At 66.0% G+C, this 56,433-nt stretch carries 51 protein-coding genes, 1 other RNA gene and 1 riboswitch (2 of these 53 running past the window's edge); of the genes, 34 read left to right on the top strand and 18 right to left on the bottom strand.

Annotated features, from left to right (window positions below):
- The 6 genes from pstS to htpX form a co-directional block, all read left to right on the top strand.
- Positions 1–693 carry the 3' portion of a phosphate ABC transporter substrate-binding protein PstS gene (gene pstS / locus ACK4S9_RS00490; protein ID WP_409720192.1) on the top strand. 345 nt of this gene lie to the left of the window's left edge, so only the last 693 of its 1,038 coding nucleotides appear in the window; the start codon falls outside the window, past its left edge; it ends in the stop codon at positions 691–693.
- Positions 694–835: 142 nt separating this feature from the next.
- A complete protein-coding gene (locus ACK4S9_RS00485; RefSeq protein WP_409720190.1) occupies positions 836–1,474 on the top strand; it encodes a winged-helix domain-containing protein in 639 nt (212 codons plus the stop codon).
- An 80-nt stretch (positions 1,475–1,554) separates the two neighbouring features.
- A riboswitch (yybP-ykoY riboswitch) is annotated at positions 1,555–1,730 on the top strand.
- Between the two features lie 6 nt (positions 1,731–1,736).
- Complete coding sequence (locus ACK4S9_RS00480; RefSeq protein WP_409720188.1) at positions 1,737–2,300, top strand: manganese efflux pump MntP family protein; 564 nt, start codon at positions 1,737–1,739, stop codon at positions 2,298–2,300.
- Between the two features lie 68 nt (positions 2,301–2,368).
- Complete coding sequence (locus ACK4S9_RS00475) at positions 2,369–2,686, top strand: hypothetical protein (protein WP_409720186.1); 318 nt, start codon at positions 2,369–2,371, stop codon at positions 2,684–2,686.
- A gap of 136 nt (positions 2,687–2,822) precedes the next feature.
- Positions 2,823–4,397, top strand: coding sequence for a TerC family protein (locus ACK4S9_RS00470; protein ID WP_409720184.1), 1,575 nt, complete (start codon positions 2,823–2,825; stop codon positions 4,395–4,397).
- A gap of 31 nt (positions 4,398–4,428) precedes the next feature.
- Complete coding sequence (gene htpX / locus ACK4S9_RS00465) at positions 4,429–5,301, top strand: protease HtpX (RefSeq protein WP_409720182.1); 873 nt, start codon at positions 4,429–4,431, stop codon at positions 5,299–5,301.
- Positions 5,302–5,331: 30 nt separating this feature from the next.
- Here htpX and ACK4S9_RS00460 read toward each other — a convergent pair whose 3' ends face one another.
- The 5 genes from ACK4S9_RS00460 to yghU all read right to left on the bottom strand — a co-directional run bounded on the left by ACK4S9_RS00460 (position 5,332) and on the right by yghU (position 10,937).
- Entirely contained in the window at positions 5,332–8,238 is a 2,907-nt protein-coding gene (locus tag ACK4S9_RS00460) for a response regulator (RefSeq protein ID WP_409720180.1), read from the bottom strand.
- An 81-nt stretch (positions 8,239–8,319) separates the two neighbouring features.
- On the bottom strand, positions 8,320–8,535 hold the full coding sequence (locus tag ACK4S9_RS00455; protein WP_409720178.1) for a hypothetical protein: 216 nt from the start codon (positions 8,533–8,535) through the stop codon (positions 8,320–8,322).
- 208 nt (positions 8,536–8,743) lie between these two features.
- A complete protein-coding gene (locus ACK4S9_RS00450; protein ID WP_409720176.1) occupies positions 8,744–9,379 on the bottom strand; it encodes an exopolysaccharide biosynthesis protein in 636 nt (211 codons plus the stop codon).
- Positions 9,380–9,516: 137 nt separating this feature from the next.
- Positions 9,517–9,996, bottom strand: a complete 480-nt coding sequence (locus ACK4S9_RS00445) for a VOC family protein (RefSeq protein ID WP_409720174.1) — start codon at positions 9,994–9,996, stop codon at positions 9,517–9,519.
- Between the two features lie 104 nt (positions 9,997–10,100).
- Positions 10,101–10,937 carry a glutathione-dependent disulfide-bond oxidoreductase gene (yghU, locus tag ACK4S9_RS00440; protein ID WP_409720172.1) on the bottom strand — a complete coding sequence of 279 codons (837 nt, stop codon included), beginning with the start codon at positions 10,935–10,937 and terminating at the stop codon, positions 10,101–10,103.
- A gap of 97 nt (positions 10,938–11,034) precedes the next feature.
- On the opposite strand from yghU, the gene ACK4S9_RS00435 reads away from it, so the two are divergent.
- Positions 11,035–11,469 carry a GNAT family N-acetyltransferase gene (locus ACK4S9_RS00435; RefSeq protein ID WP_409720170.1) on the top strand — a complete coding sequence of 145 codons (435 nt, stop codon included), beginning with the start codon at positions 11,035–11,037 and terminating at the stop codon, positions 11,467–11,469.
- A 194-nt stretch (positions 11,470–11,663) separates the two neighbouring features.
- Here the strand turns inward: ACK4S9_RS00435 and rpoH are convergent, their stop codons facing one another.
- The 4 genes from rpoH to ftsY all read right to left on the bottom strand — a co-directional run bounded on the left by rpoH (position 11,664) and on the right by ftsY (position 15,779).
- Positions 11,664–12,554, bottom strand: a complete 891-nt coding sequence (gene rpoH / locus ACK4S9_RS00430; RefSeq protein WP_409720168.1) for an RNA polymerase sigma factor RpoH — start codon at positions 12,552–12,554, stop codon at positions 11,664–11,666.
- Between the two features lie 469 nt (positions 12,555–13,023).
- Entirely contained in the window at positions 13,024–13,938 is a 915-nt protein-coding gene (gene ftsX / locus ACK4S9_RS00425) for a permease-like cell division protein FtsX (RefSeq protein WP_409720165.1), read from the bottom strand.
- Entirely contained in the window at positions 13,935–14,597 is a 663-nt protein-coding gene (locus ACK4S9_RS00420) for a cell division ATP-binding protein FtsE (protein ID WP_409720163.1), read from the bottom strand. The genes ftsX and ACK4S9_RS00420 overlap by 4 nt, the downstream gene beginning before the upstream one ends.
- A gap of 24 nt (positions 14,598–14,621) precedes the next feature.
- Positions 14,622–15,779: a signal recognition particle-docking protein FtsY gene (gene ftsY, locus ACK4S9_RS00415; RefSeq protein ID WP_409720161.1), complete on the bottom strand. Its 1,158-nt coding sequence runs from the start codon at positions 15,777–15,779 to the stop codon at positions 14,622–14,624.
- Between the two features lie 251 nt (positions 15,780–16,030).
- Here ftsY and ACK4S9_RS00410 point away from each other — a divergent pair, with 251 nt between their 5' ends.
- The gene (locus ACK4S9_RS00410; protein ID WP_409720159.1) at positions 16,031–16,222 is read left to right on the top strand and encodes a hypothetical protein; all 192 of its coding nucleotides are present in this window, start codon (positions 16,031–16,033) and stop codon (positions 16,220–16,222) included.
- A gap of 113 nt (positions 16,223–16,335) precedes the next feature.
- Here ACK4S9_RS00410 and ACK4S9_RS00405 read toward each other — a convergent pair whose 3' ends face one another.
- Entirely contained in the window at positions 16,336–18,039 is a 1,704-nt protein-coding gene (locus ACK4S9_RS00405) for a thiamine pyrophosphate-binding protein (RefSeq protein WP_409720157.1), read from the bottom strand.
- Between the two features lie 148 nt (positions 18,040–18,187).
- Between ACK4S9_RS00405 and rnpB the strand changes: the two genes are divergently transcribed.
- Both rnpB and glpK read left to right on the top strand, forming a co-directional pair.
- An RNA gene (gene rnpB / locus ACK4S9_RS00400) (RNase P RNA component class A) lies at positions 18,188–18,536 on the top strand.
- Between the two features lie 42 nt (positions 18,537–18,578).
- A complete protein-coding gene (glpK, locus tag ACK4S9_RS00395) occupies positions 18,579–20,066 on the top strand; it encodes a glycerol kinase GlpK (RefSeq protein WP_409720155.1) in 1,488 nt (495 codons plus the stop codon).
- Positions 20,067–20,076: 10 nt separating this feature from the next.
- Here glpK and ACK4S9_RS00390 read toward each other — a convergent pair whose 3' ends face one another.
- Positions 20,077–22,272, bottom strand: a complete 2,196-nt coding sequence (locus ACK4S9_RS00390) for a hypothetical protein (protein ID WP_409720153.1) — start codon at positions 22,270–22,272, stop codon at positions 20,077–20,079.
- Positions 22,273–22,634: 362 nt separating this feature from the next.
- Here ACK4S9_RS00390 and ACK4S9_RS00385 point away from each other — a divergent pair, with 362 nt between their 5' ends.
- A complete protein-coding gene (locus tag ACK4S9_RS00385) occupies positions 22,635–22,895 on the top strand; it encodes a hypothetical protein (protein ID WP_409720151.1) in 261 nt (86 codons plus the stop codon).
- 6 nt (positions 22,896–22,901) lie between these two features.
- On the opposite strand, the gene ACK4S9_RS00380 is transcribed toward ACK4S9_RS00385, so the two are convergent.
- Positions 22,902–23,852 carry an AAA family ATPase gene (locus ACK4S9_RS00380; protein WP_409720149.1) on the bottom strand — a complete coding sequence of 317 codons (951 nt, stop codon included), beginning with the start codon at positions 23,850–23,852 and terminating at the stop codon, positions 22,902–22,904.
- A gap of 471 nt (positions 23,853–24,323) precedes the next feature.
- Between ACK4S9_RS00380 and mraZ the strand changes: the two genes are divergently transcribed.
- The 18 genes from mraZ (at position 24,324) to lpxC (ending at position 44,310) form a co-directional block, all read left to right on the top strand.
- Positions 24,324–24,752: a division/cell wall cluster transcriptional repressor MraZ gene (gene mraZ, locus ACK4S9_RS00375; protein ID WP_027867878.1), complete on the top strand. Its 429-nt coding sequence runs from the start codon at positions 24,324–24,326 to the stop codon at positions 24,750–24,752.
- Entirely contained in the window at positions 24,739–25,722 is a 984-nt protein-coding gene (gene rsmH / locus ACK4S9_RS00370; RefSeq protein WP_409720519.1) for a 16S rRNA (cytosine(1402)-N(4))-methyltransferase RsmH, read from the top strand. Before mraZ ends, rsmH begins: the two co-directional genes overlap by 14 nt.
- Entirely contained in the window at positions 25,719–25,991 is a 273-nt protein-coding gene (gene ftsL, locus ACK4S9_RS00365; RefSeq protein WP_409720146.1) for a cell division protein FtsL, read from the top strand. The genes rsmH and ftsL overlap by 4 nt, the downstream gene beginning before the upstream one ends.
- The gene (locus ACK4S9_RS00360) at positions 25,988–27,763 is read left to right on the top strand and encodes a peptidoglycan D,D-transpeptidase FtsI family protein (RefSeq protein WP_409720144.1); all 1,776 of its coding nucleotides are present in this window, start codon (positions 25,988–25,990) and stop codon (positions 27,761–27,763) included. The genes ftsL and ACK4S9_RS00360 overlap by 4 nt, the downstream gene beginning before the upstream one ends.
- On the top strand, positions 27,763–29,283 hold the full coding sequence (locus ACK4S9_RS00355; protein ID WP_409720142.1) for a UDP-N-acetylmuramoyl-L-alanyl-D-glutamate--2,6-diaminopimelate ligase: 1,521 nt from the start codon (positions 27,763–27,765) through the stop codon (positions 29,281–29,283). Before ACK4S9_RS00360 ends, ACK4S9_RS00355 begins: the two co-directional genes overlap by 1 nt.
- Positions 29,283–30,749 (top strand): UDP-N-acetylmuramoyl-tripeptide--D-alanyl-D-alanine ligase, encoded by a 1,467-nt coding sequence (gene murF / locus ACK4S9_RS00350; protein WP_409720140.1) that lies wholly within the window; start codon positions 29,283–29,285, stop codon positions 30,747–30,749. The genes ACK4S9_RS00355 and murF overlap by 1 nt, the downstream gene beginning before the upstream one ends.
- A 1-nt stretch (position 30,750) precedes the next feature.
- Positions 30,751–31,920: a phospho-N-acetylmuramoyl-pentapeptide-transferase gene (gene mraY, locus ACK4S9_RS00345; RefSeq protein WP_409720138.1), complete on the top strand. Its 1,170-nt coding sequence runs from the start codon at positions 30,751–30,753 to the stop codon at positions 31,918–31,920.
- A gap of 3 nt (positions 31,921–31,923) precedes the next feature.
- Positions 31,924–33,423, top strand: a complete 1,500-nt coding sequence (murD, locus tag ACK4S9_RS00340; RefSeq protein ID WP_409720136.1) for a UDP-N-acetylmuramoyl-L-alanine--D-glutamate ligase — start codon at positions 31,924–31,926, stop codon at positions 33,421–33,423.
- Positions 33,423–34,640, top strand: a complete 1,218-nt coding sequence (gene ftsW, locus ACK4S9_RS00335) for a putative lipid II flippase FtsW (protein ID WP_409720134.1) — start codon at positions 33,423–33,425, stop codon at positions 34,638–34,640. Before murD ends, ftsW begins: the two co-directional genes overlap by 1 nt.
- Positions 34,637–35,725 carry an undecaprenyldiphospho-muramoylpentapeptide beta-N-acetylglucosaminyltransferase gene (gene murG, locus ACK4S9_RS00330; protein WP_409720132.1) on the top strand — a complete coding sequence of 363 codons (1,089 nt, stop codon included), beginning with the start codon at positions 34,637–34,639 and terminating at the stop codon, positions 35,723–35,725. Before ftsW ends, murG begins: the two co-directional genes overlap by 4 nt.
- The gene (murC, locus tag ACK4S9_RS00325) at positions 35,722–37,110 is read left to right on the top strand and encodes a UDP-N-acetylmuramate--L-alanine ligase (RefSeq protein WP_409720130.1); all 1,389 of its coding nucleotides are present in this window, start codon (positions 35,722–35,724) and stop codon (positions 37,108–37,110) included. The genes murG and murC overlap by 4 nt, the downstream gene beginning before the upstream one ends.
- A gap of 16 nt (positions 37,111–37,126) precedes the next feature.
- Positions 37,127–38,101, top strand: a complete 975-nt coding sequence (locus ACK4S9_RS00320) for a D-alanine--D-alanine ligase (protein WP_409720128.1) — start codon at positions 37,127–37,129, stop codon at positions 38,099–38,101.
- Between the two features lie 20 nt (positions 38,102–38,121).
- Entirely contained in the window at positions 38,122–38,946 is an 825-nt protein-coding gene (locus tag ACK4S9_RS00315; protein WP_409720126.1) for a cell division protein FtsQ/DivIB, read from the top strand.
- Between the two features lie 13 nt (positions 38,947–38,959).
- On the top strand, positions 38,960–40,192 hold the full coding sequence (gene ftsA / locus ACK4S9_RS00310; RefSeq protein WP_231059350.1) for a cell division protein FtsA: 1,233 nt from the start codon (positions 38,960–38,962) through the stop codon (positions 40,190–40,192).
- A 179-nt stretch (positions 40,193–40,371) separates the two neighbouring features.
- The gene (ftsZ, locus tag ACK4S9_RS00305) at positions 40,372–41,568 is read left to right on the top strand and encodes a cell division protein FtsZ (protein WP_409720124.1); all 1,197 of its coding nucleotides are present in this window, start codon (positions 40,372–40,374) and stop codon (positions 41,566–41,568) included.
- Between the two features lie 301 nt (positions 41,569–41,869).
- Complete coding sequence (locus ACK4S9_RS00300) at positions 41,870–42,373, top strand: peroxiredoxin (protein WP_409720121.1); 504 nt, start codon at positions 41,870–41,872, stop codon at positions 42,371–42,373.
- Positions 42,374–42,437: 64 nt separating this feature from the next.
- On the top strand, positions 42,438–43,325 hold the full coding sequence (locus ACK4S9_RS00295) for a DMT family transporter (RefSeq protein ID WP_409720119.1): 888 nt from the start codon (positions 42,438–42,440) through the stop codon (positions 43,323–43,325).
- A gap of 49 nt (positions 43,326–43,374) precedes the next feature.
- A complete protein-coding gene (gene lpxC / locus ACK4S9_RS00290; RefSeq protein WP_409720117.1) occupies positions 43,375–44,310 on the top strand; it encodes a UDP-3-O-acyl-N-acetylglucosamine deacetylase in 936 nt (311 codons plus the stop codon).
- A 158-nt stretch (positions 44,311–44,468) separates the two neighbouring features.
- On the opposite strand, the gene ACK4S9_RS00285 is transcribed toward lpxC, so the two are convergent.
- Positions 44,469–44,936, bottom strand: coding sequence for a DciA family protein (locus tag ACK4S9_RS00285; protein ID WP_409720115.1), 468 nt, complete (start codon positions 44,934–44,936; stop codon positions 44,469–44,471).
- A gap of 308 nt (positions 44,937–45,244) precedes the next feature.
- On the opposite strand from ACK4S9_RS00285, the gene secA reads away from it, so the two are divergent.
- Together secA and ACK4S9_RS00275 are read left to right on the top strand one after the other, a co-directional pair.
- Complete coding sequence (gene secA, locus ACK4S9_RS00280; protein WP_409720113.1) at positions 45,245–48,028, top strand: preprotein translocase subunit SecA; 2,784 nt, start codon at positions 45,245–45,247, stop codon at positions 48,026–48,028.
- A 243-nt stretch (positions 48,029–48,271) separates the two neighbouring features.
- Complete coding sequence (locus tag ACK4S9_RS00275) at positions 48,272–48,661, top strand: DUF2750 domain-containing protein (RefSeq protein WP_409720111.1); 390 nt, start codon at positions 48,272–48,274, stop codon at positions 48,659–48,661.
- Between the two features lie 11 nt (positions 48,662–48,672).
- Here ACK4S9_RS00275 and alr read toward each other — a convergent pair whose 3' ends face one another.
- Together alr and ACK4S9_RS00265 are read right to left on the bottom strand one after the other, a co-directional pair.
- On the bottom strand, positions 48,673–49,776 hold the full coding sequence (gene alr, locus ACK4S9_RS00270) for an alanine racemase (protein ID WP_409720109.1): 1,104 nt from the start codon (positions 49,774–49,776) through the stop codon (positions 48,673–48,675).
- A gap of 7 nt (positions 49,777–49,783) precedes the next feature.
- Positions 49,784–51,073, bottom strand: coding sequence for a D-amino acid dehydrogenase (locus ACK4S9_RS00265; protein ID WP_409720107.1), 1,290 nt, complete (start codon positions 51,071–51,073; stop codon positions 49,784–49,786).
- 111 nt (positions 51,074–51,184) lie between these two features.
- Between ACK4S9_RS00265 and ACK4S9_RS00260 the strand changes: the two genes are divergently transcribed.
- Entirely contained in the window at positions 51,185–51,670 is a 486-nt protein-coding gene (locus ACK4S9_RS00260; RefSeq protein ID WP_027866013.1) for an Lrp/AsnC ligand binding domain-containing protein, read from the top strand.
- 21 nt (positions 51,671–51,691) lie between these two features.
- On the opposite strand, the gene ACK4S9_RS00255 is transcribed toward ACK4S9_RS00260, so the two are convergent.
- The 3 genes from ACK4S9_RS00255 to ACK4S9_RS00245 all read right to left on the bottom strand — a co-directional run bounded on the left by ACK4S9_RS00255 (position 51,692) and on the right by ACK4S9_RS00245 (position 54,570).
- Positions 51,692–52,723: a MerR family transcriptional regulator gene (locus ACK4S9_RS00255; protein ID WP_409720105.1), complete on the bottom strand. Its 1,032-nt coding sequence runs from the start codon at positions 52,721–52,723 to the stop codon at positions 51,692–51,694.
- 83 nt (positions 52,724–52,806) lie between these two features.
- A complete protein-coding gene (locus ACK4S9_RS00250) occupies positions 52,807–53,811 on the bottom strand; it encodes a peptidoglycan-binding protein (protein WP_409720103.1) in 1,005 nt (334 codons plus the stop codon).
- A 27-nt stretch (positions 53,812–53,838) separates the two neighbouring features.
- Entirely contained in the window at positions 53,839–54,570 is a 732-nt protein-coding gene (locus ACK4S9_RS00245; RefSeq protein WP_409720101.1) for a transglycosylase SLT domain-containing protein, read from the bottom strand.
- A gap of 345 nt (positions 54,571–54,915) precedes the next feature.
- On the opposite strand from ACK4S9_RS00245, the gene argJ reads away from it, so the two are divergent.
- Entirely contained in the window at positions 54,916–56,154 is a 1,239-nt protein-coding gene (gene argJ / locus ACK4S9_RS00240) for a bifunctional glutamate N-acetyltransferase/amino-acid acetyltransferase ArgJ (RefSeq protein WP_409720099.1), read from the top strand.
- 13 nt (positions 56,155–56,167) lie between these two features.
- On the top strand, positions 56,168–56,433 hold the beginning of the coding sequence (locus tag ACK4S9_RS00235; protein ID WP_409720097.1) for an ATP-binding protein. The gene runs 625 nt beyond the window's last position; the window shows 266 of its 891 coding nt (coding positions 1–266); it begins with the start codon at positions 56,168–56,170; the stop codon falls past the right edge of the window.

The raw sequence follows: 56,433 nt of genomic DNA, 5'->3' as shown, positions 1-56,433 counted from the left end.
AAGCTCACCGGCCCGCTGCTGGCCGACATCTACATGGGTAAGATCACCAAGTGGAACGCGCAGCCGATCGCCGCGCTGAACCCGGGCGTCAAGCTGCCCGACGCCGACATCACCGTCGTGCACCGCGCCGACTCCTCGGGCACCTCCTTCCTGTTCACCGACTACCTCGCCAAGACCAGCCCGGACTGGAAAAACAGCATCGGCGCCGGCACCACCGTCAAGTGGGCCGTGGGCGTGGGCGGCAAGGGCAACGAAGGCGTGGCCGCCAACGTGCAGCGCATCAAGGGCGCGATCGGCTACGTCGAGTGGGCCTATGCCAAGAAGAACAAGCTGTCGCACACCCAGCTGAAGAACAAGGACGGTGTCTTCCTGCAGCCGGACGACGAAGCCTTCAAGGCCGCAGCAAGCGGCGCCGAATGGACCAAGGCTCCCGGCTTCGGCGTGGTGCTGACCGATGCTGCCGGCAAGCAGAGCTGGCCGATCACCGGCGTGTCCTACATCCTGATGCACAAGACCCAGGCCAACGCCGCCAAGGGCCAGGAAGTCGTGAAGTTCTTCGACTGGGCCTTCAAGAACGGCGCCCCGGCGGCGGCCGAGCTGGACTACGTGCCGATGCCGGCATCGGTGGTCAAGCTGGTGCAGGCCAACTGGAAGGCCAACCTGAAGGATGCATCGGGCAAGGCGATCTACTGATCCCTTGAGTTGACGCGGCGCTGACGTAGGGTGGGCGGCTATGCCGTCCACGCGTTCAACTCACGTAAGCAGGCCGCACATCCATTCAAATTCTGTTTGAACGCGCGTGGGCAGGAAGACCTGCCCACCCTACATTTCAACTATGAACACGGCTAACACGATCGTCCTGGTCGTCGACGACAAGCCGGCCATCGCCGAGCTGCTCAAGTATTCGCTGCACGAAGACGAGTGGATCTGGCACAGCGTGCCGAGCCTGGCGCAGGCCTGGGAGTTCATCGGGCGCGAACGCCCCGGCGTGCTGCTGCAGGAGTCGATGCTGCGCCAGGAAGGCGGCATGCGCCTGCTGGCGCGCCTGCGCGGCACGCGTGGGCTGCGCGAGAAACCGGTGATCCTGCTCGCCGCCGAACGCACGGACGGCGAACGCGAGGCGCCGCCGCCGCCCGCCGAATTCATTCCCCACCCGCCGCCGGACGACGCGCCGGACGAGCGCCCGCTGTGCCTGGGGCGCCTGGTGCTCGACCCGCTCAGCTGCAGCGTGCGCGTCGGCAACCACAAGGTCGAGGTGCGCCACACCGAATACCGGCTGCTGCGTTTCCTGCTGTGCCACCCGGGCCAGGTGTTCTCGCGCGCCGAGCTGCTCGCACAGCTGTGGGAGTCGCACGACAGGCTCGACCAGCGCACCGTGGACGTCCACGTGCTGCGCCTGCGCAAGGCGCTGGGACGCGCCAAGTCCCTGCTCAAGACCGTGCGCGGCGCCGGTTACATGCTGTCCGCGGCCTGAGCCTGCCCAGCCAACCCGCTTCTTCGCCAGCCCGACCCAGCCCGACCCGCTTGCGCCGGAAGTTGTTTCCTTCTAGAATGCCCACACCCCGTGGGGAGTAGCCTCCTCCTGCGCAATGCGGGAGGGCCCGTGTCAACATACTCGCTTCAAGACGAAAGCGTGGCGCGGGCGGCCTAGCGCTTGGCGAGACCATCGGCCCATCCGCGCCATTTGTCGGGCGTGCGGATGCGCCGTTGCGTTTGCCCCGACCGGAACTCCCAGCATGACCTTCACCGCCCTCGTCTTCCTCGCCCTTGCCATGTCGACCGACGCCTTCGCCGCCGCGATCGCCAAGGGTGCCGCCCTGCGCAATCCCGGCTTGCCGCAGGCGCTCCGGATCGGCCTGCTGTTCGGCTGCATCGAGACCATCACTCCCGTGATCGGCTGGGCTCTCGGCTCGCTGGCGGCCGACGCCATCCGCCAGTGGGACCACTGGATCGCCTTCTTCCTGCTGCTGGGGCTGGGCGGGCGCATGCTCTGGCTGTCCTTCGGCGACGAGGAAGAGGAAGAAGAGCGCGCCGGCTCGCAGAACTTCCTGGTGCTGGTGCTGACCGCGGTGGCGACCAGCATCGATGCGATGGCGGTCGGGGTGGGGCTCGCTTTCGTCGACGTCTCGATCGTGCATGCGGCGGTGGCGATCGGCATCGCCACCACGGTCATGGTCACCATCGGCGTGCTGCTCGGGCGGCGCCTGGGCGCGGCCGTGGGGCGCAACGCGGAGCGCATCGGCGGCGTGGTGCTGGTGCTGGTGGGCACGACCATCCTGATCGAGCACCTGTCGCACTGACTCCGGCGCCGCCCCGGGCGGCGTCCGGACCCGTGCTATACTGGAATCCTCATGTGTGCCCCCATCGTATGAGACGAATCCTCGTCATCTTCCTGATCCTGCTGTTCCCGCTGAACGCCCTGGCGCTGTCGATGTCCGTGTCGACCGCGCAGCCCGATAGCGCGTGCGCGCATGCCTGCGCGGCCGGCGCCGACGCATTCAAGGGTAACGCCGCCCCCGACATCGACCCCGACGAGCCGCCTTCGGTGGCCGACCTGCACGACCTCGTGCACCAGGACGGCCACCTGAACCTGGCCGGCCTCGGCGCCGCCGCGCCGCCGGCGCACGCCGCGCCGCCTTACTGCTTCACCCTCCCGCCTCCCGACAAGCCGCCCCGCCGCGCCTGACGCCGGAGCCTGGCTCCCCCTGTCGTTCGTCCGGTTCGTGCCGGCCGGTGCCGCGCGCGCCTGCCTGCCGCCGGACTTCTTCCCCCGGCCGTCGCCGGTGGACCCCCGCTTCTTCACATTTGATAAGGCAAGCAAGATGGAATGGCTAATGGACCCCTCGATCTGGGTGGGTTTGCTGACCCTGGTGTTCCTGGAAATCGTCCTGGGCATCGACAACCTGATTTTTATCGCGATCCTGGCGGACAAGCTGCCGCCGCACCAGCGCGACAAGGCGCGCCTGATCGGCCTGTCGCTGGCCATGGCCATGCGCCTGGGCCTGCTGACGATCGTTTCCTGGCTGGTCACGCTGACCACGCCGCTGTTCTCGCTCGCTTCCTTCAGTTTTTCCGGACGTGACCTGATCCTCCTCATCGGCGGCCTGTTCCTGCTGTTCAAGGCCACGGTCGAGCTGCACGAGCGCATCGAGGGCGTCACCCACGTCCAGTCCGGCAACAAGGTGTATGCGGGCTTCGCCGCGGTGGTGGCGCAGATCGTGGTGCTCGACGCCGTGTTCTCGCTCGACGCGGTGATCACGGCGGTGGGCATGGTGGAGGAACTGTGGGTCATGATGGCGGCCGTCGTCATCTCGATCGGCGTCATGATCCTGGCCTCGAAGCCGCTGACCCGCTTCGTCAACGCGCACCCGACCGTGGTGGTGCTGTGCCTGAGCTTCCTGTTGATGATCGGCCTGAGCCTGATCGCCGAGGGACTGGGCTTCCACATCCCGAAGGGCTACCTGTACGCGGCGATCGGCTTCTCGGTGCTGATCGAGACCCTGAACCAGTTCGCGCGCCGTAACTTCCTGAAGAACGAGGCGCGCCTGCCGTTCCGCGAGCGCACCGCCGACACGGTGCTGCGCATGCTCGGCAACCGCAGGCAGACCGCGCACGGCCCGGTGCCGGACGAGGCGCCGGACCAGGAGCAAGGGGAGCAGGACGCGTTCGCGGTCGAGGAGCGCAACATGGTCAGCGGGGTGCTCACCCTGGCCGACCGCTCGATCCGCTCGATCATGACGCCGCGCGCCGAGATGTCCTGGGTGAACCTGGAGCAGGACGCCGCCACCGTCCTGGAGCAGCTGCGGGAAACGCCGCACAACCAACTGCCGGTCTGCCGCGGCGACGTCGACCGGGTGCTGGGCGTGGCCCGCACCAAGGACCTGATCGGGGCGCTGCTGCTGCACGAGCGCATCGACGAGGCCGATGCCACGCTGCTGCGCAAGCCGATCTACCTGGCCGATACGGCCGGCGTGCTGCGCGCCATGGACACCCTCAAGCGCGCCCGCGGCCAGCTGGTGCTGGTGGCCGACGAGTACGGCGTGGTCCAGGGACTCTTGACCCCGATCGACCTGCTGGAGGCGATCGCCGGCGAGTTCCCGGACGAGGACGAGCAGCCGGCGATCCGCGTGCAGGGACCGGGCCGCTGGGAGGCCGACGGCAGTGCCGACCTGCACCTGCTCGAGCAGATGCTCGACACCGGCAGCCTGGTGGACCCGGACGCCGAGTACAGCTCGCTCGCCGGCTTCCTGCTGGCGCGTTTCGAGACCATGCCGGCCGCCGGCCAGGCCATCGAGACCGACGGCCTGCGCTTCGAGGTGCTGGAAGTGGAAGACCGGCGCATCCTGCGCGTGGCGATCCTGCGCCTGGACCCGCAGGCCGGCGAGGCCGCGCCTTGAGCTTCGACCGACTTGTAATGGAAGGAAAACCATGAAACGCATTCTCCTGTTCCTCGCCACCAACCTGGCCGTCGTGCTGGTCCTGAGCGTCAGCGCCAGCCTGCTCGGCGTGAACCGCTTCCTCACCGCCAACGGCCTGGATCTGCCCATGCTGCTGGCCTTCGCCGCGCTGATGGGCTTCGGCGGCGCCTTCATCTCGCTGTGGCTGTCCAAGCCGATCGCCAAATGGTCCACCAAGGCGCGCGTGATCGCCCAGCCGGCCAATGCCACCGAGGCCTGGCTGCTCCACACCGTGGAAGCGCAGGCGCGCAAGGCCGGCATCAGGATGCCGGAAGTGGCGGTCTACGAGGGCGAACCGAACGCCTTCGCCACCGGCGCCACCCGCAACGGCTCGCTGGTGGCGGTGTCCACGGGCCTCTTGGCCTCGATGTCGCAGGAGGAAGTGGAGGCCGTGCTGGCGCACGAGGTGGCCCACATCGCCAACGGCGACATGGTGACGCTGACCCTGGTGCAGGGCGTGGTCAACACCTTCGTCGTGTTCCTGGCGCGGGTGGTCGGCTATGCGGTCGACCAGATGCTGCGCAAGAACGACAGCGAACAGTCGGGGCCGGGCATCGGCTACATGGTGACGGTGGTGGTGTGCGAGATCCTGTTCGGCATCCTGGCCAGCATCATCGTGATGTACTTCTCGCGCCAGCGCGAATTCCGCGCCGACCGCGGGGCGGCGCAGATCCTGGGCCGTCCGCAGCCGATGATCGCGGCGCTGCGCCGCCTGGGCGGCCTGGCCGAAGGCGAACTGCCGAAGAACATGGCGGCCTTCGGCATTTCCGGCAAGGGCGCGCTGGCGCTGTTTTCCAGCCATCCGCCGATCGAGGCGCGCATCGCCGCCTTGCAGGCGCAATGAGGGACCCGGCGGCCGTGCGCCGGCCGCCGGCTAGGCCAGGATCCGCTTCAGGTCGTCCGGCTTGAAGGGCTTGGGCATCGTGATCGCCCCGATCTGCGCCGCCTCGGCCACCTGGCCGTAGCCGGTGGCGATCACGACCTTCAGCTGCGGCTGCGCGGCCATCGCTTTCCTGGCCAGTTCGATGCCGTTCATGCCGGGCAAATCGTAATCGGTGATCAGGACCTCGTACTGGTTGCGCTCCAGCAGGGCGAGGGCATCCTGCGGGTTGGCCGCGCCGTCGACGCGCTGGTTCAGCAGCTCGAGCAGCGAGCAGGTCATGCTCAGCACGTCCGCGTCGTCGTCGACGAACAGCACGTGCCGGGTCAGCGCCAGCTTCTCGAGCTCGGGCGCCGAAGGCGGCGCGGCCTGGGCCGCGTGCTGCTTCGTCAGCATCTGCCTGAGCTTGCGCGCCAGCTGCTCGCGCGCGTAGGGCTTGGACAGCAGCTGGACGCCGGCATCGAGCTTGCCGTCGTGGACGATGGCGTTCTGCGTATAGCCCGAGGTGAACAGCACCTCGATGCCGGGATGGAGCGCGCGCGCCTGGCGCGCCAGTTCCGGGCTGCGCATCGCGCCGGGCATGACCACATCGGTGAACAGCAGGTCGATCGGGATGCCGCTGTTGAGGATCACCATCGCCGCCGCCGCGTTGTCGGCCTTCATGACCGTGTAGCCCAGGCTCCTGACCATCTCGACCACCGTCGCCTGCACGGCGGGGTCGTCCTCGACCACCAAGATGGTCTCGTCGCCGCCCGTGACCGGACCGCTCTTGAGCACCCGTTCGGCGGCTTCCGCCTGGTAGGAGCGCGGGAAGTACATCTTGATGGTGGTGCCGTGCCCCACTTCACTGTAGATCTTGAAGTGGCCGCCCGTCTGCTTCACGAAGCCATAGGCCATCGACAGGCCCAGGCCGGTGCCTTGCCCCTCGGGCTTGGTGGTGAAGAAGGGCTCGCAGGCGCGCTCCAGGGTTTCCTTGCTCATGCCGCAGCCGTTGTCGGACACCGCGATCATCACGTACTGCCCTGGCGTGAGGTCGTGGTGCAGGGCCGCGTAGTCGTCGTCGAGCAGGGCGTTGCCCAGCTCGATGGTCAGGCGGCCGCCGTCGCGCATGGCGTCGCGCGCGTTGATGGCCAGGTTGAGGATCACGTTCTCGAGCTGGTAGGGGTCGACGCAGGTGTTCCACAAGCCGCCGCTGCGGATGGTTTCGACCGCGATCGTCTCGCCGACGGCGCAGCGCAGCAGCTCGTCCATCTGCTGGACGATGCCGGCCGGGTCGACCACGCGCGGCTGCAGCGGCTGGCGCCGTGCGAATGCGAGCAGCTGCGCCGCCAGCTTGGCGCCGCGCTCCACGGCGCCGCTGGCGGTGTCGAGCTGCTTGAGGGCGCGGGCGTCGCCCGCCATGCCGTCGCGCAGCAGCTGCAGGTTGCCGCCGATGACCTGCAGGATGTTGTTGAAATCGTGGGCCACGCCGCCGGTCAGCTTGCCGATCGCTTCCAGCTTCTGCGCGTGCTGCAGCGCGGCCTGGGCCGATTGCAGTTCCTCGGTGCGGGCCTGCACCAGTTGCTCGAGCTCGCGCTGGTATTTCTGCACTTCGTCCTGCGCCAGCTTCTGCTTGGTGACGTCGTTGCCCTGCACGAAAATTCCGACCGACTGGTTCTGCGCGTTCAGGATGGGCTGGTAGACGAAGTCGATGAACCGGGTGACGGTCTTCGACGGCGTTTCCTTCAGGTCGAGCTGGACGCTCTGGCCGACCACCGGCTTGCCGGTCTGGTAGACCTGGTCCAGCAGTTCGAAGAAGCCCTGGCCCGCGGCGTCGGGCAGGACGTCCCTGACCGCCTTGCCGGCCAGTTCGCGCTGGCCGACCAGCCTGCGGTAGGCGTCGTTGGCGAGGTCGAACACGTGGTCCGGCCCCTTGAGCACGCAGATGAAGCCGGGCGCCTGCTCGAACAGGCTCTGGAAGAAGGCATTGCTAATTTGCAGTTCGTTGGCCAGCGCCAGCGCCTGGCGCGCGTCGTCCAGCGCGCGGGTGCGTTCCTCGATGGTCCGTTCCAGCTCGAGCTGCTTCTCGCCCAGCGAGCGGGCGCCCAGCACCTGCTCGGTGACGTCGCTGCCCTGCGAGACGATGCCCAGCACCTCGCCGTTCTCGTCGAAGATCGGCTGGTAGACCAGGTCGATGAAGCTGTCCACCTTGCCGCCGCCGGCCGATTCCACGGTGATCGGGACGGCGCGGCCGACGTAGGGCTTGCCCGAGGTGTAGACGGTGTCGAGCAGTTCGAAGAAGCCCTGGCCCTCGAGCTCGGGCAAGGCTTCGCGCACCGGCTTGCCGATGATGTCGCGCAGGCCGGCGAGGCGGTGGTGGGCCTCGTTCTGCAGTTCGTAGACATGGGTGGGGCCGCGGAAGAAGCAGACGAAGCCCGGCGCCTGTTCGAACAGGCGCAGCAGGTGCTGGCTCTGCTCGGTGCGCGCCTGCAGCAGCGCTTCGCGGGCACGCTCCTCGCGTTCGCGCGCCTCGCGCGCCCGGGTGATGTCGCGCGTGACCTTGCCGAAGCCGATCAGGGCGCCGTCGTCGTCGTACAGCGGGTCGATCACCACGTGCGCCCAGAAGTGCGAGCCGTCCTTGCGCACCCGCCAGCCGGTCGCTTCGAAGATCCCGTTCGCGCGCGCGGTGGCGAGCGCCTGCGCCGGCACGGCCATTTCCTGGTCTTCAGGGGTATAGAAGCAGGCAAAGGATTTGCCGATGATTTCCTCGGCTGCATACCCTTTGGCCCGCGCCGCGCCGGCGTTCCAGGTGGCGACCCTGCCATCGGGCGTCAACATGAAGATCGCGAAGTCGCGGATCTTGGCGACCAGCGTCGAGGTCAGGTTGGCTTCGAGCGAAGACAGTTCCGGGGTGGCGGACATGGAGATTCCTTGGAACACAAAGTTTTGTATTCTAGAGGAAACAAATGGTTTTGCCCCACGCAATTCGCATGGGTGCTTCGTTCAGCGGCGGGGCCGTGGCGAAGTGCGGCGGTCACGCTGGCGGAAGTGGTGCGGCGAGCACAGTACCCGCAGCGCCACCGGCCGCGGTACGCCGACCTGTTCCATGAAGAGCAGGGCCGGATGGATGCCGTAGCGCTCGCACAATTTCAGTCCCTCGTCGACCCGGCCGGCGGTTACGGCATCGGTCCGTGCATCGTTTCTGCTTTGCTCTGCCATGTGCTCCTCCATGCGAGCGAAGGATGCTAGCAGAGCTGCAAACGCACTTAAAGTAGTTTCTTAAGACTTTTTGCTAACCCGATGTTTTGGTGGCTAAACTGCAAAACTTGATTGTTTGGTATTGCGCACCCTTGCGACAGAAGTTAGCGCCGGCTCGCAATGCAAACGGGCCGGCTTGGCGCCGGCCCGTCTAAGGCAGAGCATGCGCTCAGCCGGCCATGCGCTGGAACAGCTCGCGTACCGCGAGGCCGCCGCCACCGATGAGCAGGGTGAAATACAGGATGGTGACGACGTTGCTGATGTGACCCAGCAGTACGCTGACGCCGTCGCGCTGCAGCAGGCCGACCGCCAGGAACAACAGGGCGACCGCCGGGAAGGTATTGCTGAAAGGAATTAGGCCGAAGGGCATCATCAGCAGCACCGCGCCCAGGATCAGGCCGGCGTTGTTGAGATGCTGGATCGGGCCGTTGGCCACCAGCCACTCGATACGGTTGGGCTTGCACACGCGCTCGATCCGGTACAGCCAGGGCAGCGCCTTGCGCAGCGCGGGGCGCAGTTTGCTGGTGGAGATGGTGCGGTGCTTCAGTTTCGCCGGCACCCAGAGTTCGCGCCCGAACAGGCGGCTGACGCCGATCAGGAGGATCGCGGCGCCGAACACGGTACTCACACCGGGAATCGACACCGGGATCAGGAACACGAGGGTGAGCAGGGCGGTCAGGATCAGCAGGCCCTCATTGCCGACCCGATAGATGAGTTCGCTTAAGGTGATGCCGCCGGGCGGCAGGGAGCGGACCATTCCGCGCAGCTTCTTGAAGATCGGTTCACCTTGCATGGCTTCTTTCATCGTGCTTCTCTTGGTTCTTGGATGGACGGCGGTACGCCGCCGTCAGGCAGCAAGGCGAGAGTATAGTGCAGGACTTCGTGCTTCCGCGGCTTGAATGGTAACAAGTGTGCGCAACCGACAGGCCATGCCGCCCCGGTTCAGCCGCGCCGTGCCGCTTCGATCGCCGCCACGTCGATCTTTCCCATCGTCATCATCGCCTCGAATACGCGTTTTGCCACGGCCGGATCGGGGTCGGCGATGCCTTCGCTGAGTACGCGCGGCGTGATCTGCCAGGACAGGCCCCACTTGTCCTTGCACCAGCCGCACGCGCTTTCCTGGCCGCCGTTGCCGACGATCGCATTCCAGAGACGGTCGGTTTCCTGCTGGTCCTCGGTTGCGATCTGGAAAGAGAATGCTTCGGTGTGCGAAAAGGCGGGGCCGCCGTTCAGGCCGATGCAGGGAATCCCGGCCACGGTGAAGGCAACGGTCAGCACGTCGCCCTGCTTGCCGGCTGGATAATCACTCGGTGCGCGGAAGACCTCGCCCAGCGCGCTGTCGGGGAAGGTCGCCGCATAGAATTGCGCCGCTTCCAGCGCCGTCCCGTTGAACCAGAGGCAAATCGTGTTCTTGCTGACCATGGCATGTCTCCCATCGTTGGCACATCGTTCGGAATGTCGTCGCGCGCCAGCATAACGCAATCGCGCGCGCCTTCCTCGCTTGCCAGGGACTCCCTTATCGAAGATCAGTCCAGGTCCGACGCGTCGTGCCGCTCGGGAACCTGTTCGCCGGGATTGCCGCGCACGCGGTTGACCTTGCGGCCGCGCACGACGGCCGGGCGCGCCGCGATCTCGTCGGCCCAGCGGCGCACGTGCCGGTACTCGTGCACCGAGAGGAATTCGCCGGCGTCGTACAGCTCGCCGCGCACCATGCCGCCGTACCAGGGCCAGATCGCCATGTCGGCGATGGTGTACTCGTTGCCGGCCACATACTGTTGCTCGGCCAGTTGGCGTTCGAGCACGTCGAGCTGGCGCTTGGTTTCCATCGCATAGCGGTCGATCGGATACTGCAGTTTTTCCGGCGCGTAGGCATAGAAGTGGCCGAAGCCGCCGCCCACGAAGGGCGCCGAACCCATCTGCCAGAACAGCCAGTTCATGGTCTCGGCGCGCGCCGCGCCGCTGGCCGGTAGAAAGGCGCCGAATTTCTCGGCCAGGTAGACCAGGATCGAGCCGGACTCGAACACGCGCACCGGTTCTTTTCCGCTGCGGTCGAGCAGGGCCGGGATCTTGGAATTCGGGTTGATCTCGACGAAGCCGCTCGAGAACTGGGCGCCTTCGTTGATCTTGATGAGCCAGGCGTCGTACTCGGCGCCGGCGTGGCCGAGGGCCAGCAGCTCTTCCAGCATGATGGTCACCTTGACGCCGTTGGGCGTGGCCAGCGAGTACAGCTGCAGCGGGTGCTTGCCGACCGGAAGCGCGGCCTCGTGGGTCGGGCCGGCGACCGGACGGTTGATGTTGGCGAAGGTGCCGCCGCTGGAGGCGGGCGGGGTCCAGACTGTGGGCGGGACATACTGGTCGGTCATCGGGAACTCCATTGGTATCTGGTGAAAACGCATTCTAGCTGGCGGCCCGGGCGGCAGGTATACTCGACGCCACCACAGGAACCGGCTTGGAAAGGAGATGGCAGCGGTGATCCGGCAGATGGACAAGGATGACATGGACCAGGTGCTGGACATCTGGCTGCGCGCATCGATCGAGGCGCATGCTTTCATCGGCGAACAATTCTGGCGCGCGCGGCTGGGCGACATGCGCAGCGTGTACCTGCCCGCCGCCACCTCCTGCGTGTTCGAGCGCGAGGGTGCGCCGGCCGGCTTCTACAGTGTGTACGGCGACGCCCTGGCCGCGCTGTTCGTGCATCCGGACATCCAGGGCGCGGGCATCGGAAGCCTGCTCCTCGCGCATGCCAAGACCGGCCGCCACCGGCTCGACCTCACCGTGTACTCGGCCAACCACGCCGCGCGCCGCTTCTATGAAAGGCATGGCTTCGTCGCGTTCGACGAACGGCCGGATGCGCACACGGGGCATCCGGAAATCCTGATGCGCTGGCTGGCCTAGCCGGCCCTGCAAAGAGGCCGAATGCAAAGCTGTAAAACGGGGGGCATAAAACGGGGACAGGTCTGACATTTGGACACGAGCTCGAGCGTACTTCCTTACTGTATTGCTCAGTCCGTGTCCGAATGTCAGACCTGACCCCGACTTGAAAAAAGAAAACCCCGCCGGGGCGGGGTTTTGGTTGGGGCGGGCAGGACTCAGATGTAAGCCGCCAGCGCGCCTTTCATCTTCTTCAGCGCAGCCGATTCGATCTGGCGGATACGTTCGGCCGACACGCCGAACTCTTCGGCCAGCGTGTGCAGCGTGGCGCCAGAACCGTCGTCGTTGGCCAGCCAGCGCGCTTCGACGATGCGGCGCGAACGCGGGTCCAGCTTCGACAGGGCGGTTTCCAGGCCTTCCGACTGCAGGCGGTCGTGTTGCTCGGCCTCCAGCACGCGGGTCGGCTCCTGCTGCTCCGACGACAGGTAGGCGATCGGGGCGAACTTGTCGTCTTCGTCGTCGGTCGGCGATTCGAGGGCGATGTCGCGGCCCGACAGGCGGGTTTCCATCTCGATCACTTCTTCGCGCTTGACGTCGAGCATCTTCGCCAGCTCGTCGACCTGGCTCGGGGTCATGGTGTCCAGGCCCTGCTTGTTGCTGCGCAGGTTGAAGAACAGCTTGCGTTGGGCCTTGGTCGTCGCGACTTTCACCAGGCGCCAGTTCTTCAGGATGTATTCGTGCATCTCGGCCTTGATCCAGTGCATCGCGTACGAGACGAGACGCACGCCCTGGTTCGGGTCGAAGCGCTTGACGGCCTTCATCAGGCCGATATTGCCTTCCTGGATCAGGTCGGCGTGCGGCAGGCCGTAGCCGAGGTAGCCACGTGCGATGGACACCACCAGGCGCAGGTGGGAGAGCACCAGCTTTTGCGCCGCGTCCAGATCATTCTTTTCCCGCAGCGACTTTGCCAGCGACACCTCTTCCTCGTGGGTGAGCATCGGCAGGCGGTTGACGGCCGAAATGTAGGCGTCGATATTGCCCAGATTGCCGGTGAAACCCAGTCCCAGAGCACGACTGCTGGCCGGAACCAATGCGGATTGTGCGGACATTTTCAATTTCCTCGTAGTAGACTTACTGCATCCCAATGTGCCACGGGCCCATGCCGCGTAACACCAGCGTTACTGCTTGTTACTTGGATGCCTTCCTTGATTTCGCTGTATTCGAGACATATATTAGCACTCTCCATGTGTGAGTGCTAGGCAGGCCATCGATTTATCGAAATCGATTAAGTTTGGCTAAAGTATTGCCCTTGGGAATCAAAATCGCGCCGTTTCAACTGTAGAGCAGGCGACCTGAATTCTGTTGATTCAGCTCAAAAGTGAGCAAAATACTGCTGGAAAACGTGTTAGAGACAGGTTAAAGGCCCGGGAAGCGGCCATCTGTTGGATGGCGCACATTCGTCAAATCCGTCCTGTAGGAATAGCGCTCGTGTCGACGTAGGGTGGGACGGCCAAGCCGTCTCGAGAGACCGGCAAGGCTGGACGCGCGCCGGTCCGGCAGGCGCGTCCAGGTCCCCGTTTAGCGGACGCGCGCCAGGTGGCGCTGCACCGACAGCATGGCGCCGATCAAGCCGAGGCCCGCGCTGATCCCCAGCACCCCGGCGCTCTCCAGCGCGCCGAGCGGCAGCAGCTGGAATTCCGAGCCATACAAGCGTGCAAAATTCGCAATCGCGCCGTTCAGCGGATGCAGGGCCAGCGCCACCGCGCCGAGCGCCACCGCGCCCGCGCACAGGCCGAGCAGGGCGCCGGTGTAATAGAAGGGGCGGTGGATGAAGTTGTCCGTGGCGCCCAGCAGCTTCGACACGGTGATTTCTTCTTTCTGGGTCAGCACCTGCAGGCGGATGGTGTTGAACACCACCGCAATGACGACGATGCCGAGCGTGATCGCCAGCAGCAGCAGGGCCAGGCGCAGGATCGCCAGCATGGCGGCCAGGCGCTTGACCCAGGCCGAATCGACCTGCACCACGTCCACGCCGGGCAAGGCGCGCAATTGTTCGGTGATCGCGTCGACCTGGCTTGCTGCGCTGCTGCCGTCCAGGCGCATCTTGAAGCTGTCCGGCAGCGGATTTTCGCCCAGCGTGTCGATCACGTCGCCCAGGCCGCTGCCGGCCTTCATCGCGGCCAGCGCTTGCTCGCGTGGAACGAAGTCGATGTCGGCCTTGCCGCCGCCGGCCGCGATCGCCCTGATGCGCGGCTGCAGGGCGGCCACTTCCTCGCGCGTCGCCTCGAGCTTCATGAAAACGCTGATCTCGGGGTCGACCGAGAGCTGCTCGGACAGCGGACGCACGTTGTCGAGCAGGGTGATGCCGGTGAACGGCAGCATCAGCGCGAAGGCGACGACCAGCACGTTGAACAGGAAGCTGCCCGGTCCCTTGCGCACGGTGGACAGGGCCGCGCCGAGGGCGAAGCGGTGCTGGCGTACCCAGGGGCTCATGCGGACTCTCCCACCAGTTGGCCATGTTCGAGACGGATCACGCGCGCCGCCGCGCTGTCGAGCACCTGCTCGTCGTGAGTCGAGATCACGCAGGTCACGCCGACGGCGTTGAAGGCGCGCAGCGCATCGAGCACCTTGTCGGCGGCCACGCGGTCGAGGTTGGCGGTCGGCTCGTCCGCCAGGATGATCTGCGGCCGGTTGACGATGGCGCGCGCCACCGCCACGCGCTGCTGTTCGCCGCCGGACAGGGCCAGGGGCATCGCCTTGGCGCGCTCCAGCAGGCCCACCTTGTCGAGGGCGGCCCTGGCGCGCTGCTCGGCCTGGGCCCTGGGGGCGCCGGTGACGAGCAGGGGCAGCATCACGTTGGCGAGGATGTTGCGGTCGTTGAGCAGGCGCTGTTGCTGGAAGATCAGGCCCAGGTTACGGCGCAGGAAAGGAATGCCGGCCTTCTGGATGCGGCCGATGTCCTGGCCGTTGACGGTGACCACGCCGCTGCTGGGCCGCTCGACGGCGGCCACCATTTTCATGAGGGTCGACTTGCCGGCGCCGGACGGGCCGGCCAGGTAGACCAGTTCGCCCTTGCCGATGTTGAGGGAGACGTCGCGCAGCGCGTAGGCATCCCGGGAGTATTGTTTGGAGACGGACTGGAATTCGATCATCGGGCGGCGTTCCTCGTTCTTCCCTTAGCCCAGCAGCGCTTCGACGAATTCTTCGGCCTTGAACGGCTGCAGGTCGTCCAGTTTTTCGCCCACGCCGATGAAGTACACCGGCACCGGGCGGGTCCGCGCGATCGCGGCCAGCACGCCGCCCTTGGCGGTGCCGTCCAGCTTGGTGATCACCAGGCCGGTCAGCTGCAACGCATCGTCGAAAGCCTTCACCTGGGCCAGCGCGTTCTGGCCGGTGTTGCCGTCGATGACCAGGAGGGTCTCGTGCGGGGCGCCTTCCATGCCCTTGCCGATCACGCGCTTGATCTTCTTGAGTTCTTCCATCAGGTGCAGCTGGGTCGGCAGGCGGCCGGCGGTGTCGACCATGACGACGTCGGTGCCGCGCGCCTTGCCCGACTGGACCGCGTCAAAGGCGACCGCGGCCGGATCGCCCGAGGCCTGCGAGATCACGGTGACGTTGTTGCGCTGGCCCCAGACCATCAGCTGCTCGCGCGCGGCGGCGCGGAAGGTGTCGCCCGCGGCCAGCAGCACCGACTGGTCGAAGCGCTGCATGTGCTTGGCCAGCTTGCCGATGGTGGTGGTCTTGCCGGCGCCGTTCACGCCCGAGATCATCATCACGAGCGGTTCGTGGCGGCCCAGTTCGAGGGGCTTCTGCAGCGGCGTCAAGAGTTCGATCATGAGCTCCTTGAGCGCGGCCTTGACCTGGGCCGCGTCGAGCAGCTTGTCTTCCTTGACCTTGCGGCGCAGGGCGTCCAGCAGGTGCTGGGTGGCGTCCATGCCGGCGTCCGACATCAGGAGCGCGGATTCGAGCTCCTCGTACAGGTCCTCGTCGATGCGGGCGCCGACGAACAGCAGCGACAGGTTGCTCGAGGTCTTGGACAGGCCGGCCTTCAGCCGCGCCATCCAGGACTGCTTCTTTTCGGCCTCGGTGGTGGGGCGTTCCGCGGTTTCGGGGAACAGTGCGCCGATATCGGACGCGGCCGGCACGGGTGCCGGCGCCGCTGTCGGCGCGGCCGTCGGCGCGGCGACGGGGGCGGCCGGCGGGCTGACCGGTGCACTGACAGGCGCATCCAGCGCACCCGGCACGAACATCGGCGCCGCTGCCGGTTCCGGTGCTACCTGTTCCGGTGCCAAGGCCTCGGTTTCAGGCTTCTTTCTCTTGAAGAAACTAAACATATGTGGGGGCGAATCCTGCGCACGATGCCGGCTGGCGCCGGCGATGAAAAAAGTAGCGAATATTTTACCAGAGCAGCAAGACGCTTCCCTGATTGGCAAGTATCGACGCTAGAAGATGCGTGGAAGGAACTCTTTGTTGTGTTATTGCTGAAACCGGCAGGCTGCTCAACAGTGCGCGTCTGGAAAACGACCGCGACTTGCGTTAAATTGAACAGGGAGAGAGAAAACCTCAAAATACAACGGGGTACACCGTGAAAATCACTAATTTCCTCAAGCGCATCATCTATGGCGACAACGCCACGGATGGCAGCGCTTCTAACATGCGCAACATTATCGTGTGGGCGTTCATCGCCCTCGTCGCATTGTTCCTGACCAGCCCCGAGCAGGTCAGTTTCTTCGACCAGCCGATTCCGCTGCCGGCCGAGCTGGGTTTGGGACAGTAGGGTGGGCGGGTCTTCCCGCCCACGCGGTGATCGCTATCGGCTCCGCTATCGTGTCGGATGATCTTGCAGCTAACTATCACCGCGTGGGCGGAGAATCCGCCCACCCTACGAAATCAACCGTTCGCTTTGGCCGCCTCCGCCGTCTTGCGAATCGTCTCCAGCGTCGCGTTCGGCGTGATCAGGTTGCCGTCGTAGCGCAACTCGATCACCGCTGGCAGCTTGCGTTCGTTCGCATGCGCCAGCGCGCGCTGCAGGGCGGGCGCGAATTCCTCGGTCTTCTCGACCACCTCGCCGTGGCCGCCATAGGCGCGTGCCAGCGCGGCAAAATCCGGATTGTGCAGATTGGTGCCCGACACGCGGCCCGGGTAGTCGCGTTCCTGGTGCATGCGGATGGTGCCGAACATGCCATTGTTGAACACCAGGATGATCACGCCGGCGCCATACTGCACCGCGGTGGCCAGTTCCTGGCCCGTCATCATGAACTCGCCGTCGCCGGCAAAGGTGACCACCGTGCGCTGCGGATCGATGATCTTGGCCGCCACGCCGGACGGCACCGCGTAGCCCATCGCGCCGTTGGTCGGCGCCAGCTGGGTGCGGCGGCCGCCATAGCGGTAGAAGCGGTGCGCCCAGGTCGCGTAGTTGCCGGCGCCGTTGGTGATGATGGTGTCGCGCGGCGCCTGGCGCATGAGCTCCTGCACCACCTGCCACAGGTCGAGCGGCGCGCCGCCCTCGGCGAAGATCGGCGGCTGCGCCTGCCAGGCGGCCAGGTCGGCTTTCGCCTCTTCCACCGTGCCGGCCCAGGCCGAGGAATCCACCGGCGCCATCGCCGCCAGCATCGCGCACACCTGCGCGGGGCCGCTGGCAATCATGAGTTCGGCCTGGTAGACGCTGCCCAGTTCTTCCGGATCGGCGTGGATGTGGACCAGGCGCTGGCGCGGCACCGGCGAGGACAAGAGCGAATAGCCGCTGGTGGTCATCTCGCCCAGGCGCGGACCGATCGCGATCACCAGGTCTGCTTCCTTCACGCGCGCGGCCAGCTTCGGGTTGATGCCGATGCCGACGTCACCCACGTAGTTCGGGTGGGCGTTGTCCATCAGGTCCTGGAAGCGGAAGGTGCAGCCGACCGGCAGGCGGTTGGCTTCGGCGAAGCGAGCCAGGTCGGCGCAAGCCTGTTCGGTCCAGGAGCCGCCGCCCAGCAGGACGATCGGGCGTGTGCTTTCCGCCAGCATCGAACGCAGCTGGGCAATCTGGTCTTGCGATGGCGCCGCCTGCACCGGCTGGTAGCGGCGCGCGTCAGGCACGTCGGCCTTGGCGACCAGCATGTCTTCCGGCAGCGCCAGCACCACCGGGCCGGGGCGGCCGCTGGTGGCGACCTGGAAGGCGCGCGCGATGTATTCGGGGATGCGGTCGGCGCGGTCGATCTGGGTGACCCACTTGGCCATCTGGCCGAACATACGGCGGTAGTCGATTTCCTGGAAGGCTTCGCGGTCGATGAAGTCGCTGCCGACCTGGCCGATGAACAGGATCATCGGGGTCGAGTCCTGGTAGGCGGTGTGCACCCCGATCGAGGCGTTGGTGGCGCCGGGACCGCGGGTGACGAAGCAGATCCCTGGTTTACCGGTCATCTTGCCGTAGGCCTCTGCCATGAACGCCGCGCCGCCCTCCTGCCGGTTGATGACGAAGCGGATGCTTGAGTCGTGCAGTGCATCCAGCACGTCGAGGTAGCTTTCGCCGGGCACGCCGAAGGCGGTGTCCACGCCATGGGTATGGAGCGCATCGACCAGGATCTGGCCGCCGGTGCGGGAAGGGTGGGTCATGGTTGGGTCTCGTCCTTGGTGGTTTTGCTATCCAAACATTCTATGTGGATGAGGTGGGGAAGGATTTTGAAATGGCGACACGAAATTTCAGAAAACGTGGTTAGCTGGCGATAGGTTGCGCTGGCCCAATCGGTTACAATGCCCCCGTGAAGCAGGCCAGACAGCCGCTGGCCCTCATCTTCGGGTGCGGGCGGGAGGAAGGTCCGGACTCCACAGAGCGGGGTGACGGTTAACGGCCGTCCGCTGAAAGCCCGGGTGCAAGCCTGGGTATAAGGCGAGGAATAGGGCCACAGAGACGAGCGTATTAAGTTACGGTGAAACGCGGTAACCTCCACCTGGAGCAATTCCAAATAGGCACGCGTTGATGTTGCTCGCGGAGCGTGCGGGTAGGAAGCTTGAGCGCTGGAGTAATCCAGCGCCTAGAGGAATGGCTGTCATAGGGGCGTCCCGCAAGGGAGACCACTACACAGAATCCGGCCTATCGGCCTGCTTTACATGAATTCAAACGGTCCGCCAGGACCGCCCGGGTGGAGTCATCGATGCAGCAATACATCCTTGCCCTCGACCAGGGCACCACCAGTTCGCGCGCCATCGTCTTCGATCGCGCCGGCTTGGCCGTAGCGAACTGCCAGCACGAATATCCCCAGCATTTCCCCCAGCCCGGATGGGTCGAGCACGACGCCCTCGACATCTGGCACAGCCAACTCGCCTGCGCCAGGTCGGCACTGCGCGAGGCCGGCATCGACGCGGCCCAGGTCGCCGCGATCGGCATCGCCAACCAGCGCGAAACGACGCTGCTGTGGGACCGCGCCAGCGGCGAACCGGTCGCCCGCGCCATCGTCTGGCAGGACCGGCGCACCGCCGCCATGTGCGACCGCCTGCGCGAAGGAGGCAGGGCGGAGGACATCCGGCAGCGCACCGGCCTCGAAGTCGACGCCTATTTTTCCGCCACCAAGCTGCAATGGCTGCTCGAGCACGTGCCGGGCGCGCGCGAACGGGCCGAGCGCGGCGAGCTGGCCTTCGGCACGGTCGACAGCTGGCTGGTGTACCGCCTGTGCGGGCGCCACGTCACCGACGCCAGCAATGCCGCGCGCACCATGCTCTTCAATATACATAGCCTGCGCTGGGACGAGGAATTGCTGGCCCTGTTCGACATCCCGTCCAGCGTGCTGCCGGAAGTCGTGGCCAGTTCGGAAGTCGTGGGCCTGGCGGCCGAAGAATGGTTCGGCGCCGCGGTGCCGATCGCCGGCATCGCCGGCGACCAGCAGGCCGCTACTTTCGGCCAGGCCTGCCACCGCCCGGGCCTGGTCAAGAACACCTATGGCACCGGCTGTTTCATGCTGATGCATGCCGGCGCCGCAGCCCCCGAATCGCATCATCGCCTGCTGTCCACCGTCGGCTGGAGCGTCAATGGCAGGACCGACTATCTGCTGGAAGGCAGCGTCTTCATGGGCGGCGCCACGGTGCAGTGGCTGCGCGACGGCCTCGGCATCATCAGGGACTCATCCGACGTCGAGGCGCTGGCGCTGAGCGTGCCGGACAGCGGCGGCGTGATGCTGGTGCCGGCCTTTACCGGCCTGGGCGCCCCGCACTGGGACCAGTACGCGCGCGGCGCCATCGTCGGCATGACGCGCGGGACGACTGGCGCGCACATCGCCCGCGCCGCGGTCGAGGCGATCGCCTACCAGAGCGCGGAACTGCTGGCGGCGATGCAGAAGGACGCCGCCTGCCTTGTTACCGAGATGCGCGCGGACGGCGGCGCCGCCCGCAACGACCTCCTGATGCAATTCCAGGCCGACCTGCTCGGCATCCCCGTCGTGCGGCCGCGTGTCACGGAGACCACGGCGCTGGGCGCTGCCTACCTGGCCGGGCTGGCGGTAGGCTACTGGGAAGGTGTCGACGAGATCGCGCGCCAGTGGCAGGTCGAGCGCCGCTTCGAACCCGTGATGGATGCCGGCCGGCGCGCCGAGCTGATGGCGCGCTGGGGCAGGGCGGTCGAGCACGCCAAAGGCTGGGCGCGCGTCTAGCCGCCGTGGGTCAGAACAGCCTGAAGCCTGCGCCCAGGTCGGTGTTGAAGGCAAGCCAGGTCAGCGCGGCCGCGACCAGCATTCCGAGCACCAGGTAGAACTTCCAGGACACGCGCTGCGCCGCGTAGGGGTCTCTCAGGCTGCGCTCCGCCCCTGCCGGCAGCCTGGCCATGCGGGTCAACGCGGTGCCGAAGGGGATGTTGATGCGGGCCCGGGCGTTCACCGCCCAGCCGTTGGCGTCCAGGATGGGACCCAGGTTGCGGTTCCTCAGCTTGAAGAAGGCCATCGCCACGGACGGACCCGAAATCGCCAGGAACAGGCCCGCCATCGCGAGCGGCATCTGCCAGCCCTCGAGGCCCAGGAAGCCCGTGACCACCGAGGCCAGGGCGGTGCCGATGGCGCCGATCGCGAGCCCGAGGGCCGCGAAGATGCCGGCGAAGCGCGCCGCATCGAAAGGCGTGGGGGCAGGTCCGGGCCTGGCGCCGGATTCGACCTTGCTGCCGGTTTCGGTCACCAGTTTGGACGTCATGTCGTCCACGCCCTTGGCCCGGGTGGCGGCAAATTTCTCCATCTGCTCGCTGATCAGGCGGGTAGCCTTGCGGTAGGGCGCCCAGAAAGCCTGGCGGATGCTGATCGGGTGATCGACGATCTTGGTGATGGTGGCATCCCAGTCCTTGCCCTCGCGGTCATAGAAGATGCCGTTGCGGCCGACCATGAGCTGGTCCGAGTCGCCCGCGGTGAAGGCGGCGGCGATCGTCATCTTCTGGCCGGCGCGCACGCAGTCGCAATACGCCAGGTAGACCCCGGACAGACTGGCCAGCACGCCGTGGCGGGCCGGGTCCAGCACCTTGATGCAGAGCTCGCAGCTGCGGCCATCCAGGAACAGGGTGCCGGCCTGGAACACGGCCTTGTCCTCGCTACTATAGAAGTTGCGGAAGGAGACGAAGTTGTTGGCCAGCTGTTCCAGGTCGCGCACATAGCGCACCAGGCGTTCCACCTCGGCGATCGCGTTCGCTTCCGGGGCCAGGGCCAGGTCCTGGGACAGGAGCTGGTCGATGGCGGCGCGGATGCCAGGGTCGAGGAAGGCTTGCAGTTGCGAGGTTTCGAGCTTGGCCAGCGGTGTTTCCGGACGCGCCGCCTGCCAGGACTGGTAGGCGGCAAAGCGGTCCTTCAGGTCCTCCCATTCGCTGGCGCCCAGGCTGTCCCGGTCGCCCAGCAGGGGCCGGACCACCTGCTCGCGCAGGGCCGCCACCGCCGCCGTCCAGGCCGGATTGATGCCGGTGTCCAGGGGCAGCGCGCCGCCGGCCTGGACGTAGGCGATCGGCAGGGCCGCCAGGGCGGCGTCGTCCGCCGTCAAGCTCCTGGCGCCGACGGCGCGAATCTCTTCCGGTGCGCCGTTCATCCATTCCGCGGCCCGCGGGTCGAACTCGGCCAGGCGGCAGCGGGTGAAATAGTCGTCGGCCTTGACCCGGATCGCGGCCAGGGCGGCAAAAGCGGATTCGGTGTCGGCGCCGAGGGGGAGCAGGGTGGCGTCTTCGTGGGGACGCGACTGCCAGGCGAGCCAGGCCTGGGCTTCGGCAAAGAAGCGCTCGGCGCGCGCCCCGTCGATGCCTGGCGCGCCGCTGCGATCCGGCACGCTGCCCAGGGTGTCCACGATGGCGGCGAAGACCGGTTGGAGCGCCGCGTCGCAGGCGGCGGCGGTGATGATGCCGTCGCCGTTGAAGGCCATGCCGGAGAAGATGCGGTCGCTGTCGCTGACATCCTCGACGCTGATGGTGTCGCTGCCGCCCTTGCCCAGGCTGTCCAGCACGTGGCGCGCCGAGGTCAGGAGCCGCGCGCCTTCTTCGCTGCCGACGTCGAGGGCGGCCAGCGGCAGCGGGCCGCCCTGCGCCAGCACATCGGGGGAGGCCAGGCGCGCCGCCGCCCAGTCGATCGCGGCGATCAGTTCCGGAGCCCGGATGTGGCCGTCGTTGTCCGTGTCCATCAGCGCCAGGGTGCGGCGGTCGAATTCCAGGCCCTGGACGGGGCAGGAAAGGGCGACCCACAACTTCTGGTCGAGCTGCTTCAGGTTGACGAGGTCGGCGCCCGTGTCGAGGCGGACCTGGGTGAAACCGCCTGCGGAAAAGAAGCGCCATGGATGACGCGGCTGGTCCTCGATGATGGGCGAGGCGGGATCCAGGAAGCGGCGATCGAGCGGGGCGTTCATGGGCGCGCCTCGCATGCCTGGCGTGTTCCCATGCGGGCGTGGACGGTGGAAGGGATAGGAGGATGGACAACTGCCATGTCGAGCGTGGCCGGGGAGGCCTGGGTCATTGTACGGAGCCTGACAGTCTAGCCGAAAACTTGTTGCTAAGAAATTGTCCAAAAATTTATACCAAAGAGCGCCGCGCCTCCACGCCCTGTTTCGCGCCGCATTTCGCACCGCTGTGGCAGCTGGTCCGCGATATCGCAGCGGCCCGGCGCCTCCCGCGCGAGCGGCAGGGCAAGGGTGTGCCGTCCACGACGGCCGATACCGTATGATCCTCGCATCGGCGGCGCCCCAGCTCGCCGGATCGCAGGAGTGAAAACATGCTGAAACTGGGAGACACCGATCCACGCCTGATCGACAAGCTCGGTACGCTTGCCGCACGCGTGGTGGAAGACGCACTTGCCTCCGGCCTCACCTGGGACCAGGCCGTCGTGGCCCTCGGCATCGCAGCCAAGGCGATGTCGGCCAAGGCGGCCAGCCAGGGCGGCGCCGCGCCGGCCGAGTACGCGCTGCATGCGGAGAAGCGGCTGAAAGAAGGCATGGACCGCAGCGCCGCGGTCCTCAAGGCCTACCTGTCCTGACTCCGTTCAGAACCCGATCCGCCCCTTGCCCGGCGTCGGCCTGATCCGGATGTCGTCCACGCTCACGCGTTCGCGTCCGGCCGCCACCGCATGGCCCAGGCCATCGAGCAGGGTCTTGCGCAGGTCGCGCGGCGAGACGTTTACCAGCCGGTCCAGCACCACGTCGCCCAGGCGCGGATCGAAGGCCGCCAGGTTCAGCTCCTCCAGCAGCCCGGCATACATGCGCTGGGCGATGCCGGCCGCCTGTTCCGGCGTCGGGGTCGGCACCTCGTAGACTGCCATGCGGTTGAGCAGCGGGTGGGGGATGCCCTCGACCGAGTTGGCGGTCAGGACCCAGAAGATCTGCGAAGCGTCGATCTCGACGTCGATGAATTCGTCGCGGAAGCTGCTGGCCGTTTCCGGTTCCAGCAGCTGATACAGGGAGGCGAGCGGATCGGATTGCGAGGAGCCGCTCGCCTTTTCCACTTCGTCCAGCACGATCACCGGATTGGCGTACTGCCCGCGCACCAGGCGCTCGGCCACCTTGCCGCACTTGGCGCCGCGCCAGCTGGCCGAGCTGCCGGTGATGACGAAGCCGGCCGACAGCGCATTCATGCTGATCAGCTCGCACTCGGTCTGCATCACCCGGGCCAGGCGCCGGGCGAAGTGGGTCTTGCCCACGCCGGGGCCGCCCAGCAGCAGGATCGGCATGACGTTGAAGCCGCGGTCGCCCGCATGCGCCAAAGCCAGGTAACGCGCCAGGTCGTCCAGGACTTCCTCGAAATTCGGGCATTCCTCGAAGAGCGGATCGAGGGCGTCGATCGATGAGGGCTTGGTGACGAAGCGGTCGGCCCCGGTCTCCAGCATGCGCTCGTAGAACGCTTCGAGTTCCGGGGAGCGGCCGCGGCTGCGGTCGAGCGCTTCCTGAACTTCGATCAGGTCGTAGACCGCGCAAGTACGGGCAAGTGTGATGCTCACGGCTTTTTCTCCTAGCTCGCCCGCTCCCGTCCGGCTTCGCCATCCTGCCGAGCGGGCCTGGCCGGATGGGTCTTCGCCATGCCTCGATCCTAACGCTTCCAGCCGAGCACCGCCAATCCCCCATCGCCAATTCTGTGCGGCAAATTTAATTGCTTCAAGAAAATACTGCGTCATGACATGAGCTTGATCAAACGGAAAGCCTGTCATGACAACTGAGGTCCAACCTTCATGTTGTTTCCTAAGTGACTGATTTAGGAGACATTTTATGTTGACGATGCCTCAATAGGCGCCGCTAAGTCCTTGGTTTCATTAGACAAATTCGGATTTATGACGCGTGAATTCGCTTGACCACCAACATTGATTCCAATAAAGTGGGAAACAGTGTGAAAAAGTGTCGAATTGTGGGGGAGTTTCGGAACCCCAAGCGGCCAAAAAATTCTAAATTGATAACTCTCCAAGCTAGGTAAATACGTGTTCCAGGGCGCGTCAGCGATCAATCTCGATGCTAAAGGAAGGATGTCGATTCCGGCAAAGCATCGTGACGCCCTTGCGGTCCAGTGCGAGGGCCGGATGACGCTGACGAAGCATCCGCACGGTTGCCTGCTGTTCTTCCCGCGCCCGGTGTGGGAGCAGCATCGCGAGCAGATCGCGGCCTGGCCGATGTCGGCCCGGGCGTGGCAGCGCATTTTCCTTGGTAACGCGTGCGATGTCGAGTTGGACAGCGCAGGCCGGGTGCTGATTTCGCCCGAGCTGCGTGCCGCCGTGGGTTTGGAGAAGGAAGTCATGATGTTGGGCATGGGCACCCATTTCGAGATCTGGGATGCCGCCAAGCTTGCCGAAAGCGAAGCCGAAGCTGTTGCCGGCGGCATGCCCGATGTCCTTTCCAATTTCTCCTTCTGAGGCGCCGATGACGGAATCAATGACGGTGCCTGGAGCTTTTCAGCATCGCACGGTGTTGTTGGACGAAGCAGTCGACGCGCTCGACCTGACGGGCGAGCGCATCAACGGTACCTATATAGATGGCACCTTCGGCCGTGGTGGCCACAGCCGCCTGATCCTGTCCCGGCTGGGGCCGCAGGGCCGCCTGGTCGCCTTCGACAAGGATCCGCAGGCGATCGCCACCGCGGAAGAGGTGCAGGACCCACGTTTCACGATCGTGCACGACAGTTTTGCCACGATGTCCGATGCGCTGGCCGCGCGCGGCATCAGCCAGGTGGACGGCATCCTGCTGGACCTTGGCATTTCGTCGCCCCAGGTGGACGACGCCTCCCGCGGATTCAGTTTCCGCCAGGACGGACCGCTCGACATGCGCATGGATACCACGCGCGGGATGTCGGCGGCCGAATGGCTGGCCACCGCGACGGAACAACAATTGGAAAAGGTTATTCGGGATTATGGAGAAGAACGGTTTGCTTTCCAGATTGCAAAGGCGATTGTTGCTCGCCGCGCAGTCCAGCCAATTTCGACCACACGAGAGCTTGCCGCAATCGTGGCAAACGCGGTCAAGACCCGCGAAAAGGGCAAAGATCCGGCAACCAGGACCTTTCAGGCTGTCCGGATTTTCATCAATAAAGAGCTTGAAGACCTTGAAGCAGGTCTGAGCGCCGCCTACGCGATGCTGGCGCCGGGGGCGCGCATGTCCGTGATCAGCTTCCACTCGCTGGAAGACCGCATGGTCAAGCAATTCCTGGCGTCCAAGGCCAAGGTCGAGCAGCCGGACCGCCGGCTGCCGATCCGCGCCGCCGACCTGCCGCAGCCCTTGATGAAGCTGATCACCAAGACCAAGCCCTCCGGCCCGGAGGTCGAGGCCAACCCGCGCGCCCGCTCGGCGGTGCTGCGCGTGGCCGAGCGCCTTGGAGGCCCTGCGTGAGCGTCAAGCTGAACATCGTGCTGACGGTGGCGGTGGTCGGCTGCGCGCTGTCGGTGGTGAACGCGCGCTACCAGTCGCGCCACCTCCTGATCGAATCCGAGCGCCTGAACCAGCACGCACGCCAGCTCGAGATCGACTGGGCCCAGCTCCAGCTCGACCAGTCCACGCTCGGCAAGAACGAGCGCATCGAGCAGATCGCGCGCGGCAGCCTGAACATGTCGCCGCTCACCCCGGCCCGCACCCAGTACCTGACGGAAGGGGCGAAATGAGCCGCGCCGAACGTCGCAGCACGGCGCGGGTGGCCGCTTCCAAGGGCGTGGCCTTCTCGAAAAGCCCGGTCCTGGCCGTGAACCTGCCCAACTGGCGCTCGCGCCTGGTGCTGTTCGTCCTCTTCGCGGCCTTCGCCGCGCTGGCGCTGCGCGCGCTCTGGCTGCAGGGCGTGTCCACCCAGTTCCTGCAAAAGCAGGGCAAGAGCCGCTACGAGCGCCTGGTCGAACTGCCGGCCGCGCGCGGCAAGATCATGGACCGCAACGGCCAGGTGCTGGCCTCCTCGCTGCCGGTCAAGTCGGTGGCCGCCTTCCCGAAGGAAGTGCTGGCCGGCCCGACCGACAAGCTGCCCGAACTGGCGCGCCTGCTCGAGATGCCCGAATCGGAATTGCGCGCCAAGCTCGATCCGAAGCGCAACTATGTCTACCTCAAGCGCCAGGTCGAGATGGACGCGGTCGAGAAGATCGAGAAGCTCAAGATCGACGGCATCGACACCCGCAAGGAATACAAGCGCTACTACCCGCAGGGTGAAGTGATGACCCACGTGGTCGGCTTCACCAACGTCGAGGACAAGGGGCAGGAAGGCATGGAACTGTTCCACCAGAAGTCCTTGAACGGCGTGCCGGGCAGCCGCCGCGTGATCCGCGACCGCCTCGGCCACATCGCAGAAGACCTGGGCATGTTCCGCGAGCCGCACCACGGCAAGGACTTGACCCTGTCGGTCGACAGCAAGCTGCAGTACATCGCCTTCACCAGCGTGAAGAACGCGGTCGAGAAGTTCAACGCGCAGGCCGGCGGCGCCGTGGTGCTGGACGTGCACACCGGCGAAGTGCTGGCCATGGCCAACTACCCGACCTACAATCCGAACGACCGCTCCAAGCTGACCGGCGCCCAGTTGCGCAACCGCGTCATCACCGACACCTTCGAGCCGGGGTCGACCCTCAAGCCGGTCACGGTGGCGCTCGGCCTGGAAAAGAAGAAGATCACGCCGGACACCGTGTTCGACACTTCCGGCGGGCGCATCGTCGTGGGCGGGCGCCCGATCCGCGACATGCACCCGAAGGACGCCCTGACGACCAGCGGCATCATCCAGAAGTCCTCGAACGTCGGCACCGTCAAGATCGCCCAGATGCTCGAACCGAAGGACATGTGGGAGCTGTACACCAAGCTGGGCTACGGCCAGGCGCCGCGCTTCGGCTTCCCGGGCGCCGTCGCCGGCCGCGTGCGTCCATGGAAATCCTGGAAGCCGATCGAATACGCCAACATGTCCTTCGGCCACGGCCTGTCGGTGTCGCTGCTGCAGTTGGCGCGCTCCTACATGGTGTTCGCGCGCGACGGCGACATCATCCCGCTGTCCTTCCTGAAGGTCAGCGAAGAACCGATCGGCCAGCAGGTGATTTCGCCACGGACCGCGGCCCAGGTGCGCACCATGCTCGAATCCGTCGTCGAGCCGGGCGGCACCGCAACGAAAGCCCGCGTGGCCGGCTACCGCGTGGGCGGCAAGACCGGCACCGCCGAGAAGATCGTCAACGGCCGCTACTCGAAGACCGACAACATCGGCTACTTCGTCGGCATCGCGCCGATGTCCAAGCCGCGCTTCGTCATCGCGGTCATGATCGACAACCCGCGCGGCGCGCTCCGGACAGGCGGCAGCGTCGCGGCGCCGACCGCCGCGGACCTGGCCTCGAATGCCTTGCGGGCCGCGAACGTGCCCCCCGACTCATCGATCACCGACATCATCATTCCGGACGAACCGGTAGAGGAGGATTTGTGATGGCGATGAGCCTGAACGAGATCTGCGAGTGGATTCGCGCCGCCGCTCCAGGCGGCCGACTCGTTTCCGACTCCCGCCGCGTGGCGCAGGGAGACGTGTTCTTCGCCTATCCGGGCGAAGCCTCGGACGGACGCAGCTACATCGCCGCGGCGCTTGCCGCCGGCGCGGCCGCCGTCGTCTACGAAGAAGAAGGCTACGGCTGGGACGCGGCGCACGACGTCGCGCACCTCGGCGTGGCCGGGCTGAAGAGGAACCTGGGCCCGATCGTCCACGGCGTGCTGGGGCATCCGGACGCCGGCATGTTCACCGTCGGCGTCACCGGCACCAACGGCAAGACCTCGTGCGCCGTGTGGCTGGGACAGGCGCTGGCGCGACTGGGCGAGACCGCCGCCGTGATCGGCACCCTGGGTGTCGGCATCGTGAAGAAGGGCGCGGAACCGCAGTTCGACGCCACCGGCTACACCACGCCGGACGCCGTGCTGCTGGCCCAGACCCTTGACGACTTGCGCGCCCAGCAGGTGGGCGCCCTGGCGATCGAGGTCTCGTCCATCGGACTGGTGCAGGAGCGCGCAGCCGGCATGCATTTCGACGTTGCCATCTTCACCAACCTGACCCGCGACCACCTCGACTTCCACGGCACGATGGAAGACTACGAGGCCGCCAAGATAAAGCTGTTCGAGTGGGAAGGCTTGAAGCACGCGGTCGTCAACCTGGACGACCCGGCCGGCCTGCGCCTGGTGGCGCACCTGCGCAAGCGCTTTGCAGCGCTGCCGGTCACCGGCTACACGCTCAGGAGCGAGGCCGAGCAGCCCGCCATCGACGGCGTGGGCCTCCTGCGCGCCTCGAACATGCGCAGCCGCCACGCGGGCACCGAGTTCACGGTCGACAGCCCGGCCGGCAGTTCCGTCGTGAAGACCCGGCTGGTCGGGCATTTCAACGTCAGCAATGCGCTGGCGGTGCTGGGCGCGCTGCTGGCCAAGGGCGTGCCGCTCAAGAACGCGGTGGATGCCGTCGAGGCGCTGGTGCCGGCCCCGGGCCGCATGCAGCAGATCGGCGGCCAGGACGCTCCGATGGTCGTGATCGACTACGCGCACACCCCGGACGCGCTGGAAAAGACGCTGCAAGCACTGCGCCAGGTGTCCGACGAGCGCGGCGGCCAACTGTGGTGCGTGTTCGGTTGCGGCGGCGACCGCGACCCGGGCAAGCGTCCGCAGATGGGCGCCGTGGCGCAGGCCGCCGACCATATCCTGGTCACCAGCGACAACCCGCGCAGCGAGGAACCGGCGGGCATCATCGCCCAGGTCGTTGCCGGCATCGAGAAGGAATACCAGGCCGTGGAAGACCGCGCCACCGCGATCCTGCTGGCCGTGAAGAACGCCGGCAAGCCGGACGTGATCCTGCTGGCAGGGAAGGGCCATGAGCCCTACCAGGAAATCAAGGGCAAGAAGATCCCGTTCTCCGATGCCGACCACGCTGCGCTGGCATTGACCGCGCGGCTCACCATGATGAGGCCTCACTGATGCGCGGTACGCTTGCACAACTGGTCGCCGCGATCCCGGGCGGGCGGCTCGTGGGCGGCGACGCCGCCTTCGAGGGCGTGTCGACCGACAGCCGCACGGCGCCCGCCGGGGCGCTGTTCGTCGCCCTCAAGGGCGAGACCTTCGATGCGCACGGCTTCCTCGGCCAGGTCGGCGAGCGCGGCGTCGCCGGGGTGGTCGTGCATGCGCTGCCGGAAGGATGGACCCTGCCGGCCATCGTGGTGCCGGATACCCTGGCGGCATTGGGCCGCATCGCCAATGCCTGGCGTTCGCAGTTCGGGATTCCCGTGATCGGCGTGACCGGCTCGAACGGCAAGACCACGGTCAAGGAAATGATCGCATCGATCCTGGCCGCCGCGGTTGGCGAGGACGCGCGCCTGGCGACCCAGGGCAACCTGAACAACGAGATCGGCGTTCCCCTGACCCTGTTCCGCCTGGACGCAGCGCATCGCGCCGCCGTGATCGAGATGGGCATGAACCATCCGGGCGAGATCGCGCGCCTGGCCGCCATCGCCGCGCCCACGGTCGCCATGGTCAACAACGCCCAGCGCGAGCACCAGGAATTCATGCACACCGTGGAAGCGGTGGCGCGCGAGAACGGCTCGGTGCTGCAGGCGCTTCCGCGCGACGGCGTGGCCGTGTTCCCGGGCGACGACACCTATACGGATCTGTGGCGCGGCCTGGCCAAGTGCGAGGTGCTGACCTTCGGCCTGACGGCAGCGTGCGATGTGAGCGCCAGCTACACCAGCAACGGTTTCGGAAGCCAGCTCATCATATCCACGTCCTTCCCGCGCAGGCGGGAACCGCATTCCCTTGAGCCGTCGGCTGCGCAGGCAGACCTGGATTCCCGCCTGCGCGGGAACGACGATTTCAAGGACGCAGGCCAGAACAGCTACCGCGTTACGCTGCAAGCCGCGGGCGAGCACAACGTGCGCAACGCGCTCGCCGCCTTCGCCAGCACGCTGGCCGCAGGCATCCCGGTCGACGCCATCGTGCGCGGCCTGGAAAGCTTCGCCCCGGTTGGCGGCCGCCTGCAGCGCAAGCAGGCCGCCAGTGGCGCGACCGTCATCGACGACACCTACAACGCGAACCCCGACTCGATGCGCGCCGCGATCGACGTGCTGGCCGCTTATCCGGCGCCGCGCATCCTGGTGGTCGGCGACATGGGCGAAGTCGGCACGCAGGGTAAGGAGTTTCACGAAGAAGTCGGTGTCTACGCCTCGCAGCGTGGCATCGAACACGTGCTCGCCACGGGCGAACTGGCACGCCACATGGCGGCGTCGGGAGCACGGCATTACGAGCAGTTCGACGAATTATTGGCAGCACTGGATACAACACTGGGCGGCAATAGCAAGGCGACTGTGCTGGTGAAGGGCTCGCGCTTCATGAAGATGGAGCGCGCGGTCCAGCACCTGACCGGATCAACCATCAGTAAGGACGCCCACTGACATGCTTCTCTGGCTAGCCCAATATTTCCAGGACTATATCGGTCCGCTGCGCGTGTTCAACTACATCACGTTCCGCGCCGTTTTCGCCACCATCACCGCCATCGCCATCGGCCTGGTCTGCGGCCCCGCCGTGATCCGCAAGCTGACCGCCATGAAGGTCGGCCAGGCGGTGCGCACCTATGGTCCGCAGACCCACCTGGCCAAGCACGGCACCCCGACCATGGGCGGCGTGCTGGTCCTGATCTCGATCGGCATCTCGACCCTGCTGTGGTGCGACCTGTCGAACCGCCTGATCTGGCCGGTGCTGGTGGTGACCATGGGCTTCGGCGCGGTGGGCTGGGTCGACGACTACCGCAAGGTGGTGTACAAGGACCCGGAAGGCATGCGCTCGGGCGAAAAATACTTCTGGATGTCGCTGATCGGCATCGCCTCGGCCCTGTACCTGGCGTTCTCGGTCTCGGCCGCCAACCCGTGGGAAGTGCTGCAGCTGTTCTACGCCTGGGTGCAGTCGGGCTTCTCGATGACCCTGCCGCCCAAGGCCGACCTGATCGTCCCCTTCTTCAAGTCGATCAGCTATCCGCTGGGCGTGTGGGGCTTCATCGCGCTGACCTACTGCGTCATCGTGGGTTCGTCGAACGCGGTCAACTTCACCGACGGCCTGGACGGCCTGGCGATCATGCCGACCGTGATGGTCGGCGCCGCCCTCGGCCTGTTCGCTTATCTCACCGGCAGCGTGACCTATTCGAAGTACCTGTTCATTCCCTACATCCCGGGCGCCGGCGAACTGCTGATCTTCTGCGGCGCGATGGCGGGCGCGGGCCTGGCCTTCCTCTGGTATAACGCCCACCCCGCGCAGATGTTCATGGGCGACGTCGGCGCGCTGGCGCTGGGCGGCGCGCTCGGCACCATCGCCGTCATCGTGCGCCAGGAGATCGTCCTGTTCATCATGGGCGGCGTGTTCGTGGCCGAAACCCTGTCGGTGATCATCCAGGTGACCTGGTTCAAGTACACCAAGAAGCGCTACGGCGCCGGTCGCCGCGTGTTCCTGATGGCGCCGCTGCACCACCATTTCGAACAAAAGGGCTGGAAGGAGACCAAGGTCGTGGTCCGCTTCTGGATCGTGACCATGATGCTGGTCCTGGTCGGCCTGTCTACCCTGAAGCTGCGATAGAGCATGAACTACGAAGGCAAATCCGCACTGGTGCTGGGCCTGGGTGAATCCGGGCTGGCGATGGCGCAATGGCTGGCACGTTGCGGGGCGCGCGTGCGCGTGGCCGACACGCGCACCGAGCCGCAGCGCCTGTTCGCCCTGCGCCAGGCGGTGCCGAACGCCGAGTTCGTGGGCGGCGAATTCGGCGACACCCTGCTGGAAGGGATGGACTTCGTCGCCGTCAGCCCGGGCCTGGCGCCGGAGCGCGAACTGGCGCAAGTCAACCCGGCGGCGCGCGCGCGCCACATCCCCGTGTGGGGCGAGATCGAACTGTTCGCGCAGGCGCTCGCCCACCTGCGGTTGGCGCGTGCCTACACGCCCAAAGTCATCGCCATTACCGGCACCAACGGCAAGACCACGGTGACCAGCCTGACCGGCCTGCTGTGCCGCCGCGCCGGCCTGTCTACCCGCGTGGCCGGCAACATCAGCCCGGCAGCGCTCGACGTGCTGCGCGAATGCCTGGACGGCGAAGACCTGCCGCAGGCCTGGGTGCTCGAGCTGTCGAGCTTCCAGCTGCACACCACCTTCAGCCTGCAGGCCGATGCCGCCACCGTGCTGAACCTGACCCAGGACCACCTCGACTGGCACGGCAGCATGGATGCCTATGCCGCCGACAAGGCGCGCATCTTCGGCAGCGACACGGCCCGCGTGCTGAACCGGGACGACGCCCTCGTGATGCGCATGACCGCGCCCGACACCCCGGTCTTTACCTTCGGCACCGACGAGCCGTCCGCGCCCGGTAGCTTCGGCCTGGTCAACGAACGCGGCGTGCTGTGGCTGGCCAATGCGGTCGCGCTCGACGATGAGCCGCCCAGGAAGCTCAAGAAGGGCGAGACCGCGCCGCCGGCCGAAGTGAGCGTCAACCGCCTGATGCCTGCCGACGCGCTGAAAATCCGTGGCCTGCACAATGCCTCGAACGCGCTGGCCGCGCTGGCCCTGTGCCGCGCCTGCGGCCTGCCGCTGGCGCCGCTCCTGCACGGCCTGCGCGAATACGCGGGCGAACCGCACCGCGTGGAACTGGTCGCGAACATCGACGGCGTCGATTTCTACGACGACAGCAAGGGCACCAACGTGGGCGCTACCGTCGCCGCGCTGGAAGGCCTCGGTAAAGCCTTTGCCGGCGAGGACCAGCAGATCCTCCTGATTGCCGGCGGCGACGGCAAGGGCCAGGATTTTGCCCCGCTCGCCGGGCCAAGCTCACGTTATGTGCGCGCCGTGCTCCTGATCGGCCGCGACGCGCCCGCCGTGCGCGCGGCGATCGAGCCGACCGGCGTGCCGGTGTTCGACCTGGCCGGCCTGCCGGAAGCGGTGCGCCGCGCCGCCGGCCTGGCGCGCCCGGGCGACGTGGTGCTGCTGTCGCCGGCCTGCGCCAGCCTCGACATGTTCACCAACTACGCGCACCGCGCGCAGGTCTTCGTCGACGCGGTGCGTGAACTGGCGCTGGAAAAGGGGCAGGAGATCTGATGGCTTTCCAGATTCCGTTCAAGTTCTCCGGCTCCAGCAGCGACGCGACGATCGCGGCGCGCAGCCGTCCGTCGAAGATGATGGACTACGACCAGCCGCTGGTCTGGGTCACCGTGCTGCTCATGATGTTCGGCCTGGTGATGGTGTACTCGGCCTCGATCGCGCTGCCGGATTCGCCCAAGTTCGCCTACCTGAACGACAAGAACGAATATTTCCTGTACCGCCAGATGATGTACATCATCGTCTCGATGACGGCCGCCGCCATCGCTTTCCAGGTGCCGGTCGCCGTATGGCAGAAGTGGGCGCCGATGATGTTCATCGGGACGCTGGTGCTCCTCGTGATCGTGCTGATTCCGGGCATCGGCGTGTCGGTCAACGGCGCGCGCCGCTGGCTGCCGCTGAAGATCATGAACCTGCAGCCGTCCGAGATCATGAAGATCGCGGTGGTGCTGTACGCGGCCGACTTCACGGTGCGCAAGCAGGAATACATGCACAAGCTGACCAAGGGCTTCCTGCCGATGATGGTCGCGATCGGCCTGGTCGGCATGCTGCTGCTGCTCGAGCCGGACCTGGGCGCCTTCGGCGTGATCGTCTGCATCGCCATGGGCATCCTGTTCCTGGGCGGGATCAACATCGTCTGGTTCGGCGGCATTGGCGCGCTGCTGGTGCTGATCTTCAGCGCGATCATCGCGCTCTCGCCGTTCCGCCGCGCGCGCATGTTCGCCTACCTCGACCCTTGGGAAGAGGGCAATGCGCTGGACAAGGCCTACCAGCTGACCCATTCCTTGATCGCGTTCGGGCGCGGCGAGTTCTTCGGCGTGGGCCTGGGCGGCAGCGTGGAAAAGCTGTTCTACCTGCCGGAAGCGCATACCGACTTCATCATGGCCGTGATCGGCGAGGAACTCGGCCTGGCCGGCGTGCTCGTCGTGATCGCGATGTTCTACTGGCTGGTCAAGCGCGCCTTCGACATCGGCCGCCAGGCGATCGCCCTGGACCAGATCTTCGCCGGCCTGGTCGCGAAAGGAATCGGCATCTGGATCGGCACCCAGACCTTCATCAACATGGGCGTGAACCTGGGCCTGCTGCCGACCAAGGGCCTGACGCTGCCGCTCATGAGCTTCGGCGGCTCGGGCGTGCTGTTCAACTGCGTCGGCCTGGCGATCCTCTTGAGAATCGACTACGAGAACCGGGTGCGCATGCGCGGAGGCCGGTCATGAGCGGCAAGCGCCTGATGATCATGGCGGCCGGCACCGGCGGCCACATCTTCCCCGGCATCGCGATCGCGCAGACCATGCGCGCGCGCGGCTGGGAAGTCTCGTGGCTGGGCACCGCCCACGGCATGGAAACCGAGTTGGTGCCGAAAGCCGGCATCCCGATGGACAGCATCGACTTCGCCGGACTGCGCGGCAAGGGCCTGGTTCACACCATCAAGGGCGCCTTCAAGATGCTGGGCGCCTTCGCCGCCTGCCGCCGTTACCTCGGCCGGCGCAAGCCCAGCGTGGTGCTGGGCATGGGCGGCTACGTCACGGTGCCGGGCGGGATGATGGCCAAGACGCGCAACATTCCGCTGGCCCTGGTGAATGCCGATGCGGCGCTGCTGCTGTCGAACAAGACCCTGGCCCCGATCGCCAGCCGGGTGCTGTTCGGCTTCCCGGCCGATTTCGGCGCGGCGGCCGACAAGGCGGTGGTCACCGGCAATCCGGTGCGCCAGCAGATTCTCGACCTGCCTCTACCCGCCAAGCGTTTCGCCGGCCGCAGCGGTCCGCTGCGCGTGCTGGTGGTCGGCGGCAGCCTGGGCGCCAAGGTGCTCAACGACAGCGTGCCGGCCGCACTGGCCCAGATCGATTCGAGCGTGCGCCCGATCGTGACCCACCAGTCCGGCAAGAAGAATATCGACGCCTTGCGCGCGGCGTATGCGGCAGCCGGTGTCGAAGCGAACGTGGTCGATTTCATCGACGACATGGCGGCAAGCTATGCGAATGCCGACCTGGTGATCTGCCGCGCCGGCGCGATCACGGTGTCGGAACTGACCGCGGCCGGCGTGGCCAGCGTGCTGGTGCCTTTCGTGGCCAGCACCACCAGCCACCAGCGCGACAACGCGATCTGGATGCACGAGCAAAAAGCGGCACTGCACCTGCCGCAGGGTGAACTGAATCCGCAGCGGCTGGCGAGCCTGCTGCAAACGACCACGCGCGAGGACTGCCTGGCAATGGCGCAGGCGGCCCATGGCGTCGGCAAGCGCGACGCCAACGAGGTGATCGCGCGCGAACTGGAGAAACTGGCCGGGATGAGCAAAACATGAAGCACAAGATCAAGAACATCCATTTCGTCGGCATCGGCGGCAGCGGCATGAGCGGCATCGCCGAAGTGCTGCTCAACCTCGGCTACAACGTGTCCGGTTCCGACCTGTCGAGCAATGCCGCCAGCCAGCGCCTGGCCGAACTGGGCGCCCGGGTGTACATCGGCCATTCGAGCGAGCACGTGATCGGCGCTAACGTGGTCGTGACCTCGACCGCCGTCAACGAGGCCAATCCGGAAGTGATGGCCGCCCGCGCCGCCAAGGTGCCGGTGGTGCCGCGCGCGATCATGCTCGGCGAACTGATGCGACTGAAGCGCGGCATCGCCATTGCCGGCACCCACGGCAAGACCACCACCACCAGCCTGGTGGCCTCGGTGCTGGCAGAGGGCGGCCTGGATCCCACCTTCGTCATCGGCGGGCGCCTGACCGCGGCCGGCGCCAACGCCAAGCTGGGCTCGGGCGACTACATCGTGGCCGAGGCCGACGAGTCGGACGCCTCCTTCCTGAACCTGACGCCGATGATCGAGGTGATCACCAACATCGACGCCGACCACATGGACACCTACGAGCACGACTTCGAGAAGCTCAAGGCCGCGTTCGTGAATTTCACCCACCGCCTGCCGTTCTATGGCCGCGTGATGATGTGCATCGACGACCCGCACGTGGCGGCCATCCTGCCGCAGGTGACCAAGCCGGTGACGACCTATGGGTTCTCGGAGGATGCCGAAGTGCGCGCTCTCGATGCCTATGCCGATGGCGTGCAGATGCACTTCACGGTGCGCCAGCAGGGCTACCCCGACACGAAGTTCGTGCTGAACCAGCCCGGCATGCACAACGTGCTCAACGCCTGCTCGGCGGTCGCGATCGCGCGCGAGATCGGCATCGACGACGCCTCGACCAACCGGGGTTTGCAGAATTTCAGCGGCGTCGGCCGCCGCTTCACCCGCTACGGCGAAGTGGCCATCCCCGGCGGCGGCAGCTTCACCCTGGTGGACGACTTCGGCCACCACCCGGTCGAGACCGAAGTGACCCTGGCCGCGGCGCGCGCCGCCTATCCGGGCCGGCGCCTGGTGCTGGCCTTCCAGCCGCACCGCTACAGCCGCACGCGCGACCTGTTCGAGGACTTCGTGAAAGTGCTGGCGACCCCGGACGTGCTGCTGCTGGCCGACGTCTACGCTGCCGGCGAAGCGCCGATCGTGGCCGCCGACGGCCGCGCCCTGGCGCGCGCGCTGCGCACCGGCGGCAAGCTGGAACCGATTTTCGTGGAGGCGATCGCCGACATGCCCGCCGCCATCATGAACGTGGCGCGCGACGGCGACGTCGTCCTCACCATGGGCGCCGGCTCGATCAGCGGCGTCCCGCAACAACTGACCACTGCAAAGGCATAACATCGTGAATGCGACCGTGAACGCAACCACTCCCATCATCGACCCGGCATCCTTCGGCAAGGTCGGCGTGCTGTTCGGCGGCCGCTCCGCGGAGCGCGATGTGTCGATCATGTCCGGCACCGGCGTGCTCGAGGCCCTGAAGTCGCGCGGCGTCGACGCCCACCCCTTCGATCCGGGCACCCGGAGCCTGGCCGAACTGGCCGAACAGAAGTTCGACCGCGTCTTCATCGCGTTGCACGGCCGCTACGGCGAGGACGGCAGCCTGCAGGGCGCGCTCGAGCAACTCGGCATTCCCTACACCGGCAGCGGCGTGATGGCATCCAGCGTCGGCATGGACAAGATCACCACCAAGAAGATCTGGAAGATGGACGAGATCCCGACGCCGGACTACATGACGATCGACCCGTCCACCGACCTCGACGAAGTGCTGGTCGCGCTCGGCCTGCCGATGATCGTCAAGCCGCCGCTCGAAGGCTCGACCATCGGCATCACCAAGGTGAGCAAGGCCGACGAGCTCAAGGCCGCGGTCGACCTGGCCATGGGCTTCGACCCGGTGGTGTTGGCAGAGGAATTCGTCAGCGGCCGCGAGTTCACCGTGGCCGTGCTGGGCACCGGCAAGAGCGCCCGCGCCCTGCCGATCGTGGAGATCGTGGCCCCGGAAGGCAACTACGACTACCAGAACAAGTACTTCACCGACGACACCAAGTACCACTGCCCGGCGCAGCTGGATCCGGCCTTGACCGAGGAAATCCAGCGCCACGCCGTGCACGCCTACCGCGCGCTCGGCTGCGAGGGCTGGGGACGGATCGACGTGCTGGTGCGCAAGGAGGACATGCGTCCCTTCCTGCTGGAAGTGAACACCTCGCCGGGCATGACCTCGCACTCGCTGGTGCCGATGGCCGCCCGCGCGGTGGGCATCAGCTACGAGGACCTGTGCCTGGAAATCCTGGCCTCGGCCCGCCTGAAGATGGCGCGTTCGTCCAACTCCTAAGGAAAAAGGAACAGGAAGCGATGTGGCATGACGTCCGCGCCCTCAACGCAACCGCCAGCAGCCTGGTGGCGCTGGTGGTGCTCGCCTGTATCGGGTCCGGCGTGTGGTGGGTGTCGCAGCTGCCCATGTTCTCGCTGCGGGCGGTGACGGTGGAAAGCATGTACCAGCTGCCGCTGCGTCACGTGAACGAGCTCACGGTGCGCAATGGCGTGATCGGCAAGATTCGCGGCAACTTCTTCACCACGGACCTGGAGCAGGTGCGGGCGACGTTCGAGACCGTGCCCTGGGTGCGGCGCGCCACGGTGCGCCGCGAGTGGCCGGACCAGCTGGTGGTCGAGGTGGAAGAGCACGAGGCGCTCGGCACCTGGGGCGAGGATGGCCGCCTGCTGTCGGTCAAGGGCGACGTCTTCACCGCCAACCTGGCCGAGGCCGACGACGACCACGAGTTGCCGGCCTTCACGGGGCCGAAAGGCAGCGAGAAGGAAGTGCTGGCCCGCTTCACCGAGCTGCGTTCCTGGTTCGCGCAGGTGAATCTGGTGCCGATGGCGCTGTCGCTGTCCGACCGGTATGCCTGGACCGTGAAGCTGGACAACGGCATGAGCGTGGCCCTGGGGCGCGAGCAGGACAAGGACACGCTGAAAAAGCGCGTGCAGCGGCTGGTGGGCGTCTACCCGCAGCTGGTCGCGCGGCTGCAGGAGGGGCGCATCGACACCATCGACATGCGCTACCCGAACGGCCTGGCGCTGTCCTCGGCGGCCCTGGCGGTGCCCGAAGACGTCACCAAGCCGGTGATGCCGGCAAAGAAAAAACCGAATCAACCCAACAAAACAACCAAGCAAACATAAGCAGGCAACAGCAATGACTAAAGACGCGAAGAACCTGATCGTCGGCCTCGACATCGGCACCTCGAAGGTGGTGGCGGTCGTGGCCGAAGTGATGTCCGATGGACGCCACGAGGTGATCGGCCTCGGTCAGCACGAGTCGAAAGGATTGAAGAAAGGCGTGGTCGTGAACATCGAGGCCACCGTCGAGTCGATCCAGCGCGCGCTCGAGGAGGCGGAGCTGATGGCCGACTGCAAGATCCGCAACGTCTATGCTGGCATCGCCGGCAGCCATATCCGTTCGTTCAATTCGAGCGGCATGGTTGCGATCAAGGACAAGGAAGTCACCGCCACCGACGTGGCGCGCGTGATCGAGACCGCCAAGGCGGTCAACATCCCGACCGACCAGCAACTGCTGCACACGGTCCCGCAGGAATTCATCGTCGACAACCAGGAAGACGTGCGCGAGCCGATCGGCATGAGCGGCATCCGCCTCGAAGTGCGCGTGCACATCGTCACCGGTGCGGTATCCGCGGTCCAGAATATTGTAAAGTGCGTGCGCCGTTGCGGGCTCGAGGTCTCGGACCTGATCCTGCAGCCGATGGCATCGGCCGACGCCGTGCTCACCACCGACGAGAAAGAACTGGGCGTGGTCCTGATCGACATCGGCGGCGGAACCACCGACATCGCCGTGTTCTCCGACGGCGCGATCCGCCATACCGCGGTGCTCCCGATCGCCGGCGACCAGATCACCAGCGACATCGCGATGGCCCTGCGCACGCCGACCGGCGAAGCCGAGGACATCAAGATCCGCTACGGCGTGGCCAAGCAGGTGCTGGCCGATCCGGGCGAGACCCTGGAGGTGCCGGGACTGGGCGACCGCGGACCGCGCGCCCTGTCGCGCCAGGCCCTGGCGGCCGTGATCGAACCGCGCGTCGAGGAACTGTTCGCGATGGTGCACACGGTGGTGCGCGAGTCGGGCTACGAGGGCGTGCTCTCGTCCGGCATCGTGCTTACAGGCGGCAGTTCGATCATGCCGGGCATGATCGAGATGGCCGAAGACATCTTCCTCAAACCGGCGCGCCTCGGCACGCCGGATTACCGCGGCCAGTTGGCCGACGTCGTGCGCAGCCCACGCTACGCCACGGTGCTCGGCCTGCTGCTGGAAGCGAAGAAGCAGTACCTGCGCGGACACATCGTCACGCGTCAGGATGGTTCGGTGAAGGCGGTGTGGCAGCGAATGAAGGAATGGATAGCGGGGAACTTCTAAAAGCGAGAGCAGGGATTAATAGTCGGGCAAGGCGTTAAATTTTTCAGTACGTCAGCAACAAAGCGTTCACGGGTCAGGATTTTTTAAATACAATCGCTACTTCCGGTTTTCAGGGCCCTGCCAGGGGCCTGGCACCAGCCTTGAAACGGAAGCGGCAACTTAAAAATTGGGAGTTCGATATGGAGTTCGATATGGTCGATAACGCAGCACTGGGAACCGTTATCAAAGTTGTCGGCGTCGGCGGCGCTGGCGGCAACGCGGTTCAGCACATGATCAACAAGGGTGTGTCCGGTGTCGAGTTCATCGCCGCAAACACGGATGCGCAGGCACTTGCCGCGTCGAGCGCAAACAACATCATCCAGATCGGCGAGTCCGGCCTGGGCGCGGGCATGCGTCCGGAAGTGGGCCGCCAGCTGGCCGAGCAGTCGCGTTCGCGCATCGAAGACGCGCTGCGCGGCGCGCACATGGTCTTCATCGCCGCCGGCATGGGCGGCGGCACCGGCACCGGCGCCGCGCCGATCGTCGCCGAGGTGGCCAAGACCATGGGCGCGCTGACCGTTGCCGTGGTCTCCAAGCCGTTCTCCTACGAAGGCGACAAGTGCATGCAGGTCGCCGAAGCGGGCCTGGAAGAGCTGACCAAGCACGTCGACTCCCTGATCGTCATCCTGAACGAAAAGCTGGAAGACATCTACGAAGACGAATCGATGCTCGACTGGATGAAGCACGCCGACGACGTCCTGAACAACGCCGTGGCCGGTATCGCCGAGATCATCAACGTCCCGGGCCACATCAACGTCGACTTCAACGACGTGAAGACCATCATGAGCGAGCAGGGCAAGGCCATGATGGGCACCGCCACCGCGTCGGGCGTGGACCGCGCGCGCATCGCCGCCGAGCAGGCCGTGGCGTCGCCGCTGCTGGACGGCATCGACCTGTCGGGCGCCAAGGGCGTGCTGGTCAACGTGACCGCCAGCCGTGGCCTGAAAGGCAAGGAGATCAAGGAAGTCATGGCCGCCGTGCGCGCCTTCGCCGCACCGGACGCGTCGATCGCACAGGGCATCGCCTACGACGACGCGATGGGCGAGGAGTTGCGCGTGACCGTGGTCGCGACCGGCCTGGGCAAGAACAAGAAGATGCAGCTGGTGCAGCCGCAGCAGATGCTCAAGACCGGCACCTACAACGCTCCGGTGATGGCTGGCGCCTCGACCGTGGCCGGCGGCCTGGCCATGGGCCACGCATCGGGCGACGCCATGGGCGGCATGAAGCAGCCGGCCGTGTGGCGCCGCGAGCAGGCATCCGAGCAGGTGCAGGCGATGCAGCGCAACGGCGTCGAGACCTACGACATTCCGGCCTTCCTGCGCAAGCAGGCCGACTAAGCCGGTAGGAGTCGGACAAGGAAGGGCCAGCGCGAGCTGGCCCTTTTCTTTTGTCGGACCGCCGGACTGCCTGTGCCGCATTCTCCGGCCCGTCGTCCCGGCGCAGGCCGGGACCCAGGTTCGCGCTGTCCTTGCCGGCGCATGCCATCGTGGCGTACACACCAAATTGGATTCCGGCCTTCGCCGGGATGACGTTCAAAAGCAGGTACTCACCGGTTCCAGCTGACTTTGCTCATGCGCTGCAAGCTCGGCCCACATCGGCGATAATTGCCAGATTCTCAAAACTGAAGGAGCACACCCCATGACCATCCAGATCGGCGACCGCCTGCCGGAAGGCACCCTGTCGGAATTCATCGAAACCGAAACCGCCGGCTGCTCGCTGGGTCCAAACACTTTCCAGGTCGCTGATCTGGCCAAGGGCAAGAAGATCGTGATCTTCGGCCTGCCGGGCGCCTTTACCCCGACCTGCTCGGCCCAGCACGTGCCCGGCTACGTCAAGCACGCCGACGCGCTGAAGGCCAAGGGTGTCGACGAGATCTGGTGCATCTCGGTCAACGACGCCTTCGTGATGGGCGCCTGGGGCCGCGACCAGAAGGCCACCGGCATCGTGCGCATGATGGCAGACGGTAACGGCGACTACTCGAAGGCCCTGGGCCTGGACGCCGACTTCTCGAAGCACGGCATGGGCACGCGCTGCAAGCGCTACTCGATGCTGGTCGAAGACGGCGTGGTCAAGCAGTTGAACGTCGAGACCGCCGGTTTCGAGGTCTCGAGCGCCGAAAAGATGCTGGAGCAACTGGGCTAAACAGCCCGCATCCTGCAAACGGCGCCGCGGCGCCGTTTTTTTGTCCTTGAAACGCTCACCCGCCATGCCCCTGAAACGACCCGCCGGCAACCTGTACAGCATCTACGCGATGATGCTGGCCGTGTTCATGTTCGCGCTGATGGACACGGTGATGAAGCTGCTGTCCCAGACCTACCCGGCGATCCAGGTGGCCGCGCTGCGCTCGCTCACCTCGCTGCCGCTGATCGCCCTCTATGTCGGCGTCAAGATCGGCTACGGCGGCATCTTCCGCATCCGCTGGCCGCTGCACCTGCTGCGCGCGGTGCTGGGCATCGCCATGCTCAGCTTCTTCGCCTTCGGCATCCGCAAGCTGTCCCTTGCCGAGGCCTACACGATTTTCTTCATCGCGCCCGCGATCATCACCGCGCTCTCGGTCTGGTTTTTGAAGGAGCGCGTCGACGTGGCGCGCTGGATCGCCATCGCGGTGGGACTATGCGGCGTGCTGGTGGTGCTGCGCCCGAGCGGCGCCGGTTTCCTCACCATCGGCGGCCTGGCCGTGCTGGGGGCGGCCGCGATGTACGCGATCTCGGCGATCACGGTCGGCATCCTGGCCAGGACCGACCGCAGCGAACACATGGTGTTCTGGCTGATGGTCATGATGTCGATCGGCGCCGGGCTGCTGGCGGCGCCGGGCTGGGTCGGCATGCGGATGAGCGACATTCCCTTGCTGCTGGGCCTGGCCCTGAGCGGCTTCATCGGCCAGTTGGCCATCACCGAAGCCTTCGCCAGGGGCGACGCCTCGAGCGTGGCGCCCTTCGAATACACGGCCCTGGCCTGGGCGGTCGGCCTCGACTGGATGCTGTGGCAAACCCTGCCGGACGGCTGGACCGTGGTGGGGGCCGCGATCATCATCGGCAGCGGCATGTATCTGATTCGCCACGAAAAAGTGCACGTCGAATCGGATCACCCGTAAGGACGCGGGGCCGTCAGCGAGCCCGGAAACGCTGGGCTATAATCGCCGGATGCTGAAACAACGAACCATCAAACAGGTCGTCCGCACCACCGGTGTCGGCGTCCACTCGGGCACCAAGGTCGAACTGACCCTGCGTCCGGCGCCGCCGGGCGCCGGCATCACCTTCCGCCGCGTCGATTACGATCCGATCGTCGCCATCCCGAGCGCGGCCGACGTGGTCGGCGAGACACGCATGGCCACCGTCCTGATCAAGGACGGGGCGCGCGTCTCCACCGTCGAGCACCTGATGTCGGCCTGCGCCGGCCTGGGGATCGACAACCTGACGGTGGACGTGACCGCCGAGGAAATCCCCATCATGGACGGTTCGGCGGCTTCCTTCGTGTTCCTGCTGCAGCAGGCCGGCCTGGAAGAGCAGGACGCGCCGAAGCGCTTCATCCGCGTGCTGAAGGACGTCGAGATCCGCCAGGGCACGGGCAACAACGAGAAGTGGGCGCGCTTGTCGCCCTACGACGGCTTCAAGCTCGACTTCTTCATCGAATTCAACCACCCGGCCGTGGACGGCACCATGCAGCGCGCCTCGGTGGATTTCGGCGACGTCTCCTATGTGCACGACGTGGCGCGGGCGCGCACCTTCGGTTTCATGCAGGACGTGGAAACCCTGCGCGGCATGGGCCTGGCGCGCGGCGGTTCGCTGGAAAACGCGATCGTGATGGACGAGTACCGCATCCTGAACGCGGACGGGCTGCGCTACGAGGACGAGTTCGTACGCCACAAGATTCTCGACGCGATCGGCGACCTGTACATCGTCGGCCACCCGCTGCTGGCCAGCTACACGGCCCACAAGTCGGGCCACGCGCTCAACAACGAACTGCTGCGCAAGCTGCTGGCGACCCCGGACGCCTACGAGTGGGTGGAGTTCGATTCGCTGGGCGAGGCGCCGCCGTCCTACCTGCGCCAGATGACGCGGGAATGGGCGCAAATGTGATGTGATGTGATGGTGCATGCCAGCTGTTGTGGCGTGCAGGCAGAAACTGGGTTCCGGCCTTCGCCGGAACGACGTGCTCATTGCGCAGGGCTCAACGAAGTTTCCTTACCTTCAAGACCGTCGTACCGGCGAAGGCCGGTACCCAAGTTGGCAGCGAACTACTTCCGCTTCTCCGCGAGCCTGCGCAGGGCCGCCACCAGGTCCTTGTTCTGGTTGCTGTCCTCGAGCGATTCGGCCAGCTCTTCGAAGGCCTGCACCGCCGTCTTCGGCAGTTCGAGCGTGCGCATCTGCGGCTTGTCGTCCGGCATGGCGCGCCCGACCTGCACCTTCAGCCTGACCGATTCCACCGCCCAGCCGCGCTGCGCCAGCGCGGATTGCAGCTTGGGCAGCATCTGCTTCATCCTGGCCGCGACCGCCGAACTCGGCACGGCCAGCACCAGCACCCCGTCCTGGAACGAGATCACGTCGGTGTTGCCGGCCATGACGGGCAGGATGGCGGCGCAGTCGGCCTGCAGGCGCGCCATGCGCATCGCCGCGGGCAGGAGGCTGGCCATGCGGTCGTTCTTGCGCAGGAAGTCGGTCGCGACGATCGAGGTCTGCCGGTTCTTGGTACCGTAGATATGCACTGGTAAAAGGGCCGGTAAATAAGGGAAAGAAAAGGGAAAGCAGGAGCGGTTTCGCTATGCCCGCAACATACCATATTCGCCGGCCGTGCGCGGGTGGAGGGGTGGCGAATGCGTGGCGCCAGGTGCACAAGCAGTGCAATTTGATAACATTCTACTGTTCGGCAGCCTTGTTATCCTGCCCAATGACCCCAAGTGTGGCCGGATCGCATGATAAAATCAGTAGCTTTTTGCCATAGGCGGTCTTCGGTGGGGCGTATTGATAACCCACCCCTGGCTCTTTTTGCGGCGTAATTTTCTAGAACACAGCAATGTCATTCCTGACCCAGATTTTCGGCAGCCGTAACCAGCGTCTGCTCAAGCAATACCAAAAGACCGTGCGTCAGATCAACGCGCTCGAGCCCCAGATGGAAAAGCTGTCTGACGCCGAACTGCAAGCCAAGACGCCCGAATTCAAGGACCGCCTGGCCAAGGGCGAGACGCTCGACGACATCCTGCCTGAAGCGTTCGCGGTCTGCCGCGAAGCCGCCAAGCGTGTCATGAAGATGCGCCACTTCGACGTCCAGCTGATCGGCGGCATGGTCCTGCACCAGGGCAAGATCGCCGAAATGGGCACCGGCGAGGGCAAGACCCTGATGGCGACCCTGCCGGTCTACCTGAACGCCCTGTCGGGCAAGGGCGTGCACGTCATCACCGTCAACGATTACCTGGCCCAGCGCGACGCCGAGTCGATGGGCCGCCTGTACGGCTGGCTCGGCTTGAGCACCGGCGTGAACCTGTCGCAGCTCGACCACGACAGCAAGCAGAAGGCCTACGCCTCGGACATCACCTACGGCACCAACAACGAGTTCGGCTTCGACTACCTGCGCGACAACATGGTCTACGACGTGCGTGAACGCGTGCAGCGCAGCCTGAACTTCTCCGTGGTCGACGAGGTCGACTCGATCCTGATCGACGAAGCCCGTACCCCGCTGATCATTTCCGGCCAGGCCGAGAACCACACCGACCTGTACCACCGCCTGAACGCGCTGCCGCCGCTGCTGACCCAGCAGATCGGCGAGGAAACCTCGGACGGCAAGGGCAAGATCGAAGTCCCGGGCGACTACCTCAAGGACGAGAAAGCGCACACCGTGCTGCTGACCGAAGCCGGCCACGAAAAGGCGGAAAGCATCCTGACCGAATGGGGCCTGCTGCCGGAAGGCGCTTCGCTGTACGACGCCGCCAACATCACCCTGATCCACCACCTGTACGCGGCGCTGCGCGCCCACGTCCTGTACCACAAGGACCAGCACTACGTGGTGCAGAACAACGAGGTGGTGATCGTCGACGAATTCACCGGCCGCCTGATGACGGGCCGCCGCTGGTCCGACGGCCTGCACCAGGCCGTGGAAGCCAAGGAAGGCGTGCGCATCCAGAACGAGAACCAGACCCTGGCCTCGATCACCTTCCAGAACTACTTCCGCATGTACGGCAAGCTGGCCGGCATGACCGGCACGGCGGACACCGAAGCCTACGAATTCCAGGAAATCTACGGCCTCGAGACCGTGGTCGTCCCGCCGAACAAGCCGTCGCAGCGCAAGGACCGCCAGGACCAGGTGTACAAGTCGGCCGAAGAGAAGTACAACGCGATGTTGAACGACATCCGCGACTGCTACGAGCGCGGCCAGCCGGTGCTCGTGGGTACCACCTCGATCGAGAACTCGGAACTGCTGGCCGGCATCCTGACCAAGGCGAACCTGCCGCACAACGTGCTCAACGCCAAGCAGCACGCACGCGAAGCGGAAATCATCGCGCAGGCGGGGCGTCCGAAGATGATCACCATCGCCACCAACATGGCGGGCCGCGGCACCGACATCGTCCTGGGCGGCAACGTCGAGAAGCAGATCCAGCTCATCGAAGCCAACGACGCGCTGTCGGACGCCGACAAAGAGGCACAGGCCAAGGTGCTGCGCGACGAATGGCAGTCGCTGCACGACCACGTGGTGGGCGCCGGCGGCCTGCACATCATCGGTACCGAACGCCATGAATCGCGCCGGGTCGACAACCAGCTGCGCGGCCGTTCGGGCCGCCAGGGCGACCCGGGCTCCTCGCGCTTCTACCTGTGCCTGGACGATCCGCTGCTGCGCATCTTCGCGGGCGACCGCGTGCGCGCGATCATGGAACGCCTGAAGATGCCGGAAGGCGAGCCGATCGAGGCGGGCATCGTGACCCGTTCGATCGAGACCGCCCAGCGCAAGGTCGAGGCCCGCAACTTCGACATCCGTAAACAACTGCTGGAATACGACGACGTCGCCAACGACCAGCGCAAGGTGATCTACACCCAGCGTAACGAGCTGCTGGAGTCCGTGGACATGGCCGAGCTGATCGCCTCGCTGCGCGTGGGCGTGTTCACCGAACTGGTGCGCCAGTACGTGCCGGCCGAGTCGGTGGAAGAGCAGTGGGACATCCCGTCGCTGGAGTCGGTCCTGGCCGCCGAGTGGGGCTTGAACGTGCCGCTGCAGAAGATGCTGGCCGAGGATCCGAACCTGAACGACGACGACATCCTCGAGCGCGTGCTCAAGGATGCCGCCGAGTCCTACGACGCCAAGGTGGCGGTGGTGGGCAGGGAGTCCTTCGGCGGCTTCGAGCGCAACGTCATGCTGCAGAGCCTGGACACCCACTGGCGCGAACACCTCGCGGCGCTGGACCACCTGCGCCAGGGCATCCACCTGCGCGGCTACGCGCAGAAGAACCCGAAGCAGGAATACAAGCGCGAAGCCTTCGAGCTGTTCAGCGACATGCTGGACCGTATCAAGAACGAGGTGATCCGCACCGTCATGACCGTCCGCATCCAGACCCGCGAGGAAGTCGAAGCGGCCGAAGCGGCGATGGCGGCGCAGGTCGCGCAGCTGGAAAACATCAACTTCCAGCACGCCGACTTCAACCCGTCGGCAGCGCCGGAAGAGCTGCTCAACCCGAATCCGGTACGTTCCGACTCGGCGGCGGTGGCGGCGGAAGACCACAACACCTACCTGGGCATGAAGGTCGGCCGCAACGATCCGTGCCCGTGCGGCAGCGGGAAGAAGTTCAAGCAGTGCCACGGCAAGCTGGCGTAAGCTGCAAGTATCGTGTGACAAGTAAGGCGGCCGGGTGAAAACCCGGCCGTTTTTCGTTTGAACGTGATGTCCACGCTGTTGATGGGATGTATGTGAGCTTTCTCGACAGACTGTGATGTATTCTTGGCGACCTGCTATGCTGAGCTCGATGGCTGCTTTCGGCCGATTGCGGTCACTCAGCAAGCGCCCGTCCGGCCTGAGCCAAACCAAGCTGCACCAGACGAGACGCCAAGGACTCAAGCATTGAAACTTACTCAATCACAGTTCACCGCACTGCTGTCTTCACCAGACACTGCGCGCTTCAAGCACTTCATCGGCCGCGCCGCGGACGGTGAACGTCTTTGGAGTCTACGCGATGCCGACGGCTGGGTAGCAGCGGCAGGCGACGCCGGCGCACCCGGTTTCCCGGTATGGCCGCATCCGGACTACGCAAGCGCTTGCGCGACGGGAGTGTGGGCCGGATGCCTGCCGGCCGAGATCGACGTGCATGCGTTCATGGAAGCTTGGCTGCCCGATATGGCGCAACGCGGGGTGTCGGTCGAGGTCTTCCCGACCCCGTCGGTGAGGGGAGTGTGGATGCGGCCGGAAGAACTGCAGCGCCACCTCGCCGACGAACTGGACAAATACGCTTGAGCGAACGGCGTTCAGACGTAACGCCGATGGAAGCGGCTGCCCAGGCGCGTCAGCACCTCATACCCGATCGTTCCCGCCAGCGCCGCCACCTCGTCCACCGGCTGGTGTGCGCCCATCAGCTCAACTTCCGCACCCGGCGCCACGCGCCCGGGCGCGAGTCCCGTCACGTCCAGCCCCATGCTGTCCATCGACACCCGTCCCACGATCGGCACCCGGACGCCGTCCACGAAGGCGAAGCCGCGTCCGGACAGCGAACGGAACCAGCCGTCGGCATAGCCCACGGCGACGGTCGCGATGCGGTGTTCGGCCGCGCACACGTGATGCGCGCCGTAGCCGACCACGGCGCCCTCGCACACGCTGCGCACCTGCACCACGCGCGCATGGAGCGACACCGCCTGCCTGAGCGGATTCGGCGTGCCCGGCTGCGGATTGATGCCGTACAGCGCCGCGCCCGGCCGCAGCAGGTCGTAGTGGTAGGAAGCACCCAGGAACACGCCCGACGAATTGGCCAGGCTGGCCGGCACGCCCGGGAACAGCTGGCGCAGCTCCTCGAAGCGGCGGCGCTGCGCCTCGTTCATCGGGTGCAGGGGCTCGTCCGCGCAGGCCAGGTGGCTCATCACGAGGACAGGGCGCACGCCCGCGAGCCAGTCGCGGTCTTTGGATAGCGCCAGCAGGTCTTCCGGCGCCAGGCCCATGCGCGACATGCCGGTGTCGAGCTGGATCGCGGCCGGCAGTTCGCGGTCCAGGCTGCGGGCAAGCGCGCGCCATTCCTGGATTTGCCCCGGATCGTTGAGCACCGGGCGCAGGTCGTACTGGAAGCAGTCCTTCGCCGTGCCCGGCGGCGGGCCGTGCAGCACGTAGATCGCGCAGTCCTCGGGCACCAGCTGGCGCAGGCGGATGCCTTCTTCGAGGTGGGCGGTGAAGAAGGTTTTGCAGCCTTCCAGCGCCAGCGCGGGCGCCACCTGTTCCATGCCGAGCCCGTAGGCGTCGGCCTTCATGACGGCCGCGCAGGCCCCCTTGGTCTTGCCGGCCAGCAGCCGGTAATTGTCGCGGATCGCGCCCAGGTCGACCGTCAGCAGCGCCCCGGCACGGGACGCATCCACAGAATCCACCATGACCGGATTACGCCTTGATCAGTTCGGGTGCAGCGCCGCGTTGCGGGGTGCCGGCGTAGCGGAACACCGCGAGGTCGTCGGCGCGGATGGCCGGCTGCTTGCCGCTCACCAGGTCGGCGATGACGCTGGCCGAGCCGCAGGCCATGGTCCAGCCCAGGGTGCCGTGGCCGGTGTTGGTGAACAGGTTGCGCAGTGGGGTGGCGCCGACCACCGGGGTGCTGTCCGGCGTCATCGGGCGCAGGCCGGTCCAGAAACTGGCCTGGCGGGTGTCGCCAGCGCCCGGGAACAAGTCGTTGACGACCATCTCGAGGGTTTCGCGGCGGGCCGGGTTCAGGACCTTGCTGTAGCCCGCGATCTCGGCCATGCCGCCGACGCGGATGCGGTCTTCGAAACGGGTGACGGCGATCTTGTAGGTTTCGTCCAGGATGGTCGACACCGGGGCACGGCTCGCGTCCGTGATCGGCACCGTGATCGAGTAGCCCTTGAGCGGGTAGACCGGCAGCGTGAACTGGTTCTTGAGCAGCAGGCGCGAGTAGCTGCCCAGCGCCAGCACGTAGCGCTCGGCCGTGAGCAGGCCTTTATCGGTGCGCACGCCCGTGATCTGGTCGCCGGCGACGTCGAGGGCCCGGATGCTGGTATCGAACTCGAAACGCACGCCCAGGTCGCGCGCCATCGCGGTCAGGCGGGTGGTGAACAGCTGGCAGTCGCCGGTCTCGTCGTTCGGCAGGCGCAGGCCGCCCACCAGGGTGCCGTGACTGCCCAGGGCGGGCTCGGCCTTGCCGAGATCGCGGCCGAGCAGCAGCTCGTAGTCGACGCCGGCGTCCTTCAGCACCTCGATGTCCTTGCCGGCGCTGTCCAGCTGTTGCTGGGTGCGGAACAGCTGGATCGTGCCCAGGCTGCGGCCTTCGTACTCGATGCCGGTCTCGGCGCGCAGTTCGCGGATGCAATCGCGGCTGTACTCGGCCAGGCGCACCATGCGTTCCTTGTTGACGGCATAGCGGTCGGCGGTGCAGTTGCGGTACATCTGCCACATCCACTGCAACTGGAACAGCGAGCCGTCCGGGCGGATCGCCAGCGGCGCGTGCTTCTGGAACAGCCATTTCGCGGCCTTCAGCGGAATGCCCGGCGCCGCCCACGGCGAGGCATAGCCCGGCGAGATCTGGCCGGCGTTGGCGAAACTCGTCTCCAGGGCGGGGCCGGGTTGACGGTCGATGACGGTGACGTCGTGGCCAGCCTTGGCCAGATAGTAAGCGGTGGTCACGCCGACCACGCCGCTGCCCAGTACGAGAACGCGCATGATGTGCCTAGTTCCTGAAGTAAAAGAAGCCGGATTTAGAAAAGATTGCCATGATACAGGTGGTGATGAAATAATGGTTCCTGTTATTACACACGTTTTCAGTGAAACTTCATGCGCGTCCAGAAGAACTCCCACCGCGTCCTCGACAAGATCGACCTGCACATCCTGTCGATTCTCCAGGACGACGCGCGCATCGTCATGAAAGACCTGGCCGAGCAGGTCGGGCTGTCGCTGACGCCCTGCATCGAACGGGTCAAACGCATGGAGCGCGACGGCGTGATCGCGGGCTATCACGCGCGCGTCAATCCGCAGGCCATGGGCCTGCAGATCCTCGTGTTCGTCGAGATCACCCTGCACCAGAAATCGGAGAAAGCATTTGACCGCTTCCGCCGCGCCATGCTCGGCATTCCCGAGGTGATGGAGTGCCACCTCGTATCTGGTGACTTCGACTACCTGATCAAGGCCCGCATTCCGGAAATGTCGGAATACCGCCGCCTGCTGGGCGAAATCCTGCACGTGGCCGACGCCGGCCAGTCGAAGAGCTATGTGGTGATGGAAGAATTGAAAGAAACGCTGGCGCTGTCGATTCCGCGCTGAACGGCGCCAGCATCCTCGTCGCTACGCCCTGGCGGCCTGCACTTGCATGTTCTGCATGGCTAGGCGCAAAAAGCCGATCAGATCGTCGCCGATCCCGGTGCCAAGATGCAGCATCGGTTCAAGACTGGCAGCGCGGCGGAATTGCGACACCACCTCGGGATCGTCGCCCACCATGTCGGTGAACATGCCGAACCAGCGCCGAGCCAGCGCCAGCGCTTCATCTGACCGTGCCTCCGGGTCGTACTGCATCCGTGCGCGGATCTGCATGGCCAGGTCGATCCACTCGTCCGAGTGGGAAGCCTCGTGGCGGCGCATGCGCTCTACCGTCTGCGCAGGCAGGTAACGCGCATAGATGCCGAAGCGCAGCTCGTTGATCGCGTTGCGCATATAGGCCAGCAAGGCGGGCGTCAGGCCGAGCTGCTTCTGTATCGCCGCATCCTGCCCGGTCATCGCCGTCAGCCGCAGGATGAAGGCGGGATCGCCGCCGCTGTCACGTGCTACGCAGCCCAGCCAGCGCTCGGCAAAGGCCCTGGCCTCGCGTTCATGCGGCGTAACGCCACGGTCGATCAGCGACTGCGCGCGCTGCACCAGTTCCCGCCATTCAGCCTGCGCCTCGGGGTTCTGGTACAGCGGCAGCCGCGCCAGTTCTTCCTTCGAAAAGTATTGTTCGTACATGTTCATCTGCTCCAGAGTAGTTAGCCAGATGGACAGGTCCGTCTCCTCGCCGGCGGCCAGGCGCGAGCGCAGGCGCAGCAGCTGTTCGTGCATGTGCTGCGCTTGCGCGATCTGCCGGTCGAGGCTGGAGAGCTGGCGTTCGACGATGGCCAGCGGCGAGGCGGCGGGACTGTCCAGGTAAGCCTTGACGTCGCCCAGTGCCATGCCAAACGCGCGCAGGGCCTGGATCTGCTGCAGGCGCGCCACGTCGTCGCGGTCGTAGAGGCGGTAGCCGGCGTCAGTGCGCGCCGAAGGCGAGAGCAGCCCGATGCTGTCGTAATGGTGGAGCGTACGGACCGTCAGGCCGGTGCGCGCCGCGAGTTCTCCCACTTTCAACATCGAGCTTCTCTCCCGTCTTCATGCGTAGCGCTACTCTGGACCCTCACCTTGCGTGAGGGTCAAGCATCTTCGCACACCCCCGCTCACCAGACCATCTTGTTCCAGGTGTTGTCGCCAACCACGCCGTCGGCGCTCAAGCCTTTCGAGGTCTGGAAGTTCTTCACCGCGGCCGCCGTGGCCGGGCCGAAGGCGCCGTCCACCGCGATGCCGGCGCCGCTCTCGTTGAGCTGGCTCTGCACCGCGCGCACCTTGGCGCCCGAGTCGCCCTGCTGGGTCAGGATGGTCAGCGCCGGCCAGGTGGCGTTGCCGACCACGCCGTCCGCGCCCAGGCCGTGCGAGGACTGGAAGTTCTTCACCGCGTTCTGGGTGCTGGTGTCGAAGCTGCCGTTCACGCTGAGCGTGTAGCCCCATTGCTGCAGCAGGTACTGGATGGTGCGCACGCGTTCGCCCGTGTTCCCGTACTGGACCAGCGGCCAGGTGGTGGTGGCGCCGCCGCCCGACGTGCTGCCCGCAACCAGCGATTTGTAGCGCGGCCAGTCCCAGCCCGAGCCCGGGTCGGTATGGCTCTGGCTGGCGTAGTTGACGTGGCCCTTGACGTTGTACAGCGAGTCCGCGGGCACGGCGCTCCAGCCGCTGCTGCCGTCGTACACCTTCTGCGCCAGGCCGCGCGAGGCCAGGATGTCCTTGGTCAGCGCCGCCGAGGCGTTGTACATGGCGGTGGTGTACCAGGCGGACGGGTTGGCGACGTAGCCCTCGTGCTCGATGCCGATGGTGTAGCCGTTCGAGTTCCCGACGTGCCAGGCCTTGTCGGCCTCGCGCACCATCTGGGTCACCTGGCCGTCCGAGGAGCGGATCACGTAGTGGGCGCTGACGCCGGCGCTGCAGTTCTGGAACCAGGAGATCGAACCGGCATAGGAGCCTTGGGTGGTGTGCACGGTCACGTGGCTGACCGCGGTGCTGCGGCTCGAATAATTGCAGCTGGCGGCCGGATTCCAGATGGCCGGCGGGTAGTCGGTCGAGGCCAGCGCCGGCAGGGCCGACGCGACGAAACACAGGCCCGCGAGCAGGGACCGCATTGTGGTTTTCATAGATTGTCTCCGTATTCTGCTGCGTTATTATTTGTTCGGGGTGTCGACGAAATCCGGCGCCGAAATCTTCGGATCGGGCGTGCCGGTTTCCACGGTGATGCGGCGTGCCGACAGCTTGCGCAGCCGCTCCTTGCCGTAGGCTTTCTCCATCTCGACGTGCTTCTGGTCGATCTCGAACATGTTGCTGCGCCGGCCCTGGCGGATCGCGGTCAAGACTTCGTAGCTGTAGATTTTCGCGATCTCGGGCTGCGGGATGCCGCTGTAGCGTGCCACCGCGCTTTCCCAGTCCGCGAGCGGGAAGCCCTTGTTCTTGCGGGCGCCGTAGTGGGCTAGCAGGGCGGCGGCGGCGCGGATGTTGGTGCGGGTATCCGAGGCCGCCTGCTCCGGCGTGACGCGGATCAGCGCGGCGCCGTCAACCAGCGAATGGCCGAAGTGATTGTCGTCGCGCAGGCCCATGATGCCGTAGCTGATCGGCATGCCCTCGTGCGACTCCACCTCGACCTCGGGCTCGCCGTTCTTCTTGAGCTTGCCCTTGGGGACATGCGGATGCCAGCGCGTTTCGGCATAGGCGATCGATTGCAGCAGCTCGACCGGCACGTTGAACTCGTTCGAGGCCTCCCGGAAGTACTGCTTGTACTGTTTCGCGGACACGGTCAGCTCGACCGGCTTGCCGTCGGCGAACGCGAGCGGCGATGCCGCCGCGCCCAGCAGTGCTGCACATAGCGTGACCAAGAGCCGCGCTTTGACGCTTTGCTTCATTGTTGTCTCCAGTATCGTTTTGAATGGGCTCCGGCATCGGCCGGAAGGGTGCGCGGGAGGGCGAGTCGACATGCCGTTTCCGGGCCTGTCGAGTATATGCATACTCCGGATCGGGAAACGGTAAGCGTTTGATTTAGAACAATATTTCTGCAGAAATGAATCGTGCTCAATGCGCCACTAAAAGTCGGACCATACACGCAGATTAAGGGGGTGTGAGCGAGGCTTATCGGTTCATGCGTCCAGCATGAAGGCGGGCGCGAAACCGCGGCTGGACAGGCCTGCTCGCCCGACCCGCCGCTGGCAGTACAATATCGGATTACCCATATTTTCTTTCATGAGATCGCCATGGCCGTCAATTCCCCCCTGCCAGTCGCAGCCGACCTGAAACCCGTCAACGGCATCGAAATCGGCTACGCCGAAGCCGGCATCAAGAAGCCCAACCGCAAGGACCTGCTGGTCATGAAGCTGGCCGAGGGCGCCACCGTGTCCGGCGTCTTCACCACCAACCGCTTCTGCGCCGCGCCGGTCCAGGTGAGCAAGGCCAACCTGGCAGCCGTCGCCAATGGCGGCAAGCCGATCCGCGCGCTGGTGGTCAACACCGGCAACGCCAACGCCGCCACCGGCGAGCAGGGCCTGGCCAACGCGCAGGCCACCTGCGCCGAGGTGGCCAAGCTGCTCGGCCTGGACGCGCAGCAGGTACTGCCGTTCTCCACCGGCGTGATCCTCGAGCAGCTGCCGATCGATAGAATCGTCGCGGGCCTGCCGGCCGCGGTGTCGAACCTGAAGGCGGACAACTGGTTCAACGCCGCCGAGGCGATCATGACCACCGACACCCAGCCGAAGGCCGCCTCGCGTACCGTCACCATCGGCGGCCATCTTGTTACCATGACCGGCATCAGCAAGGGTGCCGGCATGATCAAGCCGAACATGGCGACCATGCTGGGCTACCTGGCGATCGATGCGCGCGTGGCGCAGCCGGTGCTGGACGAACTGGTCAAGCACGCCGCCGACCACTCGTTCAACAGCATCACGATCGACGGCGACACCTCGACCAACGATTCCTTCATCGTCGTGGCCACCGGCGCGGGCAGCCTGCACATCGACGCGGCCAGCGGAGACGAGTACGAAGCGCTGAAGGAAGCCGTCACCGACATCTCGCGCAACCTGGCGCAGCAGATCATCCGCGACGGCGAAGGCGCGACCAAGTTCATGACCATCACGGTGGAGCAGGGCAACAACGTGGAAGAGTGCCGGAAAATCGCCTATGCGATCGCGCACTCGCCGCTGGTCAAGACCGCCTTCTTCGCCTCGGACCCGAACCTGGGCCGCATCCTGGCCGCGATCGGCTACGCCGGCGTGGACGACCTCGACACCACCAGGCTCGACCTCTATCTGGACGACGTGTGGGTGGCCAAGGCCGGCGGGCGCAATCCGGACTACAAGGAAGAAGACGGCCAGCGCGTCATGAAGCAGGCCGAGATCACCGTGCGCGTGACGCTCGGCCGCGGCGACGCCACCGCCACCGTCTGGACCTGCGACCTGTCGCACGACTACGTGTCGATCAACGCCGACTACCGTTCCTGAGGAGAGTGACTGAGTGACGCCTCTGGAACAGTTCCTGCACCGCGCCGAAGCCCTGCTGGCGCGGGTCGAAGCGGTGCTGCCGCCTGCGCTGCCGCGCGAGCCGGACTGGAAGCGCAGCTTCGCCTTCCGCTGGCGCAAGCGGGCCAATGGGGGCGGCAAGTACCTGGCCCCGGTGCTGCATGCCTCCACTATCCGGCTCGAAGACCTGCAGCACGTCGAGCTGCAAAAGCGGGCGATCGAGCAGAACACGCGCCAGTTCGTGCTGCGCCGCCCGGCCAA

The organism is Massilia sp. (assembly GCF_046293535.1).
GTDB lineage: Bacteria > Pseudomonadota > Gammaproteobacteria > Burkholderiales > Burkholderiaceae_D > Telluria.
The sequence above is the reverse complement of the archived record's forward strand: the minus strand, read 5'-3'. Positions and strand labels throughout refer to the sequence as shown.

Excerpts from the sequence above, each read along its gene's own strand:
- ACK4S9_RS00450 (WP_409720176.1), bottom strand. The coding sequence starts at position 9,379 with ATGAAAGAAGCCATGCAAGGTGAACCGATCTTCAAGAAGCTGCGCGGA.
- ACK4S9_RS00315 (WP_409720126.1), top strand. The coding sequence starts at position 38,122 with ATGTGGCATGACGTCCGCGCCCTCAACGCAACCGCCAGCAGCCTGGTG.
- ftsA (WP_231059350.1), top strand. The coding sequence starts at position 38,960 with ATGACTAAAGACGCGAAGAACCTGATCGTCGGCCTCGACATCGGCACC.
- murD (WP_409720136.1), top strand. The coding sequence starts at position 31,924 with ATGAACTACGAAGGCAAATCCGCACTGGTGCTGGGCCTGGGTGAATCC.
- ACK4S9_RS00265 (WP_409720107.1), bottom strand. The coding sequence starts at position 51,073 with ATGCGCGTTCTCGTACTGGGCAGCGGCGTGGTCGGCGTGACCACCGCT.
- murG (WP_409720132.1), top strand. The coding sequence starts at position 34,637 with ATGAGCGGCAAGCGCCTGATGATCATGGCGGCCGGCACCGGCGGCCAC.
- ACK4S9_RS00255 (WP_409720105.1), bottom strand. The coding sequence starts at position 52,723 with ATGTTGAAAGTGGGAGAACTCGCGGCGCGCACCGGCCTGACGGTCCGT.
- ACK4S9_RS00300 (WP_409720121.1), top strand. The coding sequence starts at position 41,870 with ATGACCATCCAGATCGGCGACCGCCTGCCGGAAGGCACCCTGTCGGAA.
- rpoH (WP_409720168.1), bottom strand. The coding sequence starts at position 12,554 with ATGTCCGCACAATCCGCATTGGTTCCGGCCAGCAGTCGTGCTCTGGGA.
- ACK4S9_RS00390 (WP_409720153.1), bottom strand. The coding sequence starts at position 22,272 with ATGAACGCCCCGCTCGATCGCCGCTTCCTGGATCCCGCCTCGCCCATC.
- htpX (WP_409720182.1), top strand. The coding sequence starts at position 4,429 with ATGAAACGCATTCTCCTGTTCCTCGCCACCAACCTGGCCGTCGTGCTG.
- ACK4S9_RS00485 (WP_409720190.1), top strand. The coding sequence starts at position 836 with ATGAACACGGCTAACACGATCGTCCTGGTCGTCGACGACAAGCCGGCC.
- murF (WP_409720140.1), top strand. The coding sequence starts at position 29,283 with ATGCGCGGTACGCTTGCACAACTGGTCGCCGCGATCCCGGGCGGGCGG.
- mraY (WP_409720138.1), top strand. The coding sequence starts at position 30,751 with ATGCTTCTCTGGCTAGCCCAATATTTCCAGGACTATATCGGTCCGCTG.
- ftsY (WP_409720161.1), bottom strand. The coding sequence starts at position 15,779 with ATGTTTAGTTTCTTCAAGAGAAAGAAGCCTGAAACCGAGGCCTTGGCA.
- ACK4S9_RS00435 (WP_409720170.1), top strand. The coding sequence starts at position 11,035 with ATGGCAGCGGTGATCCGGCAGATGGACAAGGATGACATGGACCAGGTG.
- secA (WP_409720113.1), top strand. The coding sequence starts at position 45,245 with ATGTCATTCCTGACCCAGATTTTCGGCAGCCGTAACCAGCGTCTGCTC.
- murC (WP_409720130.1), top strand. The coding sequence starts at position 35,722 with ATGAAGCACAAGATCAAGAACATCCATTTCGTCGGCATCGGCGGCAGC.
- yghU (WP_409720172.1), bottom strand. The coding sequence starts at position 10,937 with ATGACCGACCAGTATGTCCCGCCCACAGTCTGGACCCCGCCCGCCTCC.
- ACK4S9_RS00445 (WP_409720174.1), bottom strand. The coding sequence starts at position 9,996 with ATGGTCAGCAAGAACACGATTTGCCTCTGGTTCAACGGGACGGCGCTG.
- alr (WP_409720109.1), bottom strand. The coding sequence starts at position 49,776 with ATGGTGGATTCTGTGGATGCGTCCCGTGCCGGGGCGCTGCTGACGGTC.
- ACK4S9_RS00405 (WP_409720157.1), bottom strand. The coding sequence starts at position 18,039 with ATGACCCACCCTTCCCGCACCGGCGGCCAGATCCTGGTCGATGCGCTC.
- ACK4S9_RS00420 (WP_409720163.1), bottom strand. The coding sequence starts at position 14,597 with ATGATCGAATTCCAGTCCGTCTCCAAACAATACTCCCGGGATGCCTAC.
- ACK4S9_RS00295 (WP_409720119.1), top strand. The coding sequence starts at position 42,438 with ATGCCCCTGAAACGACCCGCCGGCAACCTGTACAGCATCTACGCGATG.
- ACK4S9_RS00360 (WP_409720144.1), top strand. The coding sequence starts at position 25,988 with ATGAGCCGCGCCGAACGTCGCAGCACGGCGCGGGTGGCCGCTTCCAAG.
- ACK4S9_RS00475 (WP_409720186.1), top strand. The coding sequence starts at position 2,369 with ATGAGACGAATCCTCGTCATCTTCCTGATCCTGCTGTTCCCGCTGAAC.
- ACK4S9_RS00385 (WP_409720151.1), top strand. The coding sequence starts at position 22,635 with ATGCTGAAACTGGGAGACACCGATCCACGCCTGATCGACAAGCTCGGT.
- ACK4S9_RS00355 (WP_409720142.1), top strand. The coding sequence starts at position 27,763 with ATGGCGATGAGCCTGAACGAGATCTGCGAGTGGATTCGCGCCGCCGCT.
- lpxC (WP_409720117.1), top strand. The coding sequence starts at position 43,375 with ATGCTGAAACAACGAACCATCAAACAGGTCGTCCGCACCACCGGTGTC.
- ACK4S9_RS00480 (WP_409720188.1), top strand. The coding sequence starts at position 1,737 with ATGACCTTCACCGCCCTCGTCTTCCTCGCCCTTGCCATGTCGACCGAC.
- ACK4S9_RS00245 (WP_409720101.1), bottom strand. The coding sequence starts at position 54,570 with ATGAAGCAAAGCGTCAAAGCGCGGCTCTTGGTCACGCTATGTGCAGCA.
- argJ (WP_409720099.1), top strand. The coding sequence starts at position 54,916 with ATGGCCGTCAATTCCCCCCTGCCAGTCGCAGCCGACCTGAAACCCGTC.
- ACK4S9_RS00470 (WP_409720184.1), top strand. The coding sequence starts at position 2,823 with ATGGAATGGCTAATGGACCCCTCGATCTGGGTGGGTTTGCTGACCCTG.
- ACK4S9_RS00460 (WP_409720180.1), bottom strand. The coding sequence starts at position 8,238 with ATGTCCGCCACCCCGGAACTGTCTTCGCTCGAAGCCAACCTGACCTCG.
- glpK (WP_409720155.1), top strand. The coding sequence starts at position 18,579 with ATGCAGCAATACATCCTTGCCCTCGACCAGGGCACCACCAGTTCGCGC.
- ACK4S9_RS00455 (WP_409720178.1), bottom strand. The coding sequence starts at position 8,535 with ATGGCAGAGCAAAGCAGAAACGATGCACGGACCGATGCCGTAACCGCC.
- ACK4S9_RS00260 (WP_027866013.1), top strand. The coding sequence starts at position 51,185 with ATGCGCGTCCAGAAGAACTCCCACCGCGTCCTCGACAAGATCGACCTG.
- ftsX (WP_409720165.1), bottom strand. The coding sequence starts at position 13,938 with ATGAGCCCCTGGGTACGCCAGCACCGCTTCGCCCTCGGCGCGGCCCTG.
- ftsW (WP_409720134.1), top strand. The coding sequence starts at position 33,423 with ATGGCTTTCCAGATTCCGTTCAAGTTCTCCGGCTCCAGCAGCGACGCG.
- ACK4S9_RS00250 (WP_409720103.1), bottom strand. The coding sequence starts at position 53,811 with ATGAAAACCACAATGCGGTCCCTGCTCGCGGGCCTGTGTTTCGTCGCG.
- ftsZ (WP_409720124.1), top strand. The coding sequence starts at position 40,372 with ATGGAGTTCGATATGGTCGATAACGCAGCACTGGGAACCGTTATCAAA.